At 69.7% G+C, this 55,924-nt stretch carries 55 protein-coding genes, 3 tRNA genes and 2 pseudogenes (2 of these 60 only partly in view); 32 read left to right on the top strand and 28 right to left on the bottom strand.

Features of this window, described 5'->3' with window-relative positions:
- Positions 1–1,053: the 3' portion of an NADH-quinone oxidoreductase subunit M gene (locus tag OOK40_RS10935; RefSeq protein ID WP_266479339.1), read on the top strand. 534 nt of this gene lie to the left of the window's left edge; only the last 1,053 of its 1,587 coding nucleotides appear in the window; the start codon falls outside the window, past its left edge; it ends in the stop codon at positions 1,051–1,053.
- Positions 1,050–2,699 carry an NADH-quinone oxidoreductase subunit NuoN gene (nuoN, locus tag OOK40_RS10930; protein WP_266479337.1) on the top strand — a complete coding sequence of 550 codons (1,650 nt, stop codon included), beginning with the start codon at positions 1,050–1,052 and terminating at the stop codon, positions 2,697–2,699. The genes OOK40_RS10935 and nuoN overlap by 4 nt, the downstream gene beginning before the upstream one ends.
- Positions 2,700–2,816: 117 nt before the next feature.
- Here nuoN and OOK40_RS10925 read toward each other — a convergent pair.
- Positions 2,817–3,202 (bottom strand): annotated as a pseudogene (locus tag OOK40_RS10925) (ATP-binding protein).
- Positions 3,203–3,327: 125 nt separating this feature from the next.
- Here OOK40_RS10925 and OOK40_RS10920 point away from each other — a divergent pair.
- Together OOK40_RS10920 and OOK40_RS10915 are read left to right on the top strand one after the other, a co-directional pair.
- Positions 3,328–4,203 (top strand): helix-turn-helix transcriptional regulator, encoded by an 876-nt coding sequence (locus OOK40_RS10920; RefSeq protein WP_266481587.1) that lies wholly within the window; start codon positions 3,328–3,330, stop codon positions 4,201–4,203.
- Positions 4,200–4,409, top strand: a complete 210-nt coding sequence (locus tag OOK40_RS10915; protein WP_266479335.1) for a DUF397 domain-containing protein — start codon at positions 4,200–4,202, stop codon at positions 4,407–4,409. The genes OOK40_RS10920 and OOK40_RS10915 overlap by 4 nt, the downstream gene beginning before the upstream one ends.
- Before the next feature lie 737 nt (positions 4,410–5,146).
- Here the strand turns inward: OOK40_RS10915 and OOK40_RS10910 are convergent.
- The 10 genes from OOK40_RS10910 to OOK40_RS10865 form a co-directional block, all read right to left on the bottom strand.
- Entirely contained in the window at positions 5,147–5,743 is a 597-nt protein-coding gene (locus OOK40_RS10910; RefSeq protein ID WP_266481585.1) for a Uma2 family endonuclease, read from the bottom strand.
- Positions 5,744–5,925: 182 nt separating this feature from the next.
- Positions 5,926–8,619: a fumarate reductase/succinate dehydrogenase flavoprotein subunit gene (locus OOK40_RS10905; RefSeq protein ID WP_323136050.1), complete on the bottom strand. Its 2,694-nt coding sequence runs from the start codon at positions 8,617–8,619 to the stop codon at positions 5,926–5,928.
- Positions 8,620–8,630: 11 nt separating this feature from the next.
- Positions 8,631–9,404: an ABC transporter ATP-binding protein gene (locus OOK40_RS10900; RefSeq protein ID WP_266479332.1), complete on the bottom strand. Its 774-nt coding sequence runs from the start codon at positions 9,402–9,404 to the stop codon at positions 8,631–8,633.
- A gap of 145 nt (positions 9,405–9,549) precedes the next feature.
- The gene (locus OOK40_RS10895) at positions 9,550–10,458 is read right to left on the bottom strand and encodes an ABC transporter permease (RefSeq protein ID WP_266479330.1); all 909 of its coding nucleotides are present in this window, start codon (positions 10,456–10,458) and stop codon (positions 9,550–9,552) included.
- Entirely contained in the window at positions 10,455–11,801 is a 1,347-nt protein-coding gene (locus OOK40_RS10890; RefSeq protein WP_266479327.1) for an ABC transporter substrate-binding protein, read from the bottom strand. The genes OOK40_RS10895 and OOK40_RS10890 overlap by 4 nt, the downstream gene beginning before the upstream one ends.
- Before the next feature lie 30 nt (positions 11,802–11,831).
- A complete protein-coding gene (locus OOK40_RS10885) occupies positions 11,832–12,059 on the bottom strand; it encodes a ferredoxin family protein (RefSeq protein WP_266479325.1) in 228 nt (75 codons plus the stop codon).
- Positions 12,060–12,091: 32 nt separating this feature from the next.
- Positions 12,092–12,862 carry a GntR family transcriptional regulator gene (locus OOK40_RS10880; protein WP_266479322.1) on the bottom strand — a complete coding sequence of 257 codons (771 nt, stop codon included), beginning with the start codon at positions 12,860–12,862 and terminating at the stop codon, positions 12,092–12,094.
- Between the two features lie 129 nt (positions 12,863–12,991).
- On the bottom strand, positions 12,992–13,687 hold the full coding sequence (locus OOK40_RS10875) for a GPP34 family phosphoprotein (protein WP_266479319.1): 696 nt from the start codon (positions 13,685–13,687) through the stop codon (positions 12,992–12,994).
- Positions 13,687–14,916: a fumarylacetoacetase gene (fahA, locus tag OOK40_RS10870; RefSeq protein WP_266479317.1), complete on the bottom strand. Its 1,230-nt coding sequence runs from the start codon at positions 14,914–14,916 to the stop codon at positions 13,687–13,689. Before fahA ends, OOK40_RS10875 begins: the two co-directional genes overlap by 1 nt.
- Before the next feature lie 84 nt (positions 14,917–15,000).
- A complete protein-coding gene (locus OOK40_RS10865; RefSeq protein WP_266479315.1) occupies positions 15,001–17,001 on the bottom strand; it encodes a CocE/NonD family hydrolase in 2,001 nt (666 codons plus the stop codon).
- A gap of 175 nt (positions 17,002–17,176) precedes the next feature.
- Between OOK40_RS10865 and OOK40_RS10860 the strand changes: the two genes are divergently transcribed.
- The 5 genes from OOK40_RS10860 (at position 17,177) to OOK40_RS10840 (ending at position 22,902) form a co-directional block, all read left to right on the top strand.
- Positions 17,177–18,187, top strand: a complete 1,011-nt coding sequence (locus OOK40_RS10860; RefSeq protein ID WP_266479313.1) for a polyprenyl synthetase family protein — start codon at positions 17,177–17,179, stop codon at positions 18,185–18,187.
- Positions 18,188–18,544: 357 nt separating this feature from the next.
- Positions 18,545–19,555: a CHRD domain-containing protein gene (locus OOK40_RS10855; protein WP_266479307.1), complete on the top strand. Its 1,011-nt coding sequence runs from the start codon at positions 18,545–18,547 to the stop codon at positions 19,553–19,555.
- Positions 19,556–19,728: 173 nt separating this feature from the next.
- Complete coding sequence (locus OOK40_RS10850; RefSeq protein WP_266479304.1) at positions 19,729–20,991, top strand: DUF2092 domain-containing protein; 1,263 nt, start codon at positions 19,729–19,731, stop codon at positions 20,989–20,991.
- 104 nt (positions 20,992–21,095) lie between these two features.
- Complete coding sequence (locus OOK40_RS10845; RefSeq protein WP_266479302.1) at positions 21,096–22,028, top strand: ABC transporter ATP-binding protein; 933 nt, start codon at positions 21,096–21,098, stop codon at positions 22,026–22,028.
- A complete protein-coding gene (locus OOK40_RS10840; protein WP_266479299.1) occupies positions 22,015–22,902 on the top strand; it encodes an ABC transporter permease in 888 nt (295 codons plus the stop codon). The genes OOK40_RS10845 and OOK40_RS10840 overlap by 14 nt, the downstream gene beginning before the upstream one ends.
- An 18-nt stretch (positions 22,903–22,920) precedes the next feature.
- Here OOK40_RS10840 and OOK40_RS10835 read toward each other — a convergent pair whose 3' ends face one another.
- Together OOK40_RS10835 and OOK40_RS10830 are read right to left on the bottom strand one after the other, a co-directional pair.
- Positions 22,921–23,469, bottom strand: coding sequence for a flavodoxin family protein (locus OOK40_RS10835; RefSeq protein WP_266479297.1), 549 nt, complete (start codon positions 23,467–23,469; stop codon positions 22,921–22,923).
- A gap of 96 nt (positions 23,470–23,565) precedes the next feature.
- Positions 23,566–24,888 (bottom strand): M28 family metallopeptidase, encoded by a 1,323-nt coding sequence (locus tag OOK40_RS10830; RefSeq protein WP_266479294.1) that lies wholly within the window; start codon positions 24,886–24,888, stop codon positions 23,566–23,568.
- 286 nt (positions 24,889–25,174) lie between these two features.
- Between OOK40_RS10830 and OOK40_RS10825 the strand changes: the two genes are divergently transcribed.
- Entirely contained in the window at positions 25,175–25,381 is a 207-nt protein-coding gene (locus tag OOK40_RS10825; protein ID WP_266479292.1) for a hypothetical protein, read from the top strand.
- A 22-nt stretch (positions 25,382–25,403) separates the two neighbouring features.
- Here OOK40_RS10825 and OOK40_RS10820 read toward each other — a convergent pair whose 3' ends face one another.
- Positions 25,404–25,853 (bottom strand): VOC family protein, encoded by a 450-nt coding sequence (locus tag OOK40_RS10820; protein ID WP_266479290.1) that lies wholly within the window; start codon positions 25,851–25,853, stop codon positions 25,404–25,406.
- Between OOK40_RS10820 and OOK40_RS10815 the strand changes: the two are divergent.
- Both OOK40_RS10815 and OOK40_RS10810 read left to right on the top strand, forming a co-directional pair.
- A pseudogene (locus tag OOK40_RS10815) lies at positions 25,852–26,451 on the top strand (ABATE domain-containing protein); the annotation flags it as partial. The gene OOK40_RS10820 and the pseudogene OOK40_RS10815 sit on opposite strands and share 2 nt — an antisense overlap.
- Before the next feature lie 24 nt (positions 26,452–26,475).
- Positions 26,476–26,868, top strand: a complete 393-nt coding sequence (locus OOK40_RS10810) for an SRPBCC domain-containing protein (protein ID WP_266481579.1) — start codon at positions 26,476–26,478, stop codon at positions 26,866–26,868.
- A 3-nt stretch (positions 26,869–26,871) separates the two neighbouring features.
- Here OOK40_RS10810 and rarD read toward each other — a convergent pair whose 3' ends face one another.
- Together rarD and OOK40_RS10800 are read right to left on the bottom strand one after the other, a co-directional pair.
- Positions 26,872–27,873 (bottom strand): EamA family transporter RarD, encoded by a 1,002-nt coding sequence (gene rarD / locus OOK40_RS10805; protein WP_266479286.1) that lies wholly within the window; start codon positions 27,871–27,873, stop codon positions 26,872–26,874.
- 103 nt (positions 27,874–27,976) lie between these two features.
- On the bottom strand, positions 27,977–28,837 hold the full coding sequence (locus tag OOK40_RS10800; RefSeq protein WP_266479281.1) for an SDR family oxidoreductase: 861 nt from the start codon (positions 28,835–28,837) through the stop codon (positions 27,977–27,979).
- Positions 28,838–28,930: 93 nt separating this feature from the next.
- Here OOK40_RS10800 and OOK40_RS10795 point away from each other — a divergent pair, with 93 nt between their 5' ends.
- Positions 28,931–29,305, top strand: a complete 375-nt coding sequence (locus OOK40_RS10795; RefSeq protein WP_266479278.1) for a helix-turn-helix domain-containing protein — start codon at positions 28,931–28,933, stop codon at positions 29,303–29,305.
- Between the two features lie 34 nt (positions 29,306–29,339).
- Here the strand turns inward: OOK40_RS10795 and OOK40_RS10790 are convergent, their stop codons facing one another.
- The 5 genes from OOK40_RS10790 to OOK40_RS10770 all read right to left on the bottom strand — a co-directional run bounded on the left by OOK40_RS10790 (position 29,340) and on the right by OOK40_RS10770 (position 36,551).
- Positions 29,340–30,389 carry a 2-oxoacid:ferredoxin oxidoreductase subunit beta gene (locus OOK40_RS10790; RefSeq protein WP_266479276.1) on the bottom strand — a complete coding sequence of 350 codons (1,050 nt, stop codon included), beginning with the start codon at positions 30,387–30,389 and terminating at the stop codon, positions 29,340–29,342.
- Entirely contained in the window at positions 30,382–32,331 is a 1,950-nt protein-coding gene (locus OOK40_RS10785; protein WP_266479274.1) for a 2-oxoacid:acceptor oxidoreductase subunit alpha, read from the bottom strand. Before OOK40_RS10785 ends, OOK40_RS10790 begins: the two co-directional genes overlap by 8 nt.
- Before the next feature lie 249 nt (positions 32,332–32,580).
- A complete protein-coding gene (locus OOK40_RS10780; RefSeq protein WP_323136067.1) occupies positions 32,581–33,240 on the bottom strand; it encodes a response regulator transcription factor in 660 nt (219 codons plus the stop codon).
- Between the two features lie 128 nt (positions 33,241–33,368).
- Complete coding sequence (locus OOK40_RS10775) at positions 33,369–34,682, bottom strand: sensor histidine kinase (RefSeq protein WP_266481577.1); 1,314 nt, start codon at positions 34,680–34,682, stop codon at positions 33,369–33,371.
- 693 nt (positions 34,683–35,375) lie between these two features.
- Entirely contained in the window at positions 35,376–36,551 is a 1,176-nt protein-coding gene (locus OOK40_RS10770; protein ID WP_266479269.1) for a sensor histidine kinase, read from the bottom strand.
- A gap of 200 nt (positions 36,552–36,751) precedes the next feature.
- Between OOK40_RS10770 and OOK40_RS10765 the strand changes: the two genes are divergently transcribed.
- The 12 genes from OOK40_RS10765 (at position 36,752) to OOK40_RS10710 (ending at position 48,061) form a co-directional block, all read left to right on the top strand.
- Positions 36,752–37,150 carry an NADH-quinone oxidoreductase subunit A gene (locus tag OOK40_RS10765; RefSeq protein ID WP_266479267.1) on the top strand — a complete coding sequence of 133 codons (399 nt, stop codon included), beginning with the start codon at positions 36,752–36,754 and terminating at the stop codon, positions 37,148–37,150.
- Entirely contained in the window at positions 37,141–37,746 is a 606-nt protein-coding gene (locus OOK40_RS10760) for an NADH-quinone oxidoreductase subunit B (protein WP_266479264.1), read from the top strand. The genes OOK40_RS10765 and OOK40_RS10760 overlap by 10 nt, the downstream gene beginning before the upstream one ends.
- Entirely contained in the window at positions 37,743–39,038 is a 1,296-nt protein-coding gene (locus tag OOK40_RS10755) for an NADH-quinone oxidoreductase subunit C (protein ID WP_266479262.1), read from the top strand. The genes OOK40_RS10760 and OOK40_RS10755 overlap by 4 nt, the downstream gene beginning before the upstream one ends.
- The gene (locus tag OOK40_RS10750; protein ID WP_266479259.1) at positions 39,035–40,003 is read left to right on the top strand and encodes a complex I subunit 1 family protein; all 969 of its coding nucleotides are present in this window, start codon (positions 39,035–39,037) and stop codon (positions 40,001–40,003) included. Before OOK40_RS10755 ends, OOK40_RS10750 begins: the two co-directional genes overlap by 4 nt.
- Positions 40,003–40,563 (top strand): NADH-quinone oxidoreductase subunit I, encoded by a 561-nt coding sequence (locus OOK40_RS10745; RefSeq protein ID WP_266479257.1) that lies wholly within the window; start codon positions 40,003–40,005, stop codon positions 40,561–40,563. Before OOK40_RS10750 ends, OOK40_RS10745 begins: the two co-directional genes overlap by 1 nt.
- Positions 40,560–41,120 (top strand): NADH-quinone oxidoreductase subunit J, encoded by a 561-nt coding sequence (locus OOK40_RS10740; RefSeq protein WP_266479254.1) that lies wholly within the window; start codon positions 40,560–40,562, stop codon positions 41,118–41,120. The genes OOK40_RS10745 and OOK40_RS10740 overlap by 4 nt, the downstream gene beginning before the upstream one ends.
- A complete protein-coding gene (gene nuoK, locus OOK40_RS10735; RefSeq protein ID WP_266479252.1) occupies positions 41,120–41,497 on the top strand; it encodes an NADH-quinone oxidoreductase subunit NuoK in 378 nt (125 codons plus the stop codon). The genes OOK40_RS10740 and nuoK overlap by 1 nt, the downstream gene beginning before the upstream one ends.
- Positions 41,494–43,506: an NADH-quinone oxidoreductase subunit L gene (locus OOK40_RS10730; RefSeq protein ID WP_266479249.1), complete on the top strand. Its 2,013-nt coding sequence runs from the start codon at positions 41,494–41,496 to the stop codon at positions 43,504–43,506. Before nuoK ends, OOK40_RS10730 begins: the two co-directional genes overlap by 4 nt.
- 27 nt (positions 43,507–43,533) lie before the next feature.
- On the top strand, positions 43,534–45,111 hold the full coding sequence (locus OOK40_RS10725; RefSeq protein ID WP_266481575.1) for a NuoM family protein: 1,578 nt from the start codon (positions 43,534–43,536) through the stop codon (positions 45,109–45,111).
- Positions 45,108–46,661: an NADH-quinone oxidoreductase subunit N gene (locus OOK40_RS10720; protein WP_266479247.1), complete on the top strand. Its 1,554-nt coding sequence runs from the start codon at positions 45,108–45,110 to the stop codon at positions 46,659–46,661. The genes OOK40_RS10725 and OOK40_RS10720 overlap by 4 nt, the downstream gene beginning before the upstream one ends.
- Before the next feature lie 147 nt (positions 46,662–46,808).
- Positions 46,809–47,672 (top strand): zinc metalloprotease HtpX, encoded by an 864-nt coding sequence (gene htpX, locus OOK40_RS10715; RefSeq protein WP_266479244.1) that lies wholly within the window; start codon positions 46,809–46,811, stop codon positions 47,670–47,672.
- Positions 47,669–48,061 (top strand): YccF domain-containing protein, encoded by a 393-nt coding sequence (locus OOK40_RS10710; RefSeq protein ID WP_266479241.1) that lies wholly within the window; start codon positions 47,669–47,671, stop codon positions 48,059–48,061. Before htpX ends, OOK40_RS10710 begins: the two co-directional genes overlap by 4 nt.
- 13 nt (positions 48,062–48,074) lie before the next feature.
- On the opposite strand, the gene OOK40_RS10705 is transcribed toward OOK40_RS10710, so the two are convergent.
- Positions 48,075–49,343, bottom strand: a complete 1,269-nt coding sequence (locus tag OOK40_RS10705) for an APC family permease (RefSeq protein WP_266479239.1) — start codon at positions 49,341–49,343, stop codon at positions 48,075–48,077.
- A gap of 91 nt (positions 49,344–49,434) precedes the next feature.
- Here OOK40_RS10705 and OOK40_RS10700 point away from each other — a divergent pair, with 91 nt between their 5' ends.
- Complete coding sequence (locus OOK40_RS10700; RefSeq protein WP_266479237.1) at positions 49,435–49,704, top strand: GlsB/YeaQ/YmgE family stress response membrane protein; 270 nt, start codon at positions 49,435–49,437, stop codon at positions 49,702–49,704.
- A 36-nt stretch (positions 49,705–49,740) separates the two neighbouring features.
- On the opposite strand, the gene OOK40_RS10695 is transcribed toward OOK40_RS10700, so the two are convergent.
- The 3 genes from OOK40_RS10695 to OOK40_RS10685 form a co-directional block, all read right to left on the bottom strand.
- Positions 49,741–50,370 carry an alpha-ketoglutarate-dependent dioxygenase AlkB gene (locus OOK40_RS10695; RefSeq protein WP_266479234.1) on the bottom strand — a complete coding sequence of 210 codons (630 nt, stop codon included), beginning with the start codon at positions 50,368–50,370 and terminating at the stop codon, positions 49,741–49,743.
- Between the two features lie 32 nt (positions 50,371–50,402).
- Positions 50,403–50,927, bottom strand: coding sequence for a methylated-DNA--[protein]-cysteine S-methyltransferase (locus tag OOK40_RS10690; protein ID WP_266479231.1), 525 nt, complete (start codon positions 50,925–50,927; stop codon positions 50,403–50,405).
- Positions 50,928–51,111: 184 nt separating this feature from the next.
- On the bottom strand, positions 51,112–51,600 hold the full coding sequence (locus OOK40_RS10685; RefSeq protein WP_266479228.1) for a YajQ family cyclic di-GMP-binding protein: 489 nt from the start codon (positions 51,598–51,600) through the stop codon (positions 51,112–51,114).
- A 194-nt stretch (positions 51,601–51,794) separates the two neighbouring features.
- Here OOK40_RS10685 and OOK40_RS10680 point away from each other — a divergent pair.
- Positions 51,795–51,876, top strand: a tRNA-Tyr gene (locus tag OOK40_RS10680).
- 175 nt (positions 51,877–52,051) lie between these two features.
- Here OOK40_RS10680 and OOK40_RS10675 read toward each other — a convergent pair.
- The 3 genes from OOK40_RS10675 to OOK40_RS10665 form a co-directional block, all read right to left on the bottom strand.
- The gene (locus tag OOK40_RS10675; protein ID WP_266479225.1) at positions 52,052–52,549 is read right to left on the bottom strand and encodes a GyrI-like domain-containing protein; all 498 of its coding nucleotides are present in this window, start codon (positions 52,547–52,549) and stop codon (positions 52,052–52,054) included.
- Between the two features lie 50 nt (positions 52,550–52,599).
- Positions 52,600–53,256 carry an SDR family oxidoreductase gene (locus OOK40_RS10670; RefSeq protein WP_266479223.1) on the bottom strand — a complete coding sequence of 219 codons (657 nt, stop codon included), beginning with the start codon at positions 53,254–53,256 and terminating at the stop codon, positions 52,600–52,602.
- Between the two features lie 83 nt (positions 53,257–53,339).
- Positions 53,340–54,572, bottom strand: a complete 1,233-nt coding sequence (locus OOK40_RS10665; protein WP_266479220.1) for an amidohydrolase family protein — start codon at positions 54,570–54,572, stop codon at positions 53,340–53,342.
- Positions 54,573–54,812: 240 nt separating this feature from the next.
- On the opposite strand from OOK40_RS10665, the gene OOK40_RS10660 reads away from it, so the two are divergent.
- From OOK40_RS10660 to OOK40_RS10640, 5 genes are all read left to right on the top strand, one after another.
- Positions 54,813–54,885: transfer RNA gene (locus OOK40_RS10660), tRNA-Thr, on the top strand.
- Between the two features lie 46 nt (positions 54,886–54,931).
- Positions 54,932–55,004, top strand: a tRNA-Met gene (locus tag OOK40_RS10655).
- A gap of 89 nt (positions 55,005–55,093) precedes the next feature.
- Complete coding sequence (gene rpmG, locus OOK40_RS10650; RefSeq protein WP_003956487.1) at positions 55,094–55,258, top strand: 50S ribosomal protein L33; 165 nt, start codon at positions 55,094–55,096, stop codon at positions 55,256–55,258.
- An 85-nt stretch (positions 55,259–55,343) separates the two neighbouring features.
- Positions 55,344–55,796, top strand: a complete 453-nt coding sequence (locus tag OOK40_RS10645) for a MaoC family dehydratase N-terminal domain-containing protein (RefSeq protein WP_266479218.1) — start codon at positions 55,344–55,346, stop codon at positions 55,794–55,796.
- Positions 55,796–55,924 carry the beginning of a MaoC family dehydratase gene (locus tag OOK40_RS10640; RefSeq protein WP_266479215.1) on the top strand. Its footprint extends 300 nt past the window's final position, so the window shows 129 of its 429 coding nt (coding positions 1–129); it begins with the start codon at positions 55,796–55,798; its stop codon lies beyond the right edge, outside the window. The genes OOK40_RS10645 and OOK40_RS10640 overlap by 1 nt, the downstream gene beginning before the upstream one ends.

Below are 55,924 nucleotides of genomic sequence, written 5' to 3'. Positions count from 1 at the left end.
CGCTCGTACGCGGCCGTGAAGTTCCTGCTCTACAACCTCGTCGGCGGTCTGATCATGCTGGCCGCGGTCATCGGGCTCTATGTCGTCGCGGGAAGCTTCTCCCTGACGGAGATCGCCGACGCCCGCGCCAGTGGGCAGCTCGACATGGCGACCAGCACCGAACGGCTGCTGTTCCTCGGCTTCTTCTTCGCCTTCGCGGTCAAGGCACCGCTGTGGCCGCTGCACACGTGGCTGCCCAACGCCATGGGTGAGGCAACCGCCCCGGTCGCCGTGCTGATCACCGCGGTTGTCGACAAGGTCGGCACCTTCGCGATGCTGCGCTTCTGCCTCCAGCTCTTCCCGGAGGCATCCAAGTGGGCCACGCCCGTGATCCTCGTACTGGCGCTGATCAGCATCGTCTACGGCGCGCTGCTCGCGGTCGGCCAGCGCGACATCAAGCGCCTGGTCGCCTACGCCTCGATCTCGCACTTCGGCTTCATCATCCTGGGCATCTTCGCGATGACCTCCCAGGGACAGTCGGGCGCGACGCTCTACATGGTCAACCACGGAATTTCGACCGCCGCGCTGATGCTGGTGGCCGGATTCCTGATCTCCCGGCGCGGCTCGCGGCTCATCGCGGACTACGGCGGAGTGCAGAAGGTCGCCCCGGTGCTCGCCGGCACCTTCCTCATCGGCGGCCTGGCCACACTCTCACTGCCCGGCCTCGCGCCCTTCGTCAGTGAGTTCCTGGTCCTGGTCGGCACGTACAGCCGCTACCCGGTGGCCGGAATCATCGCGACCTTCGGCATCGTGCTCGCCGCGCTCTACACCCTCGTCCTGTACCAGCGGACGATGACGGGCCCGGTGAAGGCCGAGGTGTCGAAGATGCCCGACCTCAGGGCACGTGAACTGGCGGTGGTCGCACCGCTGATCGCGCTGCTGATCTTCCTCGGCGTCTTCCCGAAGCCGCTGACGGACATCATCAACCCGGCGGTGGAGCAAACGATGTCCGACGTACAGCAGAAGGACCCCCAGCCCACTGTGCCTATTCAAAATGCGGAGGCGGCCAAGTGAGCACTATGGCTGTCCACAGCCTGTGGATGACGGCCGCCGAGCCGATCGACAAGATCCCTTCCCCGACCATCGAGTACGCCCAGCTGGCACCCGCGCTGATCGTGGTCGGCGCCGCCGTCGTGGGTGTGCTGGTCGAGGCCCTCGTCCCGCGCAGGGCGCGCTACTACACCCAGGTGTTCCTGACCGTCGTCGCGCTCACGGCCGCCTTCGCGGCGGTCGTGGCACTCGCGGCCGGCGGATACGGCACCACCAAGGCGCACATCGCGGCGATGGGCGCCATCGCGGTCGACGGCCCGGCACTCTTCCTGCAGGGCACGATCCTGCTGGCCTCGCTGGTCGCCGTCTTCACCTTCGCCGAACGCCGGCTCGACCCCGCGGCGCACGGCAACCGCATCGACTCCTTCGCCGCGCAGGCCGCGTCCGTGCCCGGCAGCGACAGCGAAAAGGCCGCGGTCAAGGCCGGGTTCACCACCACCGAGGTCTTCCCGCTGGTGCTCTTCGCGATCACCGGCATGCTGATCTTCCCGGCCGCCAACGATCTGCTGATGCTGTTCATTGCGCTGGAAGTCTTCTCACTCCCGCTCTACCTCCTGTGCGCCGTCGCCCGCCGCAAGCGGCTGCTGTCCCAGGAGGCGGCGGTGAAGTACTTCCTGCTCGGGGCCTTCTCCTCCGCCTTCCTGCTCTTCGGCATCGCGCTGATGTACGGCTACGCGGGCTCGGTCTCGTACGCCAGGATCGCGGACGTCGTCGACGGCACCGTCCGCACGATCGACCCGGCGCTCGCCGACACCATGGGCAACGACGCGCTGCTGCTGATCGGCGGCGCGATGATCCTGATGGGCCTGCTCTTCAAGGTCGGCGCGGTGCCGTTCCACATGTGGACGCCGGACGTCTACCAGGGCGCGCCGACCCCGGTCACGGGCTTCATGGCGGCGGCCACCAAGGTCGCCGCGTTCGGTGCGCTGCTGCGCCTGCTGTACGTCGTCCTGCCCGGCCTGAGCTGGGACTGGCGGCCGGTCATGTGGGCCATCGCGATCGTCACGATGCTGGGCGGCGCGATCGTCGCGATCACGCAGACCGACATCAAGCGGCTGCTGGCGTACTCCTCGATCGCGCACGCGGGCTTCATCCTGGCCGGTGTCATCGCGGCGACGCCCGACGGCATCTCGTCCGTCCTCTTCTACCTGGCGGCGTACTCCTTCGTGACGATCGGCGCGTTCGCGGTGGTCACCCTGGTCCGGGACGCGGGCGGCGAGGCGACGCACCTGTCCAAGTGGGCGGGCCTGGGCCGCCGTTCACCACTTGTCGCGGCAGTCTTCGCGGTCTTCCTGCTGGCCTTCGCGGGCATCCCGCTGACCTCGGGCTTCACCGGAAAGTTCGCGGTCTTCTCGGCGGCGGCACAGGGCGGCGCGGGCGCGCTGGTCGTGGTCGGTGTGATCTCCTCGGCGATCGCGGCGTTCTTCTACATCCGGGTGATCGTCCTGATGTTCTTCAGCGAGCCGAAGGAGGGCGGCCCGACGGTCGCCGTGCCGTCGCCGCTGACGATGACGACGATCGGCGTGGGCGTGGCGGTGACGCTGGTCCTGGGCGTGGCGCCGCAGTACTTCCTGGACCTGGCGAGCCAGGCGGGAGTGTTCGTGCGGTAGCCCGGCCCTGCTTCTGAGCGCTCGCCGCGGTGTCTTCGACGACGCCGCGGCGAGCGCTTCTTATGGGGCGTACGGCGTAGTGAGCGCTCCGCCGCGCCGCGTTCCTGCAAGGACCGGTCAGGGCAGAAGACCAATCTCGGCCCAGACGGTCTTGCGGGGCGCCGGGCCGGGGGTGACGCCCCAGCGGTCGGCGAGCGCGTCGACGAGGATGAGTCCGCGTCCGGATTCGTTGTCTCCGGGCTGCCGGTTGACGGGCAGATACGGAGCGCGCGCTCGGTGGCCGTGAGGGCGAGGCAGAAGTCGCGTCCCTGTACGCGCCCGTGCAGCGCGGCATTCGAAGCCAGCTCTGCGACCACCTGAGCTGCAGCCTCGAACGGCAGCCCCCAGGAGCGGAGTTGCTCGGTAGCGAGCAGACGGGCGAGACGGGCACCTCTGCGGGTGGCGGAGAGCTGCACGCTGAACTGGCGGACGGTGGTGCTGGCTTGGGTGATTTCTGGATTCACGTAACTCAGCGTGGCCGGGCATGCGTAGCCTGAATAGTGATGAAGCCGATGCGTACGGTGACTGTCTGACGGCTGTCCAGGCCTGTACAGGCTGTCCACCATGACATTTTCGGAGGTGGGCGCGGATCAGCGTGGACGTGGAACGCGCGGAGCAAGCGGCGGAGGGGGCGGACGAGCCTGGCTGGGAGGTCGATCCGGAGAACGACTCGGCGGCGGTGGTCGCGGCACTCGGCCACCAGCTCAAACTCTGGCGTGAGGCGGCGGGGCTGCGGCCGGCCGAGTTCGGGGCGGCGATCGGGTACGGCGAGAACCTGATCTACAAGGTGGAGGGCGGAAAGCGCATCCCCAGGCCGGAGTTCCTGGACAAGGCCGACGAAGTGCTGGGCGCGGGCGGAAAGATCGCCGCGATGAAGAGGGACATCGCGGAGGCGCGGTACCCGAAGAAGGTCCGCGACCTGGCGAAGCTGGAGGCGCAGGCGGTCGAGGTCGGGGCGTACGGCAACCACAACCTGCACGGCCTCCTCCAGGCCGAGGAGTACGCGCGAGCACTCATCGAAACGTGGCGGCCCGCGTACTCGGAGGACGAGGTGGAGCGCATGGTCGCCGCGCGCATGGCCCGGCGGCCGATCTTTGACCGGTCCCCAGCGCCCGCGCTCACATTCGTCCAAGAAGAGGTGACCCTCCGCCGTCCCATCGGAGGCAGAATGGTCCTGCGCAAACAGCTCGAACGCCTGTTGGAGGTAGGAAAGTTGCGGAACGTCGAGATCCAGGTGATGCCGACCGACCGTGACGAACACGCCGGAATGGGCGGTCGGATCCAGGTGCTCAAGTTCAAGGACGGCTCGGCGGTGGGCCACGACGAAGGCCAGCTCACCAGCCGTCCGATCACCGATCCGAGGGAGCTCCGGATCCTTGAGCTGCGCTATGGGATCATCCGGGCCCAGGCTCTCACCCCGAGGGAGTCGCTGGCCTTCATCGAGAAAGCGCTGGGAGACACATGACCAACAAGCCCTTCGCTGTGGACGGCACCGGGCTGGACTGGTTCAAGAGCAGCTACAGCGACAGCAGTAACGGCAACGACTGCGTCGAGGTCGCCGCCACCCCCGGCACGGTCCACATCCGCGACTCCAAGAACGCCCAGGGCCCCCAACTTGCCTTCACCGAAGCCCAGTGGGCGTCCTTCGTGACGTACACGTCCAAGCCCTGACCGCCGCTGGGTCTCCGAAGAGTGGACGGAATTCCCTGCTGCACCGCGAACAACGCCCTGGGGACAAACAGCGGGACCTCGCCACAGGTGGACGGACCCCATGCGCGCGGCACGATTTGGGGCCGGACTTGAATGCGACCGCCGACACTACGGTGGCACGCACCAACCCACCCATTCGTTCGACAGGGTGCGCCGCTGCTATGGGGCTGACTCATCGCCAACGGCGCGAAGAACCTCAGCGAGCCAAACCAGCCCGTATCCCACGACACGCGCATCGTTCTCAGTCATTGCCTCCAGATTTCTCCACGATTCGGAAATCATCCCGATTGTGAGTTCCTGTGGCTCCGAATAAACGTCATACACCATCGCCGCGGGGATCGACCAGAAGGCGTCTTTGTGGACTGTTACATATCGACCTGAACCCTGTGCTACATGATTCAAGAGAACGTCGAATGCTTCGCGAAGTTTATCGACAGGAATCTGAATCGATGGCTCACTCACCCGTAGCCTCCACCGAGAATCTGAGCGGTGTGATCATGGAACGCCCTGGGCTCTTCCGCAATGCCTGGCACCGCCATCCATCTTGTCCGGGGCCCGGGGAACAGCACCGCCGCGCTCAGTACCACCAACATCATCAACAGTAGCGTCGGCTCGAGTTGGTCCGGCTGCAAGGCCATCGGATGACGTCGGGCCCGGCACCTCGGTGAGGTGCCGGGCCTTCGCGCGCGACCGGCCGGCTACTCTTCGGCCGCCCTGTTTCGGCGGGGCTTGATCTGGGTGAGGTCGAGGTCGACGGGGAAGGGGACGGAGACCTTCATCCGGTCATGGAAGATGCCGGTGCTGGTGTACGCGCCCGTGGTCGGCTCCAGCTCGAAGACATAGATGACGGCCTGACCCTCGTTGTCTTCCACTCGCCAGTAGTGCGGGATCTTGGCCCGCGCGTACTTCAGCGGCTTGGTCTCGCGATCCCGGGTCACAGAGTCGGTGGAGACGACCTCGATGGCCAGGACCACGGACTCGGCAGGGAACCGGGTCTGGTTCCAGTCTTCGATGACCTCCCCGTGCACAACGATCACATCTGGCTCAGGCCTGTTCTGGCGGTCGATGTCGATGGTGAATCGCGCGGCGACCTCCAGTTCCTTGGGTGCGGCCGATTCCAGTTGGCCTCTGAAGTAACCCACCGCACGGGAATGAAAGACCGTTTGCGGAGCTGCGAAGACGAGACTCGCGTCGATCAGCTCCGTGTGTGGAGGAAGATTCGGAATCCTGTCCAGGTCGTCGGCGGTCCAGCCGCCCGTGGGCGGGGTGGGCCAGTTGGGCTTCGGGACCCCCAGGGCCTTCGCTCATCGGTGTTCCCATGGGACGGGAGTCTCGCGGACCTGTTCCGTGCAACCCGGGGGAAATTGATCAGGCCCCCACGCACGTGTGAACGAATCACGTGCCGTTGACGCGCCCCGCGTCACCGTGGGCGTCCGCGACCAGAATGATCACGCGCTCCCGCCTGGTCTGCCGCCGCTCAGGCCGGGGTAGCTGCCCGGGCGGCGTAGGCGCGTACGTCCGCGTCGGGGTCCTGGACCGCCGTGGACAGGGCCGCGCGGGCCTCCGGGGTGGTGGAGTGGCGGAGCAGGGACAGGACCGCCGCCTTGCGGACGTCGGCGTTCGGGTCGGCGAGGGCCTTGGTCAGGGCGGGGACGGCGAGTTCGGGGCCGGCCGCGCCCAGGGCCGAGGCTGCACCCGCGCGGATCTGCCAGGCGGGGGCGGTCAGTGCGGTGACGGCCGTGGTGTCGTACGGGGCGGGGCAGCCGGTGGTGGACAGGGTGGCGAGTGCGGCCGCGCGGACCAGGATGTCCGGGTCGTGGAGCAGGGGGGCGAGCGCTCCCGGATCGGTCAGGCTGCGGGCCACCGTGACGCGGACCTCGCGGGCCGGGTCGGCCGTCGCGCGGGCGACGGCGTCGAGCGCGTCGACCGAGACCAGAGCGCGTACGGACGCGATGCGGACCTCGATGTCCGGGTCGTCAAGTGTCCGGGTGTAGGCCACGGCGTCGCCCAGGCGCAGGGCGCGCAGGACGTCGAGCGCGGTGGAGCGGACCGTGGGGTCGTCGCAGCCGAGTGCCACCAGCAGCAGAGCGCTCAACTCGCCCGTCGGCGGCAAGACTTCCACCAGCTCCTGGAGGGAGGCCGCTGCCCCCGCCCGTACCGCCGCGTCCTCGTCCACCAGGGAGGCAGCGAGTGCCGGGCCTGTGCCGTCCGGGGTGGTCTCGGTGAGCGTGGCGACGGCGGCGGCCCGGACTGCAGGGTCGGCGTCGGACAGGTAGGGGCTCAACTCCGCCAGCGAGGGCTCCTCTTCGGTAAGGGCGAGGAGTTCGAGGATGCGGGGGGAGTGGGCGGATACCTGCGTCTCGGCGCGTACGGGAGCGGCGATGCGGGAGCCGGTCGGCGCGATATCGCGCTGTCCGGCCGTGGAGACCTGCTCCGGGTGGACCTCCCCGAGGTGGCGGGACAGCCCGCCGGTGGGACTGAACTCCTCGACCGGCACCAGATAGGGGGAGACCGGGCGGGCCGTGAACTCCATTGCCGCGGACGGGGATTTGCGCAGGTCCAGGTGGTGCAGCCAGTCCTCGTCGTCGCGCTGCGGGTGGTCCGTACGCTCGTGGTACAGGCCCCAGCGGGATTCCGTACGGGCGAGTGAGGAGCGCGCCGCCATCTCGGCGCAGTCGCGGATGAAGCTCACCTCGGCGCAGCGCATCAGCTCGTGCGGGGTCTCGGCGCCCATCTCGGCGATCTCGCCGCGCATCCGCTCGAAGTGCTCCACGGCGAGGGAGAGCCGGGCGCCGGACTTGGGCGGCGCGACGTAGTCGTTCACGAAGCGGCGGAGTTTGTACTCGACCTGGGTCTGCGGCGGGCCGTCCGGGTTGCGCAGGGGGCGATAGATCAGCTCGTGGGCTTCCCGGATCTGGTCGGCGGGCAATTCGCCTTCGTACGCCGTGAATTGCGAGGCATCGGCCCCCGCCAGGTCGCCGAAGACGAACGCGCCGATCATGTAGTTGTGCGGGACGCAGGCCAGGTCACCTGCGGCGTACAGACCGGGCACGGTGGTGCGGGCGTGGTCGTCGACGCGTACGCCGGATGCCGAGTGTCCGCCGCACAGGCCGATCTCCGAGATGTGCATCTCGACGTCGTGGGTGCGGTAGTCGTGGCCGCGGTTCGCGTGGAATGTGCCGCGAGTGGGGCGTTCGGTGGAGTGCAGGATGCCCTCCAGCGCGCTGATGGACTCTTCCGGGAGATGGCTGAGCTTGAGATAGACCGGGCCGCGGTCGGAGGCGAGTTCGGCGGCGAACTCCGACATCATCTGGCCCGACCAGTAGTCGGAGTCGACGAAGCGCTCGCCGTGGCGGTTGACCTGGTATCCGCCGAAGGGGTTGGCGACGTATGCGCAGGCCGGGCCGTTGTAGTCCTTGATCAGCGGGTTGATCTGGAAGCACTCGATGCCGGTGAGTTCGGCGCCGGCGTGGTAGGCCATGGCGTAGCCGTCACCGGCGTTGGTGGGGTTCTCGTACGTGCCGTAGAGATAGCCGGAGGCCGGCAGACCGAGGCGGCCGCAGGCGCCGGTGGCCAGGATGACCGCGCCCGCGCGGACCGTGACGAACCCGCCGGTGCGGGTGTTGAGACCGGCCGCGCCCACGGCCCGGCCGTCCGCCGTCAGGACCCGGACCGGCATGACGCGGTTCTCGATCCGGATGCGTTCGCGCATCTCGCGTCGGCGCAGTTGACGGTAGAGGACCTTCTTGACGTCCTTGCCCTCGGGCATGGGCAGGACGTACGAGCCGGAGCGGTGCACCTGGCGGACCGCGTATTCACCGTGTTCGTCCTTCTCGAACTTCACGCCGTACGACTCCAGGCGCTGCACCATGCCGAAGCCGCGGGTCGCCGTCTGGCGGACCGTGGACTGGTCGACGATGCCGTCGTTGGCGCGGGTGATCTCCGCGACATAGTCGTCGGGCTCGGCGCGGCCGGGGATGACGGCGTTGTTGACTCCGTCCATGCCCATGGCGAGGGCGCCCGAGTGGCGGACGTGTGCCTTTTCCAGGAGGAGCACGTTCGCGCCGCGCTCGGCGGCTGTGAGCGCGGCCATCGTCCCGGCCGTGCCGCCGCCGATGACAAGGACGTCGCAGGTCAGTTCCTCGGCGTCGGTGAGAGCGGGGATCTGCACGGTCGTGCCTTTCACTTGGTACCGAGAGATTCGAGTACGTCGCGGCGCAGGGCGACGGTCGCGGGATCGTTGTGGGCCTCCCGGTCACGCGGGCGCGGTACGTCCAGGACGCGGCCGGTACCGAGGAGGGCGACCCGGTCGCCCAGGAAGATCGCCTCGTCCACGTCGTGAGTGACGAAGACGACGGTCGCGCCGGTGCCGCGCAGCACGTCGACGAGCAGTTGCTGCATACCGGCCCTCGTCTGCGCGTCGAGCGCGCCGAACGGCTCGTCCATCAGGACGGCGCGGGGCTCGGCGGCGAGGGCGCGGGCGAGCTGGACGCGTTGGCGCTGGCCGCCGGAGATTCGGTAGGGGAGGTGGGCGGCGCGGTCGGCGAGGCCGACGCGGTCCAGCCACTGCTCGGCCTTGCGGCGGCGGTCGGTCCGGCTCGATCCCATGATGGCGAGGGGCAGTTCGACGTTGGCGCGGACGGTGCGCCAGGGGAGCAGGGCGTCGTCCTGGAAGACCAGGGCGCGTTCGGCGCGGGGGGCGGTGATGGGGGCGCCGTCCTGCTCGACGGCTCCGTGGAGTGCGGGGAGCAGTCCGGCGAGGGTGCGCAGGAGGGTGGACTTGCCGCAGCCCGACGGTCCGACGACGGTCAGGATCTCGCCGGGGGCGACGTCGAGATCGAGGCTGTCGAGGACGGGGGCGCCGGGGCGGCCGAGGGTTACGCGGGAGAGGGTGAGGTGGGCGCCGCGGGGTGCTGTTTGCGTGGTGGGGGCGAGGGTCTCGGAACGGGTGGTCACGGTTTGCGCCTCCTTGGGGGCGGATGGGAATCGGGGTGCGGTGGCGGGCGGGGGCCGCTGCGCGGGCCTGTTCCCCTACCCGCCCTTTCCCGAACTGGGGCTCCGCCCCAGACCCCGCTCCTCAAACGCCGGAGGGGCTGAGTATTCAGCCCGTCCGGCGATTGAGGACACGGCCGAAGGCCGTACGGGGGGCTGGGGGATCGCCCCCGGTTACGGGAAGGGGCGGGGTGGGGGAAAGCCCCGCAGGGCGCGCCCGTACCCGCGCCCGCGCCGCGCCCACCGACCCCCCGTGCTCCGTCCGCGGGAGCCACCGCGTCACCCGGCGACCCGCCAGTTCCACCGCCGTCGACGTCAGCCAGCCGAGGACTCCGATCGTCGCCATCCCCACGAACACGCCGGGGTAGTCGACCACCGTGTAGTCCTGCCAGGTGCGGTAACCCACCCCGTACTCCCCGGAGATCATCTCCGCCGAGATCACGCAGATCCACGAGACGCCGATCCCGACCGACAGTCCGCCGAGGATGCCCGGCAGTGCTCCCGGCAGGACCACCGAACCGAGGACCCGCCACCGTCCCCCGCCCATCGTGAGAACTGCCTCTTCCCAGACCGGGGTCAGGGCGCGCACCGCGTGGCGGGTGGAGACCATGACCGGGAAGAACGCCGCGGTGAAGGTGATGAAGACGATGCCCTGTTCATTGCTGGGGAAGAGCAGGATCGCCACTGGCACCAGCGCGATCGCCGGGATGGGGCGCAGGACTTCGAGAACCGGGCCGAGCAGGTCCGCCACGAGGCGCGAGCGGGCGATGGCCGTGCCGACGGCCACGCCTGCGACCGCCGCCAGGGCGAAGCCGGTGACGATACGGGTGAGGCTGTCGGTGAGGTCCTGCCAGTACGGGCCGCTGCCGACCCGTTCCCCGAACTCCCGCGCCACGTCGACGACCGTCGGGAACTGCTCGAAGCGCAGCCACAGATTGATGTCGAGCGCGGTCAGCAGCTGCCACAGCCCGAGCGCCCCGGCGAGCGAGAGGACACGCAGGAGGCGCCGCGCGGTCATGACGCCCGCTTCAGGGCTTCGGCGTACGGGACGGTACGAGCACCCGCGTGCCCCGAGACGTACGCGGCCGCACCCGAACGGGTCACGAAGGGCAGCAGCTTCACGCCGTCCGCCACCCATACCGCCTTGTCCGCGAACCAGAGCGTCCCGGTCGTGGCATCGGGGACGTACGCGGCCCGTACCTGGCCCTTTTGCGCGGTGATGTGGCGCAGCAGCTCGGCCGGAGCGGCGAAGGACCGCGTCGAGCCGGTCTTGAGCCAGACCTCGCTCTTCGCAGCCTCCGGGGCCGCCGCGAGCGCCTTCGCATAGCCGTCGCCCAACGCCCGCTTCACGTACTGCTCGTCGACGAAGGCGTCCACATTCACGTCGCCCACCAGCTTGGCCGACTTCAGCACCGGCACGTCCTTCTTCAGCGCGTCCACCAGCTCCGCCCGCAGGGCCGGGCCGAAGGTGGCGATGCCGTTGGGGCCGTTGTAGAGGTAGACGACCTCGGGCGGCAGTCCGGTCGCCTCGGCCACCGACTCCGCCGCCGCGACCGGCTGCTTGTTCAGGTAGTCCGTCGCGGCGGCCTGCGCGCGCAGGAAGTCCTCCAGTACGACGGGCCGCTTCTTCGCGAAGTCCTCACGGACAGTGACCCCGTGGAAGGTCGGAAGGTTCAGCTCCGCCCCGTCGTACAGCGCCTGTGCCCGGCCCTGGAAGGCGAGCAGCCCCGGCCAGGCCACGAACTGCGAGAGCGCGTCAGTGCTGCCCGCCTGGAGCGCCGACGCGCCCACCGCGGGCTGCTGGTTGAGCTTGCGGATGTCCTTCTCCGGGTCGATGTCCGCCCGTTGGAGCGCCCGTACGAGCGTCCCGTCGGCGGCCGATCCGACGCTCGTGGAGACCTTCCGGCCGCGCAGGTCCTTGAGCGAGGCGAGCTCCGAACCGGGCGCGGTGACGATGGTGTTGAGGCCGCCGCGCAGGTTGTAGCCGGTCACGGAGACGAGCTTCGTCGGCCGGTTCAGCTGCTTGCCGCGCGCGGCGTTGATGAGCAGCGGGAAGTCGCCCATCGAGCCGATGTCGACCTTCCCGGCGGTCATCTGGGCGGTGATCGGCGCGCCCGTGGCGTAGTCCTGCCACTTCACCTTGTACATGACGCCCTCGCGCTTGCCGCGGGCCGCGAGCTCCCGTTCGAAGTAGCCGAGCGAGCGCAGCAGCGTCCCGGCCGTGACGGTGTTGATGGTCTTGGACTGATAACCGACGGTGACGGTGACCGTGCCGGAGTCGCCTGCGCTCGCGTCGCCGCCGCAGCCGGTGAGGGGCAGCAGCAGGGCGGCGGCGAGGAACGCGAGTGGCTTGCGTGTCATGGGAGTTCGGACCTCTCGACCTTGCCGGGTTCACCGGAGCAGATAGGGCATGTTGACCGTGACCGCGTCCGTGGGACACCTGGCAGCGCACGGGCCGCAGTACCAGCACTCGTCGACGTGCATATAGGCCTTGCCGCTGTCCGGGTTGATCGCGAGGGAGTCGAGCGGGCACATGTCGACGCAGAGGGTGCAGCCGTCGATGCACTTCGACTCGTCGATGGTCACGGGCACGTCGGCGCGCTGGGGTGCCAGAGGCATGGCTGTCTCCCGGAAAGAGGTGCGGGTGAGGGTCAGGCGGAGCGGTGGAGCAGCCCGCTCATCGTGATGCGGTCGCCACGGAAGCGGATGAACTCCAGGTCCACGGGGCGTCCGTCGGACAGATGCGTGAGACGTTCGAGCATGAGCACGGCGGCGCCGCGCGGGGCTTCGAGCACGGTGGCGGAGTGCGCGTCGGCGTTGACGGCTTCCAGGGTGATCTCGGCCCTGCCCAACTGCTGCCCGGTGAGGCTTTCGAGCAGCCGGAACACATCGGTGTGCTCCAGGTCGCAGCCGAGCAGCCCGGAGCCGAGGTCCATGGGGATATAGGTGAGGTCGAGGGAGAGGGGCAGGCCGTTCAGCCTGCGCAGCCGCTCGATGTAGAGCACGTCGGTGTGCTCAGTGATGCCGAGTCGCCGGGCCACGGGTGCGGGCGCGGGGACGGGACCGACCGTACGGACTTCGTTGGTGACGTCGCCGTGTTCGCGCAGGGTCTCGGCGAGACCCTGCAGCCGGTCCAGGCCGTGCGGGTACTTCTCGGACACCACGACGGTGCCGACGCCGGGCTGCCGCTCGATGAGCCCCTCCGTACGAAGGAGATCCAGCGCCTGCCGGACGGTGTTGCGGGAGACGCGGTAGTCGTCGCCGATGGTGCCTTCCAGTGGCAGTACGCCGCCGGGGAAGCCGCCCGTACGCATCTGGTGGCGCAACAGGTCGGCGAGCTGCCGCGCCTGGTCCGCGCGCAGCCGCCGCCGGCGCGCCGCGGCGACCGGCACGGTGTGCTCACGGATTCGTTCGGCTGGCATGCGGTGGACCATACCGAGGCTTTCCCACCTGTGGTGTTGCCAGAGTGTTGCGCCACCGGCGACCGCTGAAACACCCCGCTGACCTGCGATGATGTCGATCAGTGGGGAAGATCTGCCACCCCGGGCACGTCAGTCGCCTCCGCCGCCCCCGCCGTCGCCTCCGCCGTCGGACCCGCCCCCGTCCCCGACGCTGATGCTGCTCGACCGCTTGTCCTGCTTGACGGCGCGGTGCACCGCGTACGGTGCCCACTCCTCCCGTACGAGAATGCGCAGCGCGCCGCTCTCCCGCCAGGTCCGGTCCGGGTGCAGTACCCGGGCAAGGCCGATCGCCGTGGTGAAGGCGGCCAGCAGCCTGCTGCGGCGGTCCGGGAAGCCGGCCGTCACCGACTGGGTGTAGCGCCCCCGAGCCGGTGACGACCAGTCCTCGGTCGCCGCGGGGTAGCGGTGGTACGGGAAGAGGCCGAGGAAACGGCGAGTCTCCTCCCGCAGCGCACCGCGCCCCACCAGGTGGTGCAGGCACAGATCCTCGACCTGACGCCCGGTGCTCCTGACCCAGCGCCGGGCATGGACGCCGTCGCCGAACCGGCTCCCGCGCGGGGCCGGAAGGCTCGCCAGGATCTGCGCCGAGAGCGGGTTCTGCGGCGGCAGCGGATTGACCACCGTCACCCGGCCGCGCGCCTCGGCGACCCTGCCCTGGAGCTCCAGTTCGGCGAGGGCCGCGCCGGCCAGCCCGTACTGGAGGTAGCTCCTGTTGCAGTGCCGGCGGCCCGTCGCCGGGTCGAGGGCGAGCAGCAACAGCTCCTCGGGCAGGGTGAGTTCGCTCATCAGCCGGTGCTCGGGACGATCCGGCCGGTCACTTCGCCGAGGCCCACCCGGGTGCCGTCCGGGCCGGGCGCCCACGCGGTCATCGTCACCACGTCGCCGTCTTCCAGGAAGGTCCGCTTGCCTTCGGGGAGTTCGAGGATGTCCCGGCCGTTCCAGGTGAGTTCGAGGAGCGAGCCGCGCATGTGGACCTCGGGGCCGCTGACCGTGCCGGAGCCGAAGAGGTCGCCCGTACGCAGGGACGCGCCGTTGACCGTCATATGAGCCAGCTGCTGGGCGGCTGTCCAGTACATCGTGGCGAACGGCGGCTCGGAGATCACATGGCCGTTGATCGCAACCGTGATGCGCACATCGAAGCCGCCCGGCTCGTCCTCGCCGGAGTCGTCGAGATAGGGCAGCAGATCGAAGTCGCGGGCGGGCGGGGCGGTCCGCGCCGCGTCGAGTGCCTCCAGGGGGGTCACCCAGGCCGAGACGGATGTCGCGAAGGACTTGCCGAGGAAGGGGCCGAGCGGGACGTACTCCCAGGCCTGGATGTCGCGCGCCGACCAGTCGTTGAGGAGCGAGAGCCCGAAGACATGCTCGCGGAAGTCCCCGAGCGGCATGGGAGTGCCCAGCTCGGTGGGGGTGCCGACGAGGAAGCCGACCTCCGCCTCGATGTCGAGCTTGACCGAGGGGCCGAAGACAGGGGCGGCGTCCGCGGGCGTCTTGCGCTGGCCGGAGGGGCGCACCACATCCGTGCCGGAGACGACGACGGTGCCGGCCCGGCCGTGGTAACCGATGGGCAGGTGCTTCCAGTTGGGGGTCAGCGCGTCCCCGTCCGGCCGGAAGATCTTGCCGACGTTGGTGGCGTGGTGCTCGCTCGCGTAGAAGTCGACATAGTCGGCGACCTCGTACGGGAGATGCAGCGTGACCGAGTCGAGCGGGTGCAGCAGCGGCTCAATGTCCGCGCGGTGGGCGGGCACCGTGACCCAGGCGGTGAGCGCGCGGCGCACATCGCGCCAGGCGGTGCGGCCCGCGGCGAGCAGCGGATTGAGGCTCGGCTGTGCCAGCAGCGCGGCATAGGGGGATCCGAGGGTGTGGGCCGCGGCCCCGGCGTCGAGCACATGGCCGCCGATGCGGACGCCGAGCCGCCGGCGGCCGGGCTCGTCGGCCGTGCTGAAAACGCCGTACGGCAGGTTGTGCGGGCCGAAGGGATCGCCCTCGGCCAGATCGAGCGGGCTCTGCTCGGGCATCGGTGCTTGCCTCGCTTTCCACGGGTGTGGGTCCCACGTTACGTGGATGTTCCCCCGCCGCGGCAGGCCGCCCGGCCTGCGCTGTCACCCGGCCATTCGGGGGATCCGCCGCTCCCAGGTGTGGTGGAAGACGATCTCGCGGCCGTCCCGGCAGACCACCTCGTCCCGGGTGATGAAGTCGGCAGCGTCGCAGCCGACTTCGGAGCGGGTCTCGATCCGCACGTCCCAGGCCAGCTCGGGCCGGTGCAGCCGGATCGTCCAGGTGGAGCGGGTGTGCGCGGAGTGCGGGTCGCGCTCGCGGATCGTGTAGGTCTCCAGCGCGTCCTCCGTGTACTCGAGGCCGTCCGGATGAACGAGCGTGGCGCCGTGGCGCGGGTCGGTCTCGACGCGCCATTCGCCCTTGGCGACGTCCCGGGTCACCAGCCGCCCGGGCCGCGGCTCGTCGAGCGTCACGGGGGAGCTGACGCCGAGCGGCTCGGACTGTTCCGGCTCCTCGAAGACGATCTTGTACTCGGCGCCCGCGCCCGGATCGCGTACGGGGAGCTCCAGACGGGAGCCCGCCGGGTCGAGGGTGAAACCCGCGGAGCCACTGTGGGGCCAGATCCAGGGCCAGTACGCGGAGGAGACGGCGAGCCGGATGCGGTGGCCCGGGGGGAAGGTGTGGCCGATGCCGTTCAGCTCGAAGGCCACGTCCTCGGTCGTGCCGGGCTGCCAGGCGTTTGCGCGTTCGCGGCCGTGGCGGGCGGAGAGGCTCAGTACGCCGCGGGTGACAAGGGTGGAGGAGCCGTCCGGGGCGACGTCGCAGAGGCGGGCGATCGCCTGGCCGTAGGGCACGTCCGGGCGCAGCCGCAGGGTGACCCGGGGGCGGCCCAGGATCTCGACCGGCGCGTCGGTGACCGGGAATTCGAAGCAGGCCGAGCGGGCGTCCTCGTCGCGCTGGTCGGGCGGCAGATCGGCGTCGTTGCCGGTGGGGAGGAAGCGTCCGGCCTCCAGGCCGGTGTGCTGCGGCGAGTCGACGATGACCGGCTCGCCCGTCAGCGCGTACGGCACGGAGGTGATGTGCGGCGAGGGCCAGGCGGGGTCGCCGACCCAGCGGCCGGGCAGTTCGGAGTAGACGGTCGCGGGCCGGTGCGACTCGCTGATCCAGGAGCGCAGCAGGGGCTCGGCCATGACGCCGGAGTCCCTGCCCTTCAGCCAGTGGTCCCACCAGCGGAGCGTCTCCTGGAGAAAACCGATCGCGGGTCCCGGCGGGCGGCCGCGGTCGGGGTACTCGTGCGGCCACGGGCCGATCAGGCCGCGTACCCGGTCCGGTGGCAGCTGCTCGACCAGGCGCAGCACCGTGTCCCGGTACGGATCGTGCCAGCCGCCGACCGCCAGGACCGCCGCGTCGAGGGCGGCGTAGTTCTCGCGGATGCTGCTCTGTTTCCAGTAGTCGTCGCGGATCTGGTGGGCGAGCCAGGTGTGGATGAAGGGGGAAAGGGCCTCCAGCCGGTTCAGCCACTGCTCGCGCCAGGCATCGCCGACGTGGAGCGGGTCGGGCGGCCGGGCGGTGAAGGCGAGCAGGGTCGCGGCCCAGGCGGGCATCCCGCCGGCCAGGACCGAACCGCCCATGTAGTGCGCGTCGTTGTCGTAGCGGTCGTCCGTGGAGCAGACGGTGACGATGGCCTTCAGCGGCTCGGGTGCGAGGGCGGCGATCCGCAGGGCGTCGGTGCCGCCCCAGGAGATCCCGAACATCCCCACCCGGCCCGTGCACCAGGGCTGTCCGGCCAGCCAGTTGATCACCTCGACCCCGTCGGCGGCCTCGGTGGTGTCGTACGCGTCGCCGGGCAGTCCCTCGCTGTTGCCGTGTCCGCGCACATCGACCCGTACGGAGGCGTAGCCGTGGCCCGCGTACCAGGGGTGGCGCTGGTAGTCGCGCGGCGCGGTCCAGTCGGTCAGCCGGTAGGGCACATATTCGAGCAGGGCGGGAACGGGTTCGCCCGTCAGCGGCCGCCAGATGCGCGCGTACAGCCGTGTGCCGTCCTTGAGGGGGATACGGACGTCCTCATGGGCGGTCTCGTACGGAAAGTCGGTGCGGATGCGCATGGCGGGAGCTTCCTGGCGAAAGGGTCACTCGATGTCGTACCAGCTGATCACGAACATACCGGCGGTGACGGGAAGGCGCCCATGGTGATCGAAAGGCGACCGGATACGCTGACTTGAGTGAATCCAGCGACACATCGACAATCCGTGTGACCGTCAGCAGACAGGAGATCCCCTCGTGACCGTCGTCGGGCCGTTCGGGCTGAGCGTGCGGGACCAGGCTCTTGAGGCCGATGTCCAGACCGGATTGGCGGCTGTCGAGGCGGGTCTGCTCGATGCCACCAAGAGCGAGGTGCCCTTCATCACGGAGGCCGCACAGCATCTCGTACGGGCGGGGGGCAAGCGCTTCCGGCCGCTGCTGGTGATGCTCGCGGCCCAGTTCGGTGATCCGTACGCGCCGGGTGTCGTGCCCTCGGCCGTGGTCGTCGAGCTCACCCATCTCGCGACGCTGTACCACGACGATGTGATGGACGAGGCCGATGTGCGGCGTGGCGTGGACAGCGCCAACGCCCGCTGGGGCAACTCCGTGGCCGTGCTGACCGGCGACTTCCTGTTCGCGAGGGCCTCGCACATACTGGCCGATCTGGGCCCCGAGGCCGTACGTATCCAGGCCGAGGCCTTCGAACGGCTGGTCACCGGCCAGATCCTGGAGACGGCGGGGCCGCGCGACGGCCGCGACCCGGTCGAGCACTACCTTGACGTCATCGGCGGCAAGACGGGCTCGCTGATCGCGGTCTCCGGGCGGTTCGGCGCGATGATGTCCGGCGCCGACGAGGGTGTCGTGGACATCCTCACCCAGTACGGGGAGCGGCTCGGCGTGGCCTTCCAGCTCGCCGACGACGTACTCGACATCGCGAGCGACTCGCACGAGTCGGGCAAGACGCCCGGCACGGATCTGCGCGAGGGCATCCCGACGCTGCCGGTGCTGCGTCTGCGCGCGCAGGCCGAGGCGCACGGACGGCCAGAGGATCTGGAGCTCGTCGCTCTGCTGGACAGGGATCTGACGGACGACGTCCGGCACGGCGAGGCGCTGCGGCGGCTGCGTGTCCACCCCGCGCTGGAGCAGGCCAGGCGGGACACCGTGCGGTACGCGGAGGAGGCACGGGCGATGCTCGCCCCGCTGCCCGAGTGCTTTGCGAAGGCTGCCCTGGAGGAGCTCTGCGACGCGGTGGTCCACCGCGCGGGCTAGGGTCTGTCGTTTGGATCAGGCCGGATCAGTGAGCGGGGTCTGGTGCGTGCGATCGCAAGGCGGAGGAAGGAGCCGACGCGGAGCGTCGGCGACTGACGACAACGCGGCGAGCGTGCGTGCCAGGGCACGCGAACCCGGCAAGATCCGAACGACAGGCCCTAGGGCAACGCCCTCGGTCCATGACCGCCGGCGGGCGGACTGACAAGCCAGTTATCACGCCTGCGACCTGCCTTCGGGTTCCACCCGAAGGATGTGACGCAGGTCTCACTCTTGGATTGAGTCCAATCTCGGATCGACTCCGTACTCATGCCGGAAGCCACGCACCGGGCGTTGGCATCAGTACGGGGAGATTTCAGAATGAAGCGCAACAAGGCACTTCTTGTCGGTACGACCGCCGTCGCCACAGCCGCGGGCGTCGCGCTCGCCGTTCTGCCGGCCTTCGCCGACAGCAAGAGCTCCACCGCCGGCCACGGGGGCCAGGGGGACAGCGGCGCGAGCATCTCGGTCCAGAGCGGCGGCAGCGGCCCGGACAGTGCTGCCTCCCTCTTCGTTTCCAGCCTGAACGGCGCCAACGAGGTGCCGGTGCAGGGTGGGCCCGCCGTCGGTGACCGCGACGGCGCCGCGCTGGAGTTCGTGAAGGTCAAGGGTGACAAGGTGTCCGTCGCCGTGAAGTTCCGCGGCACCGACAAGCCGACCGCCCTCCACATCCACCAGGGCGCGAAGGGCACCAACGGCGGCATCAAGATCGACTTCACCGAGCTGGTCGGCAAGGGCAGGACCAAGGCCAAGGGCTGGACCGGCGCCGTCGCCGGCACGGTCAAGGTCAAGGACAAGGCCGTGCTCGACGCCTTCAAGGCCGACCCGAACGGCTTCTACGCCAACCTGCACACCGCACAGTTCCCGGGCGGCGCCGTCCGCGGCCAGTTCCACAAGGTGACCGGCTCCTTCAACTTCGCAGACGCCCTCGACAACTTCCAGGCATCCGTGGTCAAGGGCAAGCAGATCTACGAGTGCAAGAAGGGCGAGGACGGCTCGCTCTCCTTCCAGCAGCGCGATGTGCGCGCCGTCCTCGGCGGGAACATCGCCCACTCCTTCGTCGCCCCCAACTCCGGTACGCCGCAGTGGATCGCGCCGGACCACAGCGCCGTCACCGGAAAGCTGATCAGCAAGACCCCGAATGGCGACAAGAACATCGCCGAGCTGGACCTGAAGGCGACCCAGTCGGGCAAGAAGCGGGGCCTGTTGGCCGGCACGCAGGAGATCTTCCGGCTCAACACCGTGGGCGGCGTCGCCCCGGCCGGCAGCTGTGAGAAGGGAGCCGTCGTCGGCGTCCCCTACGGGGCCGACTACGTCTTCATCCAGAAGTAACCCCTCCTCAACTGGGCCTGCGGCGCTTCCCCTACTGGTCGGGGGAGGCGCCGCGTCCTTCTGTCATCCCATAGCAGTACGCCAAGTTGCTCCCGCGGGCTGACGCTTCCGTTCGCCCGATTTGGTCAGATGGATGCAGTGGAACCTGACCAACCACGGAGGTAGGGCACACCATGGCACCGAACGACAGCGCACAGACCACCGAAGAGGCCGAGGACCTCGCAGCGGGCCGCCGCAGGGCAGCGCGCTACTTCGTCCCGGTCGCGGTGGCCGGGGTGGCGGCGGCGACCATCGGGCTCGTCCCGGCGCTCGCTGCCTCCGGTGACCCGGATCTGCCGAAGATCAGCGCGCAGGAACTCATCGAGAAGATGGCCGCGTCGGAGACCCAGCAGCTGTCCGGCAGCGTGAAGATCAACACGGACCTCGGCCTCCCGCTGGGCGGCCTCGCGGGGCTGGGCGGCGGCTCCTTCGGCCCCAAGGGTGGTGGCGGGGGCGACGGCTCGTCCGCCGATCCCCAGGGCAAGCTGATGGAACTCGCCTCCGGCTCGCACACCCTGCGCGTCGCGGCCGACGGCCCCGACAAGGCGAAGGTCTCCATCCTGGAGGACGCCGCCGAGTACAGCCTGATCCACAACGGCGACGAGGTCTGGGCGTACGACAGCGCCTCGAACGAGGCCTTCCACGCCAAGGACGGCGGCTCCGGTGAGAAGGGCAAGGAGCACGGAGCCCTGCCGAAGGACCTCCCGACCACGCCGAAGCAATTCGCCGACGAGGCGCTGAAGGCCGCGGACGACACCACGTCGGTGACCGTCGGTGGTACCGCGCAGGTGGCAGGGCGCGATGCGTACCAGCTGGTCATCAAGCCCAAGCAGAGCGGTTCGACGATCGGCTCGATCAAGATCGCGGTGGACGCGGAGAACGGCGTCCCGCTGAAGTTCACGCTCACGCCGACCAGCGGCGGCAAGGCCGTGATCGACGCGGGCTTCACCAAGGTCGACTTCTCCAAGCCGGCCGCTTCCACGTTCGACTTCACCCCGCCCAAGGGCGCGAAGGTCACCGAGGCCGACGAGCTGGAGAAGGGCAAGGGCGCCAGGAGCCACGAGGACTTCAAGGGCCCGAAGGACCTCAAGGGTCACGAGGACTTCGAGGGTGCCGAGGACTTCAAGGGCCTGAATGTCATCGGTGAGGGCTGGGCCTCCATCGCGAAGATCGAGATGCCCGGTGGCCAGGGCTCCGGCGCGCCGAAGGACGGCGACGTGCCGCCGGAGGCGAGCAAGCTCCTGGACGCGCTCGGCGACAAGGTCGAGGGGAAGTTCGGCTCGGGCACGGTCTTCACGACCCGCCTGGTCAATGCCCTGATGACGGACGACGGCACGGTCTATGTCGGCGCCGTGACCAAGGACGCGCTCGTGAATGCCGCCAACGAGGGCAAGTAGCCCCACACAGCACTCATTGGGTTGCACGACACGCGCTGACAGTCCGCCCCGCCGTACGCTCCGTACGGCGGGGCGGACCGCTGACCGAGTGAACGGGGACCGGAATGACAGCCGTCATCGAGACGCGCGGGCTCACCAAGCGGTACCGGGGCGGTCAGTTGGCCGTCGACGGACTGGATCTGAGCGTGCCCGACGGCAGCGTCTTCGGGTTCCTCGGCCCCAACGGATCTGGTAAGACCACCACCATCCGGATGCTGATGGGGCTCATCGAGCCGACCGCGGGCAGCGCCACGGTCCTCGGCAAACCCATGCCGCGCGCCGTGCGCACCGTACTGCCGCAGGTGGGCGCGCTGATCGAAGGGCCCGCGCTGTACGGGTTCCTGAACGGCCGGGACAATCTGCTGCGCTACGACTCCGCCGACCCCAGCGCCGATCCGCGCACCCGGCGCCGCCGCGTCGCCGCCGCGCTGGACCGGGTCGGGCTGACCTCGGCCGCGGGCAAGAAGGCCAAGGCGTACTCCCTCGGCATGAAGCAGCGGCTGGGACTCGCGGCCGCGCTGCTGCAGCCGCGGAAACTGCTGGTGCTCGACGAGCCGACCAATGGCCTCGACCCGCAGGGCATGCGTGAGATCCGGTCGCTGGTACGGGAGTTGGCGGCCGATGGGACCACGGTCTTCCTCTCCTCCCATCTCCTCGACGAGATCGAACAGGTCTGTACGCATGCGGCGGTGATGGCCCAGGGGCGGCTGCTCACTCAGGGTCCGGTCGCCGATCTCGCGGCGGGCGCGCTCGGGCGGCTGGTGGTCACCACCCCCGACCCGGCCGATGCCGCGCGCATTCTCAAGGAGCAGGGTGTGACCGATCTGGCCGTCACCGACGAAAGGGTGACCGGAGAACCGCCCGCCAAGGACCTCGCTGATCTCAACGCGGCGCTGGTCCGGGCAGGCGTACGGGTACGGGGCTTCGGGGTCGAGCGGGCATCGCTCGAGGACGCCTTCGTCGCGCTGACCGGGGAGGGCTTCGATGTCGCAGGCTGACACGCTCGCAGTGGCCGCGGGCGAAAGGACGAGCAGCCCACTGTGGACGCTCGGCCTCTTCCGCTCCGAGCTGACCACCACACTGCGGCGCTGGCGCACACTCGCCCTGCTGGGCGTGCTGGCCGCCGTTCCCGTACTGATCGGCATCGCCGTCAAGATCGAGACGAGCGGCGGCGGGCAGGCCGGCGGCGGCAGCGGCCAGGGGCCCGCGTTCATCACGCAGATCACCAACAACGGCCTGTTCCTGGTCTTCGCCGCGCTCGCCGCGACCCTGCCCGTCTTTCTCCCGATGGCGATCGGTGTCGTCGCGGGCGATGCGATCGCGGGCGAGGCGAACGCCGGAACACTGCGCTATCTGCTCGTCGCCCCGGCCGGGCGGACCCGGCTGCTGCTCGCCAAGTACGCCACGGCCTGCGCCTTCTGCCTCGTAGCGACCCTGGTCGTGGCGGCGTCCGCGCTCGCCGTCGGGGCGCTGCTCTTCCCGCTCGGCGAGGTCACGACGATCTCCGGCACCCGGATCTCCTTCGGGGACGGGCTGCTGCGGGCCGGGCTGATCGCCGTCGTCGTCGCGGCGTCGCTGACCGGGATCGCGGCACTGGGCCTGTTCGTCTCGACCCTGACGGGCAGCGGCATCGCGGCGATGGCAACGACCGTCGGATTGCTGATCACGGTGCAGATCCTGGACACGATCCCGCAGTTGAACGGGATCCATCCGTATCTCTTCCCGCACTACTGGCTGTCGTTCGCGGACCTGCTGCGAGAACCGGTGTACTGGGACGAGGTGCTGAAGAACCTCGGTCTGCAGGGGGCCTACGCGGCGGTCTTCGGATCGGCGGCGTGGGCGCGCTTCACGACGAAGGACGTCACGGCCTGAAAGGCGTTGGCGCGTGCGTCATGGCGTGAAGAATTCCTTGGCCCGGGCGGTGGCGTCCGCGTCGTTCTCCACCTGACCCGGCCGGGTGCCGTTGCCGAGCAGGACGCCGCCGAAGCGCATGCCCATGAAGTCGGCGGTGTTGCGCAGGGTGCCGATCAGCGGCTCGGCCTTGTCGGCGGTGCTCGCGTACGAGGTGACGCCCCACAGCGTCCGCCCCGCCATCCGCGCCCTGAAGTCCGCGCCCGGCACCCGCAGCCAGCCCGACCAGTGGTCGAGATAGCGCTTGACCGAGGTCGAGACGCTGTACCAGTACAGCGGGGACGCGATGACGAGGTCGGTCGCCTCCAGGGTGGCGTCCAGCAGGGTCGCGGCGTGCCCGGTGGGTGCGGGGTAGGTGCCGTCGCCCTCATGGCGCAGGTCCTCGAACTCCGCGAGGGGGAGCTCGGACAGCCGCAGCCAGCGCTGCTCGGCCCCGGCCGGAAGCTGTTCGGCGGCCAGGCGGGCCAGCGTCTCGGTGTTGCCGCCGGTGCGGCTGCTGCCCAGCAGGAACAGGAACGTCCGGTCCATGGCTACCCCTCGAATGCGACTGCATGCGTGTGCAGTATATGCACACGCATGCAGCCCATGGGGGGTGGCGGTCGCGGAGACCTCCCGCAAGGTGTCTCAGAAGGTGAGCTTGAAGCTGTTGATGTAGCCGGTGTCGTACGCCGCCTTGTCCTGGACGCGGAGCTTCCAGGTGCCGTTGGCCACCTCGGAGGAGGCATTGACCGTGTACGTCGCCTGGACGTTGTCCGCCGAGTCGGAGGAGCTGAACGGCTTGAGGTTGTAGACCGTTCCGTCCGGGGCGAGCAGATCGACGACGAGGTCGCCGCGCCAGGTGTGGATGATGTCCACGCCGACCTTGAGGGTGCTCGGCGCATTGCCGGTGCGGCCGGTGACGCTGACCGAGGAGGTGACCGCCGCGCCGTTGTCCGGGATGGCCACGTCCGCCGTGGACTCGTACACATCACCCGGCGGGGTGGTCGTCCCGGAGGACAGCGTCCAGATCGCGTGCGCGATCGCATCGCTGTTGCGGTCGAGCGCGGTGTCGTTGATGTTCGCGCTCGTGTCGCACGAGGAGTGGTAGCAGCTGTCGAATGCCTGGCCCGCCGTGCCGCCCCACTTCTGTGCCTGGGCGCTGGACTTCGTACGGCTCGCGCCGGTGAACAGACCGCCGACCGGTATGCCGACGTTCTTGAACGAAGCGTGGTCGGAGCGGCCGTCGCCCTCGGTCTCGATCTCGGTGGGGACGCTCAGACCGGCGAAGTAGTCCTTGAAGGTCTTCTCGATCGCCGGGTCGTCGTCGTAGACGAAGTAGCCGGGGTTCGGTGAGCCGATCATGTCGAAGTTGAGATAGCCGGAGATCTTCGAACGCTCGGTGGCGGGAAGGTTGTTGACGTAGTACTTCGACCCGACCAGGCCCAGCTCCTCCGCGCCCCACCAGGCGAATCGCAGATGCTTTGTGGGCTGGAACTGGGCGCGGGAGACGGCGAGGGCGGTCTCGAGTACGCCTGCGGAGCCCGAGCCGTTGTCGTTGATGCCTGCACCCGAGGAGACCGAGTCCAGGTGCGCGCCCGCCATCACGATCTGGTTGGCGTCACCCCCGGGCCAGTCGGCTATCAGGTTGTAGCCGGTGGCGCCGCTGGAGGTGAACTGCTGGAGGGACGTGGTGAATCCGGCCGCGTCCAGCTTGGCCTTCACGTAGTCGATGGACGCCTTGTAGCCGGTACGCCCGTGGGCACGGTTGCCGCCGTTGGCGGTGGCTATCGACTGGAGCTGGGTGAGATGCGCCTTGACGTTGGCGAGGGGTATGTCGGGGGCGGCGAGCACCGGCGCCGGTGCCGCGGTGGCCGCGGGCGCGGCGGATGCGAGCAGCCCGGCGAGGGCGAGCGCGGCGGCCGCGGCCGTGCGTATGGGCAGGGACCGTCTGGGCAAGGACAGGGGCATGTGTGGGGGCTCCGAATTCCGAACGGGGACAGGACGGAACGTGCGAGACGCCCTGGGATGGCGGGTCCCAGGGCGTTGGAGCTGTTGGTGCGCGGTACGTGCTGAGAGTTCAGCGAGAGTTTGACTCACCGTCAAGGGCGGAAACCGGTCAGTGGTGTTCGCATGCCGGACGATCAGGCGCCGACAGGGTTGATACGGGTCACGGAATGGGCAATGCCGCGGCGCTGTTCAGGTACGGGGCCGCAGGCCGGGAGCGGAAGAAGCCGCCGGGCCGCAAGCTGACGGCATGAACCTGGACCCATTCGTCCTCCTGACCCTCTTCGGTGAGATGTTCCTGCGCGTCGGTGTAGTGGTCGCGTTCATCACCGTGGGTGTGATGGGTCTGCTGGTCGGCTTCGTCGCGCTGGGCACACGTCGTATCCGCCGCCGGTGGACGGACTCCGAGGAGGAGTGCGAGGGGCTGGAGTCGTTCAGCTGGAACGAGGCGGAGTAGCGGGATCCGCCACCGGGCCCGGTTACTCCACGCAGAACTCATTGCCTTCCGGGTCGGCCATTGTCGTCCACACGCCCTCCGGCTGGTCCGCGTGGTAGAGGACCCGCGCCCCCAGGCCCTCCAGCCGTGCCACCTCCGCCACGCGCTGCTCCGCGCCGACGTGCAGGTCGAGATGGAGCCGGTTCTTGGTCGTCTTCGGCTCCGGTACGCGCTGGAAGAGCAGCCGGCGCCCGCGTCCCATCCCCGTGTCCTTGTCGAACGGATCGTCCGGATGCCGGATGGCGACGTAGTCGCGAAAGGCGTCCCGGCCGTGCGACTGGACCGTGGATCCTTCCGGCAACTGCCCGTATCCGCGCAGCCGCTCGATGAGTGCGCTGTTGTCCTCGACCTCGTAGCCGAGGGCTTCGGCCCAGAAGTCCGCCTGGGCGTGCGGGTCGGACGTATCGACGACCAGTTTCCAGTGCAGGGTCATGCTAACCACTTATAGTGGTTACGTGAGCGAGCCTGCAAGAGGACTGAACCTGCATACGCTGGACGGGCGTCACTTTCGTTTCGACCCCGGCGCGCTCTGCCTTGAACTGCTGACGACCGGTGGACCCGGCGACTTCGCGCGGTACGAGGTGCTGCACGAGCCCGCCGACCTGGTGCGCTGGGCCGGCGAGAGCCGGCTGCCGGACGGTCTTGAGCCGGTCGTCGCGCCGGACGAGGTGTGGGCCGTACGGGTACTCCGGGACGCGCTGTGGCGGCTGGCCTCGGCCCGGGTACAGGGCCGCGCCCCGAGCCCCGCCGACCTGGCCGTGGTCAACGAGGCCGCGGCGCAGACCCCGCCCGCGCCCCGGATCACCGACCGCGGCGGCCGCGACTGGGCGCCCGGGGCCACCGGCACCCAGCTGCTGTCCGCCGTGGCGCGCGATGCGGTGGACCTCTTCACCGGTCCGTACGCACACCGCATCCGCGAATGCGGCTCGCACAACTGCCATCTGCTCTTCGTCGACACCTCACGCCCGGGCCGGCGGCGCTGGTGCGCCATGGAACGGTGCGGCAACCGCAACAAGGTCCGGGCGCACCGCGTCCGCCACGAAGGAGGCCGAACCATGCCCACAGGACTCACGCAGGACGCCGGCTGGGAGATCGGCGTGTCCAGGACCCTGCCTCTCCCGGTGGCCGCCGTGTGGGAGTTCATCGCGAGCCCCGAAGGCGTCGCCCTCTGGCTCGGCGAGGGTGTCCGGCTGCCCACCGAGAAGGGGGAGCCGTACGAGACGGGGGACGGGATCGCGGGTGAGGTGCGCAGCTACCGGCCCGGTGACCGGGTCCGGCTCACGTACGGCACGAGCACCCTCCAGGTCGCGGTCTCGGCGTCCGGTGAGGGCAAGGCCGTACTCCGCTTCCATCAGGAGCGTCTCGCGAACGCGGAGGAGCGCGAGCGGCAGCGGGCGCACTGGAAGGCCGTGATGGGCGAGGTCACCGACGCCCTGGGCGTGGCCTGAGGGTCAGGCCGTAGGTTCCGCCTGCGGCTGCGGAGACTGCGGCTCCGGGGACTGCGACGCCGCGACCTGTGCCGCCCGGGACGGGGCCGCCGCGGCGGCCAGCCGCAGCGCCTCCGCCCTCGTACGCCGTGCCGTCCGCAGCGCGTCCCACGTCAGACACGTCAGCGCCAGCCACACCAGCGCGAAGCCCGCCCACCGCTCGGCAGGCATCGCCTCGTGGAAGTACAGGATCCCCAGCAGGAACTGGAAGACCGGCGCCAGATACTGCAGCAGCCCCAGCGTGGAGAGCGGCACGCGGATCGCCGCAGCGCCGAAGCAGACCAGCGGCGCCGCAGTCACGACACCCGTCGCGGCGAGCAGCGCCGCATGGCCCATGCCGTGCGAGCCGAAGGAGGCAGAGCCGTCCGCCCCCAGCCACAGCAGAAAGCCGAGCGCGGGGAGGAACTGGATCGCTGTCTCGGCGGCGAGCGATTCCAGACCGCCGATGTTGACCTTCTTCTTGACCAGGCCGTACGTCGCGAAGGAGAAGGCCAGCGTCAGGGAGATCCACGGCGGCTGCCCGTAGCCGATCGCCAGGACGAGCACCGCCGCGAAGCCGGTGCCGACCGCCGCCCACTGCGCCGGACGCAGCCGCTCCTTGAGCAGCAGGACGCCCATTGCGATGGTGACCAGCGGGTTGATGAAGTAGCCGAGCGAGGCCTCGACGACATGGCCGGAGTTCACGGCCCAGATGTAGATGCCCCAGTTGACGGTGATCACCGACGCGGCGACCGAGATGAGGGCCAGCTTGCGGGGCTGACGTATCAGCTCCCGTATCCAGGCCCACCGCTTCAGCGCCACCAGCGCGATGCCGACGACGGCCAGCGACCAGACCATCCGGTGGGCGAGGATCTCCAGCGCTCCGGCCGGCTTCAGCAGCGGCCAGAAGAGCGGGACCAGGCCCCACATTCCGTAGGCCCCGATCCCGTACAGCAGTCCTGCCCGCTGTTTAGCGTCCGACTTCACTGGCCCCTCCGCCCCACGCGCGCAATATCCCGTCGAAGGTACGCCGCGCAGGGCCGGGCTGTCATGTCCGTATCGCCATACGGTCATGACGGATCATGGATGGCTACGACGCGGCGAGTGCCGCCGCGACCGAGTCGGCGAGCGGAGTGGTGGGGCGCCCGGCCAGCCGCGCCAGGTCGCCCGACGTGCCCGCCAGCAGCCCGCGCCCGACCGCCGCGTCGACGTCGACGAAGATCTCGGCGAGCGGCCCGGGCAGCCCGGCGCCCGTCAGGATCTCCAGGTGCGCCTCGGCGGGGACGTTGTTGTAGGTGATCGTCCGGCCGGTCTGCCGGGAGAGCTCGGCGGCGTACTCCGCGAAGGACCAGGCGACGTCGCCGCTCAGTTCGTACGCCGTGCCCAGGTGGCCCTCGCCGGTCAGCGCGGCCGCCGCGGCCGCCGCGTAGTCGGCGCGGGAGGCGGAGGCGATCCGGCCCTCGCCGGCGCTGGCGACGACGGCGCCGTGCTCCAGGACGGGGGCGAGGTGCTCGGTGTAGTTCTCGGTGTACCAGCCGTTGCGCAGGAAGGTGTACGGCAGTCCGGAGTCGGCGATCGCCTGCTCGGTGACCTGGTGCTCGGCTGCCAGCCGGAAGTCGGCGCCGGGCCCGCCCAGCACGCTCGTGTACGCGAGCTGCGCGACGCCAGCCGCCTTCGCCGCCTCGATCACGGCGGCGTGCTGCGGCACCCGCCGGCCGACCTCGCTGCCGGATATCAGCAGCACGCGGTCACCTGCGCGGAAGGCCCCGGCCAGCGTCCCGGGCTCGCTGTAGTCGGCGATACGCAGCTCGATGCCGCGCGCAGCGAGATCCGCGGCCTTCTCCTTGTTGCGGACGACGGCGGCCAGCTGCTCCGCGGGGACGATGGCGAGCAGCTCCTCGATGACGAGACGGCCAAGGGCTCCGGTGGCTCCGGTGACGACGATGCTCATGGGTGATTTCTCCTTGTTCGGCGCGGTTCCAAAGCTCACCCTAGGGCGTGCACTAACTGTTGGAGAGTACCCACTTTGAAGTAAGGTACTGGCATGGCCGTAAGGAGAGACCCCGACGTCAATCAGGCGATGTGCCCCTCGCGTCTGATCCTTGAGCACGTCACCAGCCGCTGGGGCGTGCTCGTTCTCGCCGCACTGCTGGAGCGCTCGTACCGCTTCAGCGAGCTGCGCCGCGAGGTCGGCGGCGTCAGCGAGAAGATGCTTGCCCAGACCCTCCAGACGCTGGAGCGCGACGGCTTTGTGCACCGCGACGCCAAGCCGGTGATCCCGCCGCGCGTCGACTATTCGCTGACCGGGCTCGGCAAGGAGGCCGCCGAGCAGGTGTGGGGCCTGGCCCGCTGGACGGAGAAGCGGACGGACGAGGTCCTTGCCGCGCGTACCGCGTACGACGAAGCCCGGACCTCCTGAGGGGAGGTCCGGGCCTCGGTGGCTCAGCCGTACGTCAGCCGACGACCGTCCAGGTGTCGTTGCCGGCGAGAAGGGCGGCGAGGTCGCCCTTGCCGTTCTGCTCGATGGCGGTGTCGAGCTGGTCGGACATCTGGGTGTCGTAGACGGGCCGCTCGACGCTGCGCAGCACGCCGATCGGCGTCTGGTGCAGGGTGTCGGGATCGGCGAGGCGGGACAGCGCGAAGGCGGTGGTGGGGCTGGGGTTGTGCGCGTCGTGGACGAGGATCTGCGACTCGTTGTCGGCGGTGATGTGGACGGCCTTCAGGTCGCCGGTGGCCGGGTCGCGGATGACGCCCTTGTCGTTGTCGGTGCCGAAGCGGATGGGCTGTCCGTGTTGGAGGCGGATGACGGCCTCTTCGGCCTGCTGCTTGTCCTTGAGGGCCTCGAAGGCGCCGTCGTTGAAGATGTTGCAGTTCTGGTAGATCTCCACCAGCGCCGTGCCCTGGTGGTCGGCGGCCTGGCGCAGTACCTCGGTGAGGTGTTTACGGTCGGAGTCGATGGTGCGGGCGACGAAGGAGGCCTCGGCGCCGATCGCCAGCGACACCGGGTTGAAGGGGGCGTCCAGAGAGCCCATCGGCGTCGACTTGGTGATCTTGCCGACCTCGGAGGTCGGGGAGTACTGGCCCTTGGTGAGGCCGTAGATCCGGTTGTTGAACAGCAGGATCTTCAGGTTCACGTTGCGGCGCAGGGCATGGATGAGGTGGTTGCCGCCGATGGACAGCGCGTCGCCGTCGCCGGTGACCACCCACACCGACAGGTCCCGCCGCGAGGAGGCCAGGCCGGTGGCGATGGCGGGGGCGCGGCCGTGGATGGAGTGCATCCCGTAGGTGTTCATGTAGTACGGGAAGCGGGAGGAGCAGCCGATCCCGGAGACGAAGACGATGTTCTCCTTCGCCAGGCCGAGCTCGGGCATGAAGCCCTGAACGGCGGCGAGGATCGCGTAGTCACCGCAGCCCGGGCACCATCGCACCTCCTGGTCGGACTTGAAGTCCTTCATGGACTGCTTGGCCTCGGCCTTGGGCACCAGTGAGAGCGCCTCAGTCATTGATGGCCTCCTTGAGAGCCGTGGCCAGCTGCTCGGCCTTGAACGGCATGCCGTTGACCTGGTTGTAGCTGTGCGCGTCGACCAGATATCTCGCCCGGATCAGGGTGGCGAGCTGGCCGAGGTTCATCTCCGGTACCACTACCTTCTCGTAACGCCCCAGAACCTCTCCAAGATTCCTCGGGAAGGGGTTGAGGTGGCGCAGATGCGCCTGGGCGATGGGCAGCCCGGCGGCGCGCAGGCGGCGGACGGCGGCGGTGATGGGGCCGTAGGTGGAGCCCCAGCCGAGCACCAGGGTGCGGGCCGAGTCCGGGTCGTCCACGGTCAGGTCCGGGACCTCGATGCCGTCGATCTTGGCCTGGCGGATACGGACCATGAAGTCGTGGTTGGCCGGGTCGTAGGAGATGTTGCCGGTGCCGTCCTGCTTCTCGATCCCGCCGACCCGGTGCTCCAGCCCCGGCGTGCCGGGCACCGCCCACGGCCGCGCCAGCGTCTTGGGGTCGCGCTTGTAGGGCCAGAAGACTTCGCTGCCGTCGGGCAGGGTGTGGTTGGGGCCGGTGGCGAACTGAACTCGCAGATCGGGCAGCTCGTCCACGTCGGGGATCCGCCACGGCTCGGAGCCGTTGGCCAGATAGCCGTCCGACAGCAGCATCACCGGAGTCCGGTAGGTGATGGCGATCCGGGCGGCCTCCAGAGCGGCGTCGAAACAGTCCGCAGGCGTCCGCGGCGCCACGATCGGCACCGGCGCCTCACCGTTGCGGCCGAACATCGCCTGCAGCAGATCGGCCTGCTCGGTCTTGGTCGGCAGCCCGGTCGAGGGCCCGCCGCGCTGAATGTCCACCACCAGCAGCGGCAGCTCCAGCGAGACCGCAAGCCCGATCGTCTCGGACTTCAGTGCCACACCCGGCCCGGAGGTGGTGGTCACCCCCAGCGCCCCGCCGAACGCCGCGCCCAGCGCCGCACCGATCCCGGCGATCTCGTCCTCGGCCTGGAAGGTGCGTACCCCGAAATTCTTGTGCTTGGACAGCTCGTGCAGGATGTCGGAGGCCGGCGTGATCGGATACGAGCCCAGATACAGCGGCAGATCGGCCTGCTTGCTCGCGGCGATCAGCCCGTACGACAGGGCCAGGTTCCCGGAAATATTGCGGTACGTGCCGGTCGGGAAGGCCGTGCTGGCCGGGGCGACCTCGTAGGACACGGCGAAGTCCTCGGTCGTCTCGCCGAAGTTCCAGCCCGCCCAGAACGCGGCGATGTTCGCCTCCGCGATGGTCGGCTTCTTGGCGAACTTGGTCCGCAGGAACGTCTCGGTGCCCTCGGTGGGGCGGTGGTACATCCACGACAGCAGCCCCAGCGCGAACATGTTCTTGCTGCGCTCGGCCTCCTTGCGGGACAGCCCGAAGTCCTTGAGCGCCTCAATGGTCATCGTCGTCAGCGGCACGGGGTGGACGTGGTAGGCGTCCAGCGAGCCGTCCTCCAGCGGGGAGGTGTCGTAGCCGACCTTGGCCATCGCCCGCTTGGCGAATTCGTCCGTGTTGACAATGATCTCGCCGCCGCGCGGCACGTCGCCGATGTTGGCCTTCAGGGCGGCCGGGTTCATCGCCACCAGCACGTTCGGCGCGTCGCCGGGGGTCAGGATGTCGTGGTCGGCGAAGTGCAGCTGGAAGCTGGAAACCCCGGGCAGGGTGCCGGCCGGGGCCCGGATCTCGGCGGGGAAGTTCGGCAGCGTCGACAGGTCGTTCCCGAACGACGCTGTCTCCGAGGTGAACCGGTCACCCGTGAGCTGCATCCCGTCACCGGAGTCACCCGCGAAGCGGATGATCACCCGGTCCAGTCGGCGGATCTCCTTGTTGCCGGCGGGCTTGCGCTGTTCCCCGACAAGAGCCTCATTGGACTCGTCATCGGCCTCATCGGCCTGCTCGGCTGGGCTACTGACCTGGCTGGTCACTGAACTGGACCTCCCTCGAGGCGGCTGCTCGGGCCCGGTCGGCCCACCGGCCGTCCCATTAGCCACCCTACGTCCGTAAGGGTCGCCTTCCCTGGACCGCTCATATGCCGGACATCCTTTTGAGACTTCCCGGCGCCCTGGTTTGCCATATTTCGTTCGCCCCCCGGGTCCTTCCTGTAAGACGCTCCCCATTCATACTTTGGTTCTGGGACTAACGACCCGCTCAATATCTGACAGAGTGTCAGTCAATTACGAGTTCAGGTAGGTCAACACCGCCAGTACACGCCGGTGATCCCCGTCGCTGGGGGACAGCCCGAGCTTCAGAAAGATGTTGCTGACATGCTTCTCCACCGCGCCGTCGCTCACCACCAACTGCTTGGCGATCGCTGAATTCGTACGTCCCTCGGCCATCAGGCCCAGGACCTCACGCTCGCGCGGGGTGAGATTTGCCAGCACATCCTGCTTACGGCTGCGGCCCAGCAGCTGCGCCACGACCTCGGGGTCCAGCGCGGTGCCGCCCCGGGCCACCCGCACCACGGCGTCCACGAACTCACGCACCTCGGCCACCCGGTCCTTGAGCAGATAGCCCACGCCGCGGCTGCTGCCCGCCAGCAGCTCGGTGGCGTACTGCTCCTCGACGTACTGCGAAAGGACCAGCACCCCGATCCCCGGATGCTCCCGGCGCAGCTGCACCGCCGCCCGTACACCCTCATCCGTATGTGTGGGCGGCATCCGCACGTCCGCGACCACGACATCGGGCAGCGACTCCTGCGCCGCGAGATCACCGATCGTCTTGATCAGCGCCTCGGCGTCCCCCACGCCGGCGACCACATCGTGCCCGCGGTCGGTCAGCAGCCGGGTCAGGCCCTCCCGAAGCAGCACTGAGTCCTCGGCGATGACCACCCGCACCCTGTCCTCCACAACCCTGAAGCCCCCATGTCGATCTGTGTCCCACCCGTGCACCTACAAGCATCCCAGTATGGGACCCGACTGTGCCCTGGCCGGGAGAATCGACGGATCGGGAGATTGGGGGCAGATCAGCCACGCCAGGGAAGCTCGGCGGTCACCGTCGTCGGACCGCCGGCCGGGGAGTCCAGAGCCAGGATCCCGTCCACCGCGTCCAGCCGCTCCGCCAGGCCCGCGAGACCGCTGCCCGCACTGAGGTCGGCGCCGCCCCGGCCGTTGTCGGTGACCTGCAGCATCAGGCGGTCCTGTGAGCGCCAGACGTCGACCGTGGCGCGGCTCGCCTGCGCGTGCTTGCTGACGTTCTGCAGCAGCTCGGAGACGGTGAAATAGGCGATCCCCTCGATGGCGGGGGCGGGCCTGGCGGGCAGGTCCACCTCGACCGTCACCGGGACCGTGCAGCGCGAGGCGACGGCGGAGAGGGCGGCGTCCAGCCCGCGGTCGGTCAGTACTGCGGGATGGATGCCGCGAGCCAGATCGCGCAGCTCCTGCAGCGCCACCTTCACCTCGCCGTGCGCCTCGTCCACCATGCGCGCGGCCGCGTCCGGATCCTCGGCCAGCTTCTCCTTGGCGAGCCCCAGATCCATGGCCAGGGCGACGAGGCGGGCCTGGGCGCCGTCGTGCAGATCGCGCTCGATACGCCGCAGATCGGCGGCCGCCCTGTCGACGACCACGCCGCGGTCCGACTCCAGCTCGACGACGCGGGTGGCCAGCGTGGAGGGCCCGAGCAGCCCGGTGACCATCACCCGGTCGAAGGAGACGAGAGCGCGGATCACCCAAGGACTCACGAGGACCAGTACCAGGCCGACGGCGGCCGTGGAGCCGATCTCGAAGGGGGTGTCGATATAGAGCTGGTTGCCGTCGCTGTCGCCGTAGAGAGAGATGCCCGGCTGGTCGAGGTAGCGCGGGAAGGTCCAGTGCCACAGCGGATACGTGAGCAGGGCCCAGGCGTTCACCCAGAAGGTGACCGAGACGACGAAGGCGAAGATTGCCCATGGGAAGTGCAGCAGCGCGTAGAGCAGATGCCGCCAGGACGCCCCGCTCTTGAGGACGGCGCCGACCCAGGACATCAGCCCGCCCTTCCGGGCCCGTATCGGATCCGGATTCCCGACCTCGAGCCCTAGCAGCGCCCGCGCCCGCGCCCGCTCCATCGCGCCGAGCCCCCGGCACCCGGCCAGCCCGGCGGCCAGGACCGGAATCCCGAGGAAGGTGATGAGCAGGCCCGCGCCGAGCGAGACGCCGGTGACGGCAAAGGTGAAGAAGACGATGCTGATCGGCAGACTCAGCAACAGATAGCCGAACTCCCGCCAGGTCCGCCCTTCGAGCGGCGCGCGCAGAGCGGCGGGAAGGAAGTGCTCCCGGCGCTCGGATCCGTATTCGGTGGCCATCGGGGTCGTCCGTTCTGCGATGCGGGCTGTCATGGGTCAAGCGTGGGCCCCGGGGGAGCGGGGGCGCCATGAGGAGGGGCACCGTGTTGGGAGGGGGGTTTTCCCTACCGTGGGGGTTTCCGGGGGCGGTGGTCCACGGGCGGGTCGGGTCGCTGCGCGAAGCCTGCCGCAAGCTCGGGTCGGGGCGCCGGCCCCTGCGTTGGGCGGTGGTCCACGGCGGGTCGGGCCCGTGGCGCGAAGCGGCGCACGCTCGGTCGGTGCGCCGGCCCCTGCGTTCATTCTCCGCGGCGGAGCTGCCGGGGTGGGGTCTGCGTCTCCGCGGCGGAGCCGCTGGAGCCCGGGGGCGTGGGTGCGTGGGGGCGTCAGCCCCCACGTACCTCTCCCACCCGCCCCCGCCGGGGCGGCGCGGGCTGGCCCACGTAGCGGCTGGACCCGCGCCCGACCCGCGCCCGACCAGCGTCGGGCACGCTCGCGGCTCCCGCGGGCGTGGGGTGCGGGCGTCGGCCCTGCGGCCATGTCGCACGTGAACAGGTGCGGAGCGCGCCTACGGGGTCAACCCCGTGTGGTGTCCCGCTCCGCGGCGAAGCCGTCGGAGCAGCAGGGGTACGGGGGCGCCAGCGCCCGCCACGCCCCACGGGTCTGGGGCGAAGCCCCAGTTTCGGGAAGGGGCGGGGTGGGGGAACAACCCCCGCCTCACCCCTCCGCCCGCCTCCTCCACGGCAGCTCCGCCGTCACCACCGTCGGCCCCCCCACCGGTGAGTCCAGCACGAACAGCCCGTCCACCGCCCCCAGCCTCTCCGCCAGGCCGGACATGCCCGTGCCCCCGTCCAGCCGCGCGCCCCCGCGCCCGTCGTCGGTGACCTGGATCAGCAGCCGGTCGTTCGCCCGCCACACATCCACGGCGACGCTCTTCGCCTGCGCGTGCTTGCTGACGTTCTGCAGGAGCTCGGAGACGGTGAAGTAGGCGATGCCCTCGATCGCCGCGGCGGGCCTCTCCGTCAGGTCGACGGTCACCTTGACCGGCGCCGTGCAGCGCGAGGCGACCGACGAGAGCGCCGCGTCGAGCCCGCGGTCTGTCAGTACGGCGGGATGGATCCCGCGCGCCAGATCGCGCAGCTCCTGCAGCGCGAGCTTCACCTCGCCGTGCGCCTCGTCCACCATCGCCGCCGCAGTGTCGGGGTCCTCCAGCAGCTTCTCCTTGGCGAGACCGAGCCCCATCGCGAGGGCGACGAGGCGGGCCTGGGCACCGTCGTGCAGATCGCGCTCGATGCGCCGCAGATCCGCGGCGGCCGTGTCGACGACGACCCCCCGGTCCGACTCCAGTTCCGCGATGCGTCGCTCCAGTTCGTCGGAGGGCGCGAGCAGTCCACGGACCATCGCCCGGTCCGCGTTGGCCAGACCGCGCGCGATGAAAGGGAGTACGGGCCAGAGCACGAACAGGCTCACCAGCGTCACGCTGAAGGTCAGTACCCCCCACGGCAGCCGTATGAAGGAGTACAGCACCGACCGCCAGGCCACCGGATCCTTGAGGCTTGCCCACAGCCAGGGGAAGAGCCCGTCCCGGTGGTGCGGGCCGTGCAAGGGGCTCGGCTCGTCGATCCGTACGCCGAGCAGTGCCCGTGCCCGGCCCCGTTCCGACCGGCCGAGCAGGCGCGCACCCGCGAGCCCGAAGGCGAGGAGCGGCAGACCGATCACGGTCACCGACAGCCCCGCACCGGTGGAGATCATGACCGCCACGTACACAAAGCCGATCAGCGCGGCGGGCAGATTGGAGAGGAGATGGGCGATCTCCTTCCAGGTGTGGCGGTCGAAGGCGAAGCGCGCGGCCGGCGGCCGGTCGTCGTCGGGTGCGGTGATGCTCGCGGTCATGGCGCCCAGCCTGCCGGGCCGGGTCGCCGCACGCCATGGGGTTCATGGGTGGGATGTAGTAGGGATAACCCCACCTGATGTGCCACTCGACTGCTTACGGTCCCTTTAGCAGGGCCTAGACTCCCGTTCGTAGAGATAGATCGTCGAACAGATCGAACAGATCGCCAACGAGGTTCGAGGTTCAGGGAGCGAGGGCAGACGTGCCGGAACCGACCGTGGCCGTGCTCGCGGCGGACTATTTCGAGAGCTATTCGGTCGTCGGACTGCTCGCGTTGATCGGCGTGCTGTTCGTGGCCGTGGCCTTCGGGGCAGGCCGGCTGCTGCGGCCCGTGGTGCCCACGCGGGAAAAGATGCTGACGTACGAGTGCGGCGTCGACCCCGTCGGCGAGGGCTGGGCGCACACCCAGGTCCGCTACTACGTGTACGCCTTTCTGTACGTGATCTTCGCCGTCGACTCGATCTTCCTCTTCCCTTGGGCCACGGTCTTCGCCGCGGCGGGATACGGCGCGACGACGCTTGTGGAGATGTTCATCTTCCTCGGCTTCCTGGCCGTGGGACTGCTCTACGCATGGAAGAAGGGCGTCCTGGCATGGACGTGACCCGGCCCGAGGCCCAGCCCGTGCTCCTGCCGGAGCCGCAACGCCTGGGCGTGCTGTCACGCCTGGCCCCGGAGCCCATGAAGGTTGTCCTCAACTGGGGTCGCCGCTACAGCCTCTGGGTCTTCAACTTCGGGCTCGCCTGCTGCGCGATCGAGTTCATCGCGGCCTCGATGGCGCGCCACGACTTCATCCGGCTCGGCGTGATCCCCTTTGCGCCCGGCCCGCGCCAGGCCGACCTGATGGTCGTCTCGGGCACGGTGACGGACAAGATGGCCCCGGCGGTCAAGCGTCTGTACGAGCAGATGCCCGAGCCCAAGTACGTGATCTCCTTCGGCGCCTGCTCCAACTGCGGCGGCCCGTACTGGGACTCGTACTCCGTGACCAAGGGCGTCGACCAGATCATCCCCGTCGATGTGTATGTGCCCGGCTGCCCGCCCCGGCCCGAGGCGCTGCTCCAGGGCATTCTGAAGCTGCAGGAGAAGATCGCGCGCGAATCGCTCGGCGAGCGGTACGGAAACGGTGGCGCGCGGGCGTCGGCCGATCAGCTGCAAAGCGGTCTGGTCACCCCGCCGCCGGCGCCGGGAGGTGACCGGTGAGCGCCTACGACCGACTCCCCGACGCCGTTACGGAGATCTTCGGCGAGGAAGCCACCGCCGAGCGGGCCTACGACCTGCTCACGGTCGATGTCCCCGCCGGCTCCTGGATCGCCGCGCTGGAGATCGCCCGCGACGGGCTGGGCTGCACGTATTTCGACTGGCTGAGCGCGGTCGACGAACCGGGCACGGGCTTCCGGGTCTGCGCCCATGTCGTCGCGCTGGGCGGCGGAACGGTCCGCCGCCTGCTGATCCGTACCACCGTTCCGCACGCCGCTGCCTCCCTCCCGTCGGCTGTCGAGGTCTACGCGGGCGCCGCCTGGCACGAGCGTGAGACCTACGAGATGTTCGGCGTGACCTTCACCGATCACCCGCACCTCGTCCCGCTGCTTCTCCCAGAAGGCTTCGAGGGGCACCCGCTGCGCAAGGACTTCGTGCTGGCGGCCCGCGTCGCGAAGGCCTGGCCGGGCGCGAAGGAGCCGGGGGAGTCGGAACACGGCGGCCCCAAGCGTCGCCAGATGCTCCCGCCGGGCGTCCCGGACCCGAACGAATGGGGCCCGCTCAAGGGCCAGCACCCCCCGGCCCCGGCCCGCCCAGCGAGGGCAGCCCGCACGGCGGGCGCGCCCGCCGCACCCGGCGAACGCCCGCCCCGCCGCACCCGCAGCGTCGCCGAGGGCGCGGCCTCGCAGGAGGCCGCGCCGGCGGAACGCCCGCCGCGCCGCACCCGCAGCGTCTCGGAGGGCTCGGCGTCGCAGGCCGCGGCTGTGCCCGAGGTGACGGCCGGTGCGGAAAACCCCGAGGCTCCGGCCGCCCGTCCCCGCCGCGCACGCACCGCCTCTGAGGGCTCGGCCTCCCAGCAGCCCGCCGCCGCAGCCCGCCCCGGCACCCCGGACGCCCCCTGGCACCACGCCCGCCCGGCCTTCGACGAGTCGGCCACGGCTGAGCCCGCGTCGACGGAGGGCCGCCCGACGCCCGCGCCCGAGCCGAAGCAGCCCGCCCCGGCCCCGGCGGCCGGTACCGAAGCGCCCCCGGCACCCGAGCCGGAGCCGCAGCCGGACCAGGCTGTCCCGGCGCCCGAGCCGGAGCAGCCTGTCCCGGCGACCGGGAACGAGGCGCCGTCGGCGCCAACGGCACCCGCGCCGCCAACCGCTGAAAAGCCGGCGACCCCCGCGCCGCAGGCAGCCCCTGCCGCCGAAGAGCAGGCCCCGTCCGAACCCACCCCCGACGAACCCGAGCGGCCCGAGGCCGACGAGGCCCCGACCGACTCGGCCGAACGCCCCGGAGGAGGAACGTGAACGACGCTCTCGACGTCGCCCTCCGGCTGGTCGTCATCCTCGCCGTGTTCCTTGTCCTGCCCCTCGTCATCGGGCAGACCGAGCACAAGGTGATGGCCCATATGCAGGGCCGCCTCGGCCCCATGTACGCGGGCGGCTTCCACGGCTGGGCCCAACTCGTCGCGGACGGCGTGAAGTTCGCGCAGAAGGAGGACGTGGTCCCGGCCGGTGCCGATCGCCGCATCTTCCAGCTCGCGCCCGCCGTCGCCCTTCTCCCGTACCTGCTCGTACTGGTCGCGATTCCGATCGGCCCGAGCGAGGGCGCGGTCGGTCAGGTCGTCGACGCGGGCATCTTCTTCGTGCTCGCCGTGATGGGCGTCGGGGTGCTCGGCTCGCTCATGGCGGGCTGGGCTTCGGCCAATAAGTTCTCCCTCCTGGGTGGACTGCGCACCGCCGCGCAGCTGCTCGCGTACGAACTGCCGATGCTGCTGACCGCCGCCTCCGTCGCCATGGCGGCCGGCACGGTCTCGCTGCCGGGCATCCTGAACGCCTTCGAGTGGTGGTGGCTGCCCTGGCAGATCGTGGGCGCCCTCGTCTTCTTCACCGCGGGCCTCGCCGAACTCCAGCGCCCGCCCTTCGACATGCCGATCGCCGACTCCGAGATCATCTTCGGCGCGTACACCGAGTACACCGGCCTGCGTTTCGCGCTGTTCCTCCTGGCCGAGTACGCGGGGATCGTCGTCCTGTGCGCTCTGACCACCGTCCTTTTCCTGGGCGGCTGGCACGGCCCGTTCGGGGCGGACGGTCTCGGCTGGGTCTGGACCCTGCTCAAGACGGCCGTACTCGCCTTTGTCGTCATCTGGCTGCGCGTGAGCTATCCGCGGATGCGCGAGGACCAGCTGCAGAAACTCGCCTGGACCACGCTCATCCCGCTCGCCCTCGCCCAGATCGCCCTCACCGGCATCGTGAAGGTGGTGATGCAGTAATGCCTCCGATCCCCGGATCCGGCCTCGCGAAGGGCCTCGCCGTCACCCTGCGGACGATGACGAAGAAGACCGTCACGCAGCAGTACCCGGACGCCCAGCCCGAACTCCCGCCCCGCAGCCGTGGCGTGATCGGCCTGTTCGAGGAGAACTGCACGGTCTGCATGCTCTGCGCCCGCGAGTGCCCCGACTGGTGCATCTACATCGACTCCCACAAGGAGACGATTCCGGCTGCCGCCCCCGGCGGCCGCGAGCGCAGCCGCAACGTCCTCGACCGCTTCGCCATCGACTTCTCGCTCTGTATGTACTGCGGTATCTGCATCGAGGTCTGTCCTTTCGACGCGCTGTTCTGGTCACCGGAGTTCGAGTACGCGGAGACGGACATCCGCGAACTCACCCATGAGCGGGACAAGCTCCGCGAGTGGATGTGGACGGTGCCCGCGCCGCCCGCGCTCGACCCGGGCGCCGAGGAGCCGAAGGAGATCGCCGCGGCCCGCAAGGCAGTCGAAAAGCTCGCGGCCGCCCAGGCCGAACCGCCCGCAGACGAGGGAGGCCCCGCATGATGCTCGCCGCAGCCCAAACGCACGGCTTCCTCTCCCCGACCGGCGTCGAGATCGCTTTTCTCCTCGTCGGCATCGCCACCCTCGGCGCCGCCGCCATCACGGTCACGACCAAGCAGCTGGTGCACGCCGCCCTCTGGCTGGTCGTGGCCCTCGGCGGCCTCGCCGTCGAATATCTGCTGCTGACGGCCGAGTTCATCGCCTGGGTGCAGGTCCTGATCTACGTCGGTTCCGTGGTCGTCCTCCTTCTCTTCGGGCTGATGCTCACCAAGGCCCCCATCGGCCGCTCCCCGGACGCCGACTCCCGCAACGGCTGGGTCGCCCTCGCGGTCGCACTCGCCGCCGCGGGCGCCCTGGTCTGGGTGGTCGTGGACGCGTTCCGTACGACCTGGATCGACCTGGACGGACCCTCCCAGGGCTCTACCCAGGTATCCGGCGAGATCCTCTTCCGGCACTGGGTGCTGCCGTTCGAGGCGCTCTCCGTACTGCTGCTCGCCGCCCTCGTCGGGGCGATCGTCCTGTCCCGCAAGGACGTCAAGGCTCCCGAGGGGAAGAGCTGATGCACCTCGCCTATCCCGCTGTGCTCGCCGTCCTCCTTTTCTCGGTCGGGCTGTACGGAGTGCTCGCGCGCCGCAACGCGATCCTGGTCCTGATGTCCGTCGAGCTGATGCTCAACGCGGTCAACCTCAACCTCGTCGCCTTCGACGTCTGGATGCGCGACACCCTGCACGCCGGCCAGGCGCTCACCCTTTTCACCATCGCCATCGCCGCCGCGGAGATCGGCATTGGCCTGGCGATCGTCCTGATGGTCTACCGCAACCGCGGAACCTCGGACGTCGACAAGCTTCGCGACACCGCCGAGCGCCCCCACGGCGAGCCCGACGACCCTGACGCCGACGCAGCCGCCCGGGCGCAGAAGGCCGAGGCCACCGCGTGACCACCACGACCCTCGCCGTCCTCGTCCCCCTCCTTCCGTTCCTGGGCGCCGCGGCCGGACTGCTCCTCGGCCGCACCGCCCCCGGTTTCGTACGGCCCCTTGCCGTCCTGCCGACCCTCGCCGCGGCAGCCATCGCCGTCCTGATCGCCGTCCGCCAGGGCGGGAACAAGCCAATCGAGGCCTCGACCCAGCTCACCCCGACCGGGTCGGTCCCCATCGACCTCGCCCTGTACCTCGACGGCTTCGCGGTCCTCGTCGCCGTCCTGGTCGGTGTCGTCGCGTCGTGCGTGCAGATCTACTCGACGGGCTATCTGCGCGACGACCCGCGCTACCCCTCGTACGCTGCTCTCGTCTCCCTCTTCACCTCCGCAATGCTGCTCGTCGTCTACTCCGGCGACCTGATGGTGCTCATGGTCGGCTGGGAGATCATGGGCATCTGTTCGTACTTCCTCGTCGGCCACTACTGGGAGACGCCCGAGGCGCGGGCCGCCTCCCTCAAGGCCTTCCTGGTCACCAAGCTCGGCGATGTCCCTTTCCTCTTCGGTCTGTTCGCGCTCGCCACTGACGCCGGAACCTTCCAGATCACCGGAATCCTCGGCTCCGTCGCGGCCGGCGGAATCGATCACCCGACGCTGATCGCCCTTCTGCTCCTGGCGGGTGTGGCGGGCAAGTCGGCGCAGTTCCCGCTGCACACCTGGCTCCCCGACGCGATGGCGGGCCCCACACCCGTCTCCGCGCTGATCCACGCCGCGACGATGGTCGCCGCCGGTGTCTACTTCGTGGCGCGGCTCCTTCCTGTCTTCACCGCTTCCGCGGCAGCACTCATCGTTCTCGCCGTGATGGCCGCCGTCACCATGGTCGGCTCGGGCCTGGCCGCCCTCGCCCAGGACGACATCAAGCGGGTCCTCGCCTACTCGACCATCGGCCAACTCGGCTATATGACGGGCGCGCTGGCCGTCGGTAACCGTGGCGCCGCCGTCTTCCACCTCCTTGCGCACGGCGCGTTCAAGGCGCTTCTCTTCCTTGGCGCGGGCGTGATCATCCATGCCGCGGGCACCAACTCGCTGGCCGCCATGTCCCGGATGAGCGGTCTCGCCAAGCGCATCCCCGACGCGTACTGGACGATGACCGTCGCCCTGCTCGCGCTCGCCGCCATCCCTCCCTTCGCGGGCTTCTTCTCCAAGGAAGCCATCCTCGTCGCCGCCGAGCACGCGGCGCTCGGCGAATCCGACATCGCCCCCGGCGCCGCCGGCTGGACGGTGCTGGTCTCCGGCTTGATCGCCGCCCTTCTCACCGCCGCGTACGCGATGCGCCTGTGGTTGCTCGCCTTCCGCGGGCGCGGAGCCGAAGCCCCGGATCACGGCCGCGAGCCCGTCGCCATGAACGCGGTGCTCTGGGTGCTCGCCGTCCCCTCTCTCGGAATCGGCATGACCATCGGTTATCTCGACGACTGGTTCGACGGCCAGAGCCTCGCCCCGACCGTCACCACCGCCGTCCTCGGCACGGGTGTCGCGCTCGTCGGTGGACTGATCACCTACGGCACCTGGCGCGCCCTGCAGTTCCGCGCGGGAGCGGCCCTCGCCCGGGCGCCCCTGGGCGCCGTCGCCGCCCACCCGGAGGCGGCACCGTCGGTCACCGAGGCCGAGGCCATCGCGACCCACACCCCCGCGTACGGCGACATCGCGGCAGCCCCCGACCAGTCGGACCCGGGCCGACTTCTGCTCGGCCCGCTCCACCGCCACGCCGCCGCCGGTTTCCACGTCGACGCGGTCTACTCCGCACTGTTCGTACGCCCCGTCCGGGCCGCAGCCCAGCTGGTCAGCTTCCTGGACCGCGAGGTCGTCGAGACGTACGTACGCGGATCGGGCACGGGAGCCCGCTGGCTCGGCGCGGCCGTCCGCCGCGCCCAGACCGGCAATGTGCAGACCTACCTGAGCGCGCTGCTGGCAGGCTCCGTCGTCCTGGCGATCGCCGCCGTCGTCCTTTCCAACGTCAACGCGGGATCGTGAGCCGTGATCGATATCAGCGAGTCCGTGATGCAGTTCCTTCTCGCGTTCATCGTCGTCGGCCCGCTCATCGGGGCCGGGGCCGCGCTCCTGCCCGCCCCGCCCGGGCTGCGCGGCAAGAGCCCGGACCAGGCGGTCCTGCGCCACGGCGTGACCGTCACCGGCGCGATCCTCGCCGCGGCGGTCGTGCTCGCCATCGGCTTCGACCACGACCACCCGTCGAAGATGCAGGCCACGACGGACATCAGCTGGATCCCGGCACTCGATGTGCGGATCCACTTCGGCGTCGACGGCATTTCCCTCCCCCTTCTGGTCCTTACGGCGCTGCTGACCTTCCTGTGCGCGCTGTACAGCTACTACAAGATGCCTTCGGGCCCGTCCCCAAAGGGCTTCGTCGCGCTGCTGCTCGTCCTGGAATCCGGGACTCTCGCGACCTTCGCCGTCCTCGACCTGCTGCTCTTCTTCCTGGCCTTCGAGATGGTGCTCATCCCGATGTACTTCCTCATCGCCCGCTGGGGCGGCGAGGAGCGGCAGTCCGCCGCCTGGAAGTTCATCCTCTACACGCTGCTCGGCTCTGTCGTCATGCTGCTCGGCCTCCTGCTGATCGGGCTGAAGACCGGCACATTCGACATGGTGGCACTCGCCACTGACAACGGCCGTGGGCTGACCGCATCCACGCAGGTCATCGCCGTTTTGGCGATCGGGCTCGGGCTGGCCGTGAAGACCCCGATGTGGCCGTTGCACAGCTGGCTGCCGGACGCGCACACCGCCGCACCGACCGTCGGCTCCGTCCTCCTCGCCGGCGTACTGCTGAAGATGGGTACGTACGGGTTTGTCCGCATTGTGTTGCCCATCGCGCCCGACGGCATGCAGACCTTCGCGCCGTATCTCGCCGCCTTCGCCGTCGCCGGCATCATCTACGGATCCCTGGCCTGCCTCGCCCTCGCCAAGCAGGGTGCGGGCGGCGATCTCAAGCGCCTGATCGCGTACTCCTCCGTCGGGCACATGGGCTTCGTGCTCCTCGGCATCGCGACGATGACCCCCACCGGCGTCAACGGCGCGCTCTTCGCCAACATCGCGCACGGCCTGATCACCGGTCTGCTCTTCTTCCTGGTCGGCGCCCTGAAAGACCGCTACGGCACCGCCGACCTCGATACCCTCTCCGGGGCCACCGGGGCAGCCCTCTACGGCCGGGCCCCGCGCCTCGGCGGCCTCCTCGCATTCGCCGCCGTCGCCTCGCTCGGCCTGCCCGGCCTCGCCGGGTTCTGGGGCGAAATGCTGGCGATGTTCGGCGCGTTCGATCCCGCCGAGGGGCTGAACCGACCCGCCTTCCTCACGTTCATGGCGATCGCCGGCTTCGGCACCCTGCTCACCGCGGCGTACCTCCTCGTCGTCGTACGCCGCGTCTGCATGGGCGCGCTGCGACCGGAGGGGCAGACGGGGCAGGAGGAGCAGTCCGTGAAACCGCTCACCGATGTCCAGAGCTACGAATTCGCGGCCTGGTCCCCGCTCGTCGCCCTCACCGTCCTCGCCGGACTGTGGCCCGCCGTCCTCCTCGGCCTCACCGACCCGGCCGTGCAGAAGCTCCTCGCAGGAGGCAAGTCGTGACCGTGGCAGCCGACAGTGTCACCAGTCTTGTCCAGTCCGTCGACTGGCTCACGATCGCGCCGCCCACCATCACCGCGACGGTGGCTCTGATCGTCCTGGTCGCCGATCTTTTCGTGTCCGAGAAGCGCAAGCCGCTGCTCGGGGCCGTCTCGATCGCCGGTCTGGTCGCCGCGCTGATCACCCTCGTGCCGCTGCGCAAGGGCAACCGCGCGACGTTCTGCCTCACGACCGACGCGGACGCGTGCAGCTACACCGCCGACCGTTTCACCCTCGTGATCCAGCTCCTTGTGCTCGGTGGCGCCCTGCTCACCGCCCTGCTCTCGCTCCACGACACCCGCAAGAAGCTCCCCGCAGGGGAGTTCTGGTTCCTGCTGCTCTCCTCGGCGGCCGGTGCGGCACTGCTGCCCGCCTCGCGCGACCTGGCCACCCTGGTCGTCGCCCTCGAAGTCGCATCCCTGCCGGCCTTCGCGCTCGTCGGCCTCAGGCGCGGCGACCGGCTCTCCAGCGAAGCGGCTCTGAAGTTCTTCCTGTCCTCGGTCACCGCGACCGCCGTGATGCTGCTGGGCGTCAGCTTCGTGTACGCCACGACGGGGACCCTGCACCTCACCCAGATTGCCACCGAGCTCGACAAGGTCCCCGGCCAGCTGGACAGTCTCGCCAAGGTGGGCGTCGCGCTGACCCTCGTCGGCTTCGCCTTCAAAACGGCCGCGGTTCCTTTCCACTTCTGGGTCCCCGACACTTATGTCGGCGCCCCGCTGCCCGTCGCCGCGTATCTCTCCGTCGTCGGAAAGGCCGTCGGCTTCTCCGGCCTCATCCTGGTGACGGTCATCGCTTTCCCCGGATACGCGGATGTCTGGGGCCCGGTCATGGCTGTCCTCGCGGGTCTCACCATGACCGCGGGCAATGTCGCGGCGCTGCGCCAGTCGGCCACACGCGCGTGGAGCGCGGTACGCCTGCTGGCCTGGTCCTCCGTGGCGCAGGCCGGGTACCTCCTGGTACCGATCGCGGCCGCCGCGTACTCCAGCGACGACCAGATCGGCGCGACCGTCGCGTACGCCCTGATGTACGGAATCGTGAACCTCGGAGCCTTCGCGGTGGCGGCGGTCGTCGCCCGTACCCGGCCGCTCAACCGGATTTCCGACTACCGCGGCCTCTACACCACCCGCCCGCTCACCGCCCTCGCCATGGGCTTCTTCCTGCTCTGCCTGGCAGGCCTGCCGCCCGGCATCGTCGGCCTGTTCGCGAAGGTGACCGTCTTCTCCTCGGCCGTCGACGCGGGCCTGGGCTGGCTGGCCGTCGTCATGGCCATCAACGTCGTGATCGCTCTGTACTACTACCTGCAGTGGACCGCGATCCTCTTCCGCGCCCCCGAAGGGGCCGCGGAGGCAGCCACGGAGAGCGCCGAGGCGGACGGCGAGGCAGCAGCTGCGGCCAGAAGGCGCGCCCCCGCCCCTGTCACCGTGGCCATCGTCCTCACCGCCGTCGTCGGCGTCGTCCTCTCCGGCTATCCCCAACTGGTGCTCCGCTTCGCGGCGAGCAACCTGTTCTGAGCGACACCCGAACGGCCGACTCCAAGGGCCGGAGCACAAGGGAACTAGCCTCCCTCGCCTGGCGTTGACCTGTACAGAAGGGTCCACTGGTGAGTGGAGCACCATCACGCGAAGGGTTCCCCTGCGGCACCACTTGGAGGGCGTACCGTGCACCGCCGGCACAACGGGCTGAAGACCGCCGTACTCCTCGGGGGACTGTCCGCTCTCATCCTCGTCATCGGCAGTTTCTTCGGCCGTACGGGCCTGATCATCGCGCTCTTCGTGGCGCTCGGCACCAACGCGTACGCCTACTGGAACAGCGACAAGCTGGCACTGCGGGCCATGCGCGCCCGTCCCGTCAGCGAATTCGAGGCGCCCGCGCTGTACCGCCTGGTCCGTGAGCTCTCCACCGCCGCCCGTCAGCCCATGCCCCGCCTGTACATCTCGCCGACCCAGGCACCCAACGCCTTCGCCACCGGGCGGAACCCGCGCAATGCCGCGGTGTGCTGCACTGAGGGAATCCTGCAGATTCTCGACGAGCGCGAGCTGCGCGGCGTCATCGGCCACGAGCTGAGCCATGTCTACAACCGCGACATCCTGATCTCCTCCGTCGCGGGCGCGCTCGCCTCGGTGGTGATGTTCCTGGTGAACTTCGCCTGGCTGATCCCCATAGGCCGCTCCGACGACGACGAAGGCCCCGGCCTCATCGGCATGCTGCTGGTCATGATCCTCGGTCCGCTGGCCGCCTCGGTGATCCAGTTGGCTGTCAGCCGTTCGCGGGAATACGAGGCGGACGCCTCGGGCGCCCAGCTCACGGGTGATCCGCTCGCCCTCGCGAGCGCCCTGCGCAAACTGGACGCCGGTACGAAGCAGTTGCCGCTGCCGCCCGAGCCGCGCCTCGAGACTGCGAGTCATATGATGATCGCGAATCCGTTTCGCCCGGGACGGGGCCTCTCCAGGATGTTCTCGACACACCCGCCCATGACGGAGCGCATCGCCCGACTCGAGCAAATGGCAGGTCGTCGCCCGTGAAAACTATCCTGAACGTCATCTGGCTCGTTCTGTGCGGCTTCTGGATGTTCCTCAGCTACATGGTTGCGGGACTCGTGCTGTGCATCACGATCATCGGCATCCCCTTCGGCCTGGCCGCGTTCCGCATCGGCGTGTACGCCCTCTGGCCCTTCGGTTACACCGTCGTCGAACGCCGTGATGCCGGAGCGCCGTCCTGCGTCGGCAATGTGCTGTGGCTGGTCCTCGCCGGCTGGTGGCTCGCGCTCGGCCATGTCGTCACAGGCATCGTCCTGTGCATCACGATCATCGGCATCCCGCTGGGCATCGCCAACTTCAAGCTGATCCCGGTCTCGCTCCTGCCCTTCGGCAAGGAGATCGTCCGCACGGACCAGCCGTTCGCAGTGCGGTAGGCGAAGACACCCTCTAACCCCTTCGGCGTACCGCGTACACCACCACGCCCACGGCCAGAACCGCTGCGCCTGCCGCCACCGAGAGCGCCGGGAGAGCGAAGGCCAGCACGAGGCACCCGGCGAGCCCGAGGCCGGCGGTCACCCGCACCGTCGTCGCGCGTGCCTGCGCCACTCGAACGGGCGTATCCCGATCCGAATCGGAACTCAGCGTCCATGCTGAGGCGTTAGCAATGGCGTAGTACACCAGCACTCCGAACGACGAGAAGCCGATCGCCCCGCGCACATCCGCCGTCGCCGCCACCACGGCGACGACAGCGCCCACCGCGAGCTCCGCGCGGTGCGGCACCTGAAAACGGGGGTGCACCGCGGCCAGCGCGCCCGGCAGATGACCGTCCCGGGCCATCGCAAGCGTCGTCCGTGAGACGCCGAGAATCAGCGCGAGCAAAGACCCGAGTGCCGCCACCGCGGCCCCCACCCGCACGACGGGCGTCAGCCACTGGGCGCCCGCAGCTCGCACAGCGTCGGCGAGCGGAGCCGTCGCCCTGCCCAACTCCCCGGCCCCCAGCACAGAAAGGACCGATACCGCCACGCACACATAGACCACCAGCGCGATGCCCAGCGCCAGCGGCACGGCACGCGGAATCGTACGAGCGGGATCCTTCACCTCCTCGCCGAGCGTGGCGATCCGGGCGTACCCCGCGAACGCGAAGAAGAGAAGCCCCGCCGCCTGGAGCACGCCGCCCGCCGACACGTCCGCGCCCACGTCCAGCCGATCGAAGTCCGCCGAGTCCGACCCGAGGGAGACGACCACGACCGCAGCCAGAACAGCCAGTACCACCGCCACGATCGCCCGCGTCAGCCACGCCGACTTCTGAACGCCCCCATAGTTCACGGCAGCCAGCGCCACCACCGCGGCGACCGCCACCGCGTGCGCCTGGTCCGGCCAGGCATACGCCCCGACCGTCAACGCCATCGCCGCGCACGAAGCGGTCTTCCCGACGATGAACGCCCAGCCCGCCAGATAGCCCCAGAACTCGCCGAGCCGCTCCCGTCCGTACACATACGTCCCGCCGGAAGCCGGATAGCGGGCGGCGAGTCGTGCCGACGACATGGCATTGCAGTACGCGATCACGGCCGCCAGAGCCAGCCCCAGCAGCAGCCCCGATCCGGCGGCACGGGCGGCGGGACCGAGGGCCACGAAGATGCCCGCGCCGATCATCGACCCCAGCCCGATCACGACCGCGTCGAAGACTCCCAGGGACCGCCGCAGTTCCGGTGTCATGTGACGACCCTACTGATCTCCGCAACCGCGCTCAGCTCCCCCGACGTCCTTGAGAGCACGAGCAACACCGTACGAAAGGCAGGTTCACGGCATGGGCATCATCAGCTGGATCATTCTCGGGCTGCTCGCCGGCGCCATAGCCAAGATCCTGCTCCCGGGCCGCGACCCGGGGGGCCTGATCGGCACCACGCTCATAGGTGTGGCAGGCGCGTTCATCGGCGGCTGGATATCGGCCCGGTACTTGGACCGGCCTATCACCAACGAGTTCTACGACGGGGCGACTTGGGCCGCGGCCGTCGGCGGCGCGCTCGTGCTGCTGATCGTCTACCGGATCCTGTTCGGCCATTCACGCTCGCGCTGACGCCCGCAGTACTCGCCCAGCACCCGCCGCGCCCGCTCAGCCCGGCAGGCCGGTCTCGCGCAGCGTGATGTTCAGCCGTCCACCGCTCATGCCCGTCGCCGGGTCGGCCGTGCCCCGGTACACCTTCGGCACCCCGTGGAACGCGAAGCGTGTGGGTCCGCCGAAGACGAACAGGTCCCCGGACGCCAGCTCCACATCCGTGTACGGCCGCCCCCGCGTCTCGGTGTTCCCGAAGCGGAAGACGCAGCTGTCGCCGATGCTCAGCGACACCACCGGAGCACCGGAGCGCTCTTCCTTGTCCTGGTGCATCCCCATCCGCGCCGCACCGTCATAGAAGTTGATCAGGGCGGTGTCGGGGGCGTACGCCTGATCCGTCCCGTCCTCCCCGTACGCCGCGACAAGAGCCAACCGCCCCAACTCCACAAGCCAGTCAGGGAATTCGGCGACCCGGGCGCCGTTCACATCGTCCGCCGTGCGGCTGTACCGGTACGGCTGCCAGTGCCAGCCCACGCACACGGTCTGCACGGACATCACGCCGCCACCCGGGAGCAAGGTGTGGCGGATCGGGACCGGGCCGAGGGCCCAGGAGCGGCTTGCCTCCACCAGTTCCCGCTGTCGCTCCACCGCCAGCCACCCCGGCACATGCACCGCCCCAGGGGCGATCACCGCCCGCTCCCTGGGGAACAGTGCCTCACCCGTCACGGCGTCGGCACGCCCTCGCGCACGCCCTCGAGCCCGAGCAGCCGCTGCTTGCGCTCCAGCCCGCCCGCGTATCCGCGAAGGGTGCCGTCCGCGCCGACTACTCGGTGACACGGCCGCACCACGAGCAGGGGATTGCGCCCGATCGCGGTCCCCACCGCGCGTACCCCCGCGGCCGAGGTACCGAGCTGCTGAGCGATCTGCCCGTATGTTGCCGTCACCCCGTACGGAATCTCTTCCAGCGCCTGCCACACCCGGCGCTGGAAGTGCGTCCCGCCGTCCACGTACTCGATCTCGAAGTGGGTCAGCCGGCCCTCGAAGTACGCGCCGAGCTGCCTGCCGATCTCCTCGAAGGCCGCAGGGTCGCGCCGCCAACCGTCCCGTACGACGGCCGCGCCCTTCTGGCCGGGCAGCGAGAGAGAGGCGAGCGCGGTGCCGCCCTTCGCCGTGGGGGACTCCTCGCCGACCAGCAGCATTTCGCCCAGCGGGCTGTCGATGGTCGTGTAGACCGTCGTGGCGGTCATGGCCCGTTCCTTTCCTCGCAGCGTGTCCTGCGCCGTACGCCTACGAGTCTGCGACCCCCGCTCCGCCGAAGCTGGCGGTATTCGGACATCACGCCCGGCCGGCGCGCCCAGCCCCCGCCACACGGGGCGAGGGCGGGCGGCCGAGCCGCTCCGCCCCTCGGTCGCCAGGCACGCGCCGCCGGAATCAGCGGTAGTTCACGAACTGCAGCGCGAAGTCGAAGTCCTGCCCCTTCAGCAGCGCCTGTACGGCCTGCAGGTCGTCCCGGCTCTTCGAGCTGACCCGCAGCTCTTCGCCCTGGACCTGCGCCTTGACGCCCTTCGGGCCCTCGTCGCGGATGATCTTCGCGACCTTCTTGGCGTTCTCCTGGGAGATGCCTTCCTCGATCGAGGCGAAGATCTTGTACTCCTTGCCGGACAGCTGGGGCTCGCCCGCGTCCAGCGCCTTCAGCGAGATCCCGCGCTTGACCAGCTTGGTCTGGAAGACATCGAGGATGGCGGCGACGCGCTCCTCGGAGTTGGCCTGCATAAGGATCTTCTCGCCGGACCAGGCGATCGAAGCCCCGACGTTCTTGAAGTCGTAGCGCTGGGAGATCTCCTTCGCGGCCTGGTTGAGGGCGTTGTCGACCTCCTGCCGCTCGACCTTCGAGACGATGTCGAAACTGGAGTCGGCCATGTCCTGTGGCTCCTTGGTTCGGGTGCGTGGAGGCGCGGCCGGAGTCCCGGACCGCACCCGCAAGCCTAGCCACCCGCACCCGCCCCGAGGGCTGATCAATCCGGTGGCGGAGCACCCCCGGGCATCAGGTATCGTTTACGTCGTTGCCATGGAGCACCACCCCGCAGCGGGTGACTTTCACGGCGACATCCCATGGCGGTGTGCCCGAGTGGCCAATGGGAACGGACTGTAAATCCGTCGGCTCTGCCTACCCAGGTTCGAATCCTGGCGCCGCCACGTGATGAGATGGCCCCTGATCTGCGGGAACGCGGACCGGGGGCCATCGTCGTTTACGCCTGTCCCAGGGTCGGCACCGCCGGACGGCAGGCACCCCCTTCCGGACTGCAGGCGTCCCCGTCCGGACGGCCGATACCCCCCTGCCGGCCCTCGTCGAGCGTGATCGCCGCCGCGCTCAGTCGGCCAGCCGGAACGCGAGCTCGATCTCCCACTTGGACGGGTCCGGCTCGACGCGGGGGTCGGTCAGATACGACTCCAGGCGGCAGGTCCAGCGCTCAGCGCCGTCGACCACCGTCATGTCCCACTCCAGACCCTCCCGTTCCGCCCATTCCCGTACCGCAGTGATGACCCCGAACAACTGGTCGGGATGGCCGACATGGGTGACCGTCACATAGCGGCCCCGAGGCAGCACGGCGACGCCGATATCACCCTCGGGTTCCGGCATGGACACGACGGGGATGCCCGCCTCTACCTCCGACTCCCCTTCCCTGTCGATGCTGTTGAAGCGGAAGAAGGGGGCACCGGCGAGCTCCGCTCCGCGGCCGGTCAGCCAGCCGAACAGTTCCGGCAGCCGGTCCGCGATCGGGGCGAAGGCGTCCATCCGCACGGTTCCGCGGACGAACGCGTAGAGCTGTTCTCCGCGCTCCACGACCGTTGGGTGAATGTCGGGCATGTGTTCCCTCATCAAGTCAGAACGGAAACGCGGACCACATCGCCCGTGGCTCAGTTTCCGGCGACGTCCTTCACCGCGACTATCACCGGCACAGAGCCGCTGATCAGCTCCAGCGTAAGCCCCGCCGTCGCCGACGTCTCCACCAACTCCGCGAGCACCGCTGCCACATCGTCACGCGGCACCATCCCGCGCCCTGTCGACGCCTTCAGCTGTACGAGGCCGGTGCCCGCGTCGTTGGTCAGTGAGCCCGGCCGCAGAATCGTCCAGTCGAGGCCTCGCCTGGACCGTACGTCGTCGTCCGCCGCGCCCTTCGCCCGCAGGTACACGTCGAACTCGCTGTCGCCCGCGTGCTGGGCGTCCGCGCCCATCGAGGAGACCACGATGTACCGCCGTACGCCTGCCCGTTCCGCCGCGTCCGCGAACAGCACCGCCGCGCCCCGGTCCACCGTGTCCTTGCGCGCCTTGCCGCTGCCCGGACCCGCGCCCGCCGCGAAGACGGCGGCGCCGGCGCCCTGAAGCGTGGCGGCGACCTCCTCGGCCGAGGCCGACTCCAGGTCGAGCAGGACCGGTTCGGCACCGGCCTCACGCAGGTCGTCGCCTTGCTCAGGTCTGCGGATGATGCCCGCGACCTCGTGCCCGCCCGCCGACAGCAGCCGTTCGAGACGGAGTGCGATCTGACCGTGTCCTCCAGCGATGACAATGCGCATGCCTACGACGGTACGTCCGAAGCGCCCGGCGTGCTCAGGGACTCACCGTCTGCGACGTCACGCGAAGACGCGAAGCACTGACGTCAGGGGCAGGTGTCCGGCCGCCCCTGCCGGGGCAGTTCGAGGGCGACCGCGGCCGCCGAGTCGCAGTACTCCCGTACCGCGCTGGTCCGGGCCACCACCCGGCCGCGGTGAATCACGATCCGGCTGTACGCGAGCGACAGGACCCCCGAGATCCGCTCGCCGCGCACCGCAAGAAGCTCGGCCGGGAAGCCTGCCTCGACCCGTACCTCCGGCAGTCCCATCGCCTGCCGCGCGACGCCCGCCACCGTCCCGTACGCCTCCCGCGCCGCCATTCCGCCCTGAGAAGCCAGCAGATACGCGGCCTCCAAAGGATCGCCGCGGCCCACCGGATTCGAGACGTCGCGCAGCGCCCCGCTGCCCGCCGCGACCCGCACCCCGGCGGCTCGCAGCAGGCGCACCGGCGCGTTACCCCGCAGCTCGACGGCCCCGCAGCCGCCCTGGGGCACACAGACCACCGTGACCCCGGCCGCGGCCAGCTGGTCGGCCGCCCTCGACGCCACCTCGCGCGGCAGCCGGGCGAGCCCCGCGCACGGCCCGATAGCGACGCCGGGCCGCAGCCCGCCCGCCATCGCCGCGAGCCGGGCGAGCCGTGCCGGATCGTCGCCGTGGGTGTGCAGGTCGACGGGGCAGCCGTGTTCGGCGGCGACTTCGAGCACGGCTTCCGCGTACCCGGTCGGATCGGGGTCGGTGTCCGGGCAGCCGCCCACCACCCCCGCGCCCATCTTCACCGCATCCCGCAGCATCGCCAGGCCGTCGGCCCCCGCAACACCCGTGAGCAGCCGCGGCACCGCCACGGCCGTCAGATCCGCGAGTCCGCGCAGCGAGCGCCGCGCCTGGAGCACCGCCTCCAGCGGGCCGAGCGCGTGCACATCCCCGATCCGTACGTGCGAGCGCAGCGCGGTCGCCCCGTGTCCCAGCTGCAGCAGGGCGGCCTCGGTGGCACGCCGCTGGACGTCCTCGGTGTCGTACGAAACGGGTCCCAGCGAGTCGGCGGTCAGTGCCGTGTCCCCATGGGTGTGCGGATCGGCCGGGGCGGGCAGCAGCAGATAGCCGCTCAGGTCGACGCGGGTGGCGTGCGGGGTGAGGCTGCCCGCGGTGCCGACGGCCTCGATGCGTCCGCCGCTGAGCCGTACGTCCACGGTGCGGCCGTCGGTGAGCCGGGCGTCGCAGAGCAGCAGCGCGGTGGTGTCCGCCGTGGCGCCGTCGGGTGGCTGCGGCTGGCTGTCGGGCATCGCGCTCCTGGGTGGGGCGGTGGGGCTCGGGCGGCGTGACGGAAAACAAGATCACAAAGACAAGATCACGCAGCGTGAGTCGAGCCTAGGGGCGCGCCGAGCGCGCTTCGAGGAGGAGCGCAATAGTCGTACCGGTGTGGCCACGTGTGGCGTACGGGACGCACGGGGCTCAGGCCGTGCGGAGGGCGCCGAAACGGATTTGGGCGATCGGCGACCGACCGTGTAATGTCTTCATCGCTCGCCCCAATAGCTCAGTCGGTAGAGCGTCTCCATGGTAAGGAGAAGGTCTACGGTTCGATTCCGTATTGGGGCTCTGATGTCGGGGATCCTCACCTCCGGGTGAGGAGATCCGGCATCGCAGCGGTGTAGCTCAGTCGGTAGAGCAAGCGGCTCATAATCGCTGTGTCACCGGTTCAAGTCCGGTCACCGCTACACACAGTAGCCGATTGTGGGGTCGGTCCTCCGATCGGCTACTCTTTTATGCGTTCATCCGTTCATCCGTCCGTCCAAGGAGCACTCACGTGGCTGCCACCGACGTCCGCCCGAAGATCACGCTGGCCTGCGTGGAGTGCAAGGAGCGGAACTACATCACCAAGAAGAACCGGCGTAACAACCCGGACCGTCTTGAGATGAAGAAGCACTGCCCGCGCTGCAACTCGCACACGGCGCACCGCGAAACGCGCTAATCAGGCTCGTATACGAGGCCGCCCCCGACTCGGGGGCGGCCTCGTGTCGTTTGTTGAGGTCCATCTGTCAGGAGGGAGCCAGTCCATGGCGCTCGACCAGTCCTTCGTGGGGCGGACTTATCCGCCCACCTCGCCTTATGAGGTAGGCCGGGAAAAGATCCGCGAGTTCGCCGTGGCGGTGGGCGACGCCAATCCCGCGTACACCGACCCGGATGCCGCCAGAGCGCTCGGCCACTCCGATGTGATCGCGCCGCCGACTTTCGCCTTCGCGATCACTTTCAAAGCTGCTGAACAGGTTATTCAGGACCCGCAGTTGGGACTCGATTACGACCGCGTGGTGCATCGCGAGCAGAAGTTCGCGTACACCCGGCCGGTCGGCGCGGGGGACCGGCTCACCGTCATCTCGACCATTGAGTCCATCAAGTCCCTTGCGGGCAACGATGTTGTGGACATCCGTGGCGAGGTGCGCGACGAGGCCGGCGCGCATGTCGTGACCGCGTGGACCAAGCTGGTGGCGCGCGCTGCCGAGGAGGCGTGATGGCTGCGAAGATCTCTTACGCGGACGTCGAGGTGGGTGCCGAGCTTCCGGCGCAGAGTTTTCCCGTGACGCGGGCCACGCTGGTGCAGTACGCGGGCGCCTCGGGCGACTTCAACCCGATCCACTGG

Source organism: Streptomyces sp. NBC_01481 (assembly GCF_026339995.1).
Taxonomy (GTDB): Bacteria; Actinomycetota; Actinomycetes; order Streptomycetales; family Streptomycetaceae; genus Streptomyces.
This window is presented reverse-complemented; position numbering and strand designations above follow the sequence as displayed.

Coding starts and splice junctions, on each gene's coding strand:
- OOK40_RS10855 (WP_266479307.1), top strand. CDS start 18,545: ATGAAGCGCAACAAGGCACTTCTTGTCGGTACGACCGCCGTCGCCACA.
- OOK40_RS10725 (WP_266481575.1), top strand. CDS start 43,534: ATGCAGTTCCTTCTCGCGTTCATCGTCGTCGGCCCGCTCATCGGGGCC.
- OOK40_RS10690 (WP_266479231.1), bottom strand. CDS start 50,927: ATGACCGCCACGACGGTCTACACGACCATCGACAGCCCGCTGGGCGAA.
- OOK40_RS10760 (WP_266479264.1), top strand. CDS start 37,141: ATGGACGTGACCCGGCCCGAGGCCCAGCCCGTGCTCCTGCCGGAGCCG.
- OOK40_RS10705 (WP_266479239.1), bottom strand. CDS start 49,343: ATGACACCGGAACTGCGGCGGTCCCTGGGAGTCTTCGACGCGGTCGTG.
- OOK40_RS10790 (WP_266479276.1), bottom strand. CDS start 30,389: ATGACTGAGGCGCTCTCACTGGTGCCCAAGGCCGAGGCCAAGCAGTCC.
- OOK40_RS10775 (WP_266481577.1), bottom strand. CDS start 34,682: ATGGCCACCGAATACGGATCCGAGCGCCGGGAGCACTTCCTTCCCGCC.
- OOK40_RS10850 (WP_266479304.1), top strand. CDS start 19,729: ATGGCACCGAACGACAGCGCACAGACCACCGAAGAGGCCGAGGACCTC.
- OOK40_RS10800 (WP_266479281.1), bottom strand. CDS start 28,837: ATGAGCATCGTCGTCACCGGAGCCACCGGAGCCCTTGGCCGTCTCGTC.
- OOK40_RS10820 (WP_266479290.1), bottom strand. CDS start 25,853: ATGACCCTGCACTGGAAACTGGTCGTCGATACGTCCGACCCGCACGCC.
- fahA (WP_266479317.1), bottom strand. CDS start 14,916: ATGCCCGAGCAGAGCCCGCTCGATCTGGCCGAGGGCGATCCCTTCGGC.
- OOK40_RS10700 (WP_266479237.1), top strand. CDS start 49,435: ATGGGCATCATCAGCTGGATCATTCTCGGGCTGCTCGCCGGCGCCATA.
- OOK40_RS10795 (WP_266479278.1), top strand. CDS start 28,931: ATGGCCGTAAGGAGAGACCCCGACGTCAATCAGGCGATGTGCCCCTCG.
- OOK40_RS10645 (WP_266479218.1), top strand. CDS start 55,344: ATGGCGCTCGACCAGTCCTTCGTGGGGCGGACTTATCCGCCCACCTCG.
- OOK40_RS10885 (WP_266479325.1), bottom strand. CDS start 12,059: ATGCCTCTGGCACCCCAGCGCGCCGACGTGCCCGTGACCATCGACGAG.
- nuoK (WP_266479252.1), top strand. CDS start 41,120: ATGCACCTCGCCTATCCCGCTGTGCTCGCCGTCCTCCTTTTCTCGGTC.
- OOK40_RS10880 (WP_266479322.1), bottom strand. CDS start 12,862: ATGCCAGCCGAACGAATCCGTGAGCACACCGTGCCGGTCGCCGCGGCG.
- OOK40_RS10770 (WP_266479269.1), bottom strand. CDS start 36,551: ATGACCGCGAGCATCACCGCACCCGACGACGACCGGCCGCCGGCCGCG.
- OOK40_RS10875 (WP_266479319.1), bottom strand. CDS start 13,687: ATGAGCGAACTCACCCTGCCCGAGGAGCTGTTGCTGCTCGCCCTCGAC.
- OOK40_RS10825 (WP_266479292.1), top strand. CDS start 25,175: ATGAACCTGGACCCATTCGTCCTCCTGACCCTCTTCGGTGAGATGTTC.
- OOK40_RS10810 (WP_266481579.1), top strand. CDS start 26,476: ATGCCCACAGGACTCACGCAGGACGCCGGCTGGGAGATCGGCGTGTCC.
- OOK40_RS10840 (WP_266479299.1), top strand. CDS start 22,015: ATGTCGCAGGCTGACACGCTCGCAGTGGCCGCGGGCGAAAGGACGAGC.
- OOK40_RS10675 (WP_266479225.1), bottom strand. CDS start 52,549: ATGCCCGACATTCACCCAACGGTCGTGGAGCGCGGAGAACAGCTCTAC.
- OOK40_RS10890 (WP_266479327.1), bottom strand. CDS start 11,801: ATGACACGCAAGCCACTCGCGTTCCTCGCCGCCGCCCTGCTGCTGCCC.
- OOK40_RS10740 (WP_266479254.1), top strand. CDS start 40,560: ATGATGCTCGCCGCAGCCCAAACGCACGGCTTCCTCTCCCCGACCGGC.
- OOK40_RS10665 (WP_266479220.1), bottom strand. CDS start 54,572: ATGCCCGACAGCCAGCCGCAGCCACCCGACGGCGCCACGGCGGACACC.
- OOK40_RS10830 (WP_266479294.1), bottom strand. CDS start 24,888: ATGCCCCTGTCCTTGCCCAGACGGTCCCTGCCCATACGCACGGCCGCG.
- OOK40_RS10685 (WP_266479228.1), bottom strand. CDS start 51,600: ATGGCCGACTCCAGTTTCGACATCGTCTCGAAGGTCGAGCGGCAGGAG.
- OOK40_RS10915 (WP_266479335.1), top strand. CDS start 4,200: ATGACCAACAAGCCCTTCGCTGTGGACGGCACCGGGCTGGACTGGTTC.
- OOK40_RS10895 (WP_266479330.1), bottom strand. CDS start 10,458: ATGACCGCGCGGCGCCTCCTGCGTGTCCTCTCGCTCGCCGGGGCGCTC.
- OOK40_RS10670 (WP_266479223.1), bottom strand. CDS start 53,256: ATGCGCATTGTCATCGCTGGAGGACACGGTCAGATCGCACTCCGTCTC.
- OOK40_RS10865 (WP_266479315.1), bottom strand. CDS start 17,001: ATGCGCATCCGCACCGACTTTCCGTACGAGACCGCCCATGAGGACGTC.
- OOK40_RS10845 (WP_266479302.1), top strand. CDS start 21,096: ATGACAGCCGTCATCGAGACGCGCGGGCTCACCAAGCGGTACCGGGGC.
- OOK40_RS10745 (WP_266479257.1), top strand. CDS start 40,003: ATGCCTCCGATCCCCGGATCCGGCCTCGCGAAGGGCCTCGCCGTCACC.
- OOK40_RS10835 (WP_266479297.1), bottom strand. CDS start 23,469: ATGGACCGGACGTTCCTGTTCCTGCTGGGCAGCAGCCGCACCGGCGGC.